The following is a 57,671-nucleotide window of genomic DNA, read 5'->3' on the forward strand; positions in this document are numbered from 1 at the left end:
TGTCCGGCGGTCATGGCAGCCGGCAGTCAGCATAACGCTCAGCACAGCCACCATCAGCGGGAATCGTCTCCTCCTTGCCTCCTCAAACAGTCCGTCCAGCGCATCCGCGTTCACCCGCGCCCGGGCTTCCCAGTGCTGCTGATCGTCCATCCGTCACACCGCCCTCACTTAATATTCCATCATACCTTAACCTAAATCAACGCGCTGTCTTTGGTAGATGATGCAGTTGCCATGCTCAAATGTATGGTGGAGAACGTATCCGGTAAAGAGTAGTCCTGTTCCGCCAGGCATATTACCGTCGGGTAATGCTGAATAACGCGTGGCGTTGCTGGCGCAGGTTGACGTTCCTGGGTTTGATTCTGCCCCTATCATTATGGTGACTCATCTCGACTGGCAAAAAGAACCCACCATGCGTACTGACCAAGCCCGCTATCTGTTAGATATTAGCCTTGGCGACGCTACATCAGATTTCCAGGATATCGCATCCTCAATTAAGATCCTGGCAGGGGACTTCAATTCGACCCGGGATGAGCAGCCACTTAAAGAAATACGTTACTTTTTCAATGAAGTGACGAAAGAAGGAGTTGATATGCGCGGTTGACCAGCCGTTAACCCTGTGATCGATATAAACTATATTTTTGCGTTTAAAGATCAGAAGTAGAACGTCAAAAATTCTGGAAATCGCACATAACTCACCCGAATTTACGTGGTCTACGGCGAGCGATCACCTACCGGTTATCGCTGAGCTTGAACTTTCAGAGCAGTAATTACATACAGTATTTCGTTCATCGAACGCTTAAAATTGCCCGACGACAGGATCGCCGCCGGGCAAACCGTCAGATAGAAGTACGACGGTAGTCGCGGTATTCCGCCTGCCAGAAATTCTCGTCGATTGCCTGTTGCAGGGCTTCGGCGGAGGTTTTCACCGCCACACCTTGCTGCTGGGCCATTTTACCGACGGCAAAGGCAATAGCGCGGGAAACGGTCTGGATGTCTTTCAGCTCCGGTAACACCAGCCCTTCGCCGTTGAGTACCAGCGGTGAATACTGCGCCAGGGTTTCGCTGGCCGACATCAGCATTTCATCGGTGATGCGTTTGGCGCCTGAGGCAATGACGCCAAGGCCGATACCCGGGAAGATATAGGCATTATTACACTGCGCAATCGGGTAGATTTTATCTTTCCAGGCGACCGGGGCGAACGGGCTACCGGTGGCAACCAGCGCATTACCTTCGGTCCAGGCAATGATATCCTGCGGCGTGGCTTCAACGCGCGAGGTCGGGTTAGACAACGGCATGACGATCGGACGCGGACAGTGCTTGTGCATCTCACGAATAATTTCTTCGGTAAACAGCCCCGTCTGGCCGGAAACGCCGATCAGGATGTCTGGCTTGACGTTGCGAACGACATCGAGCAGTGACAGCACATCTTCTTGCGTATCCCAGTGTTGCAGGTTCTCGCGCTTTTGCACCAGCTTAGTCTGGAAGGAGAGCAGGTTTGGCATTTTATCGGTTAACAGGCCAAAGCGGTCGACCATAAACACGCGTTGACGTGCGGCTTCTTCGCTCAATCCTTCACGCTGGATTTGTGCGATGATCTGCTCGGCGATCCCGCAACCTGCGGAACCGGCTCCAAGGAAAACAATGTTCTGCTCGCTCAACTGGCTGCCGGCCGCACGGCTGGCTGCAATCAGCGTTCCCACAGTGACCGCCGCGGTGCCCTGAATATCATCGTTGAAAGAGCAAATTTCGTCGCGATAGCGGTTGAGCAGCGGCATCGCGTTTTTCTGCGCGAAGTCTTCGAATTGCAGCAGTACGTCCGGCCAGCGATGCTTCACGGCCTGAATGAACTCATCGACGAATTGGTAGTACTCATCATCAGTAATGCGCGGGTTACGCCAACCCATATACAGAGGGTCGTTGAGCAATTGCTGGTTGTTGGTCCCCACATCCAGCACCACGGGCAGCGTGTAAGCCGGACTAATTCCACCGCAGGCGGTGTACAGAGAGAGCTTACCGATCGGAATACCCATGCCGCCGATACCCTGATCGCCAAGACCAAGGATGCGTTCACCGTCGGTGACAACGATGACTTTGATATTGTGGTTCGGGACGTTTTGCAGAATATCGTCCATGTTGTGACGGTTCTGATACGAGATAAACACACCGCGTGCACGACGGTAGATCTCGGAGAAACGCTCACAGGCCGCACCCACCGTTGGGGTGTAGATGACCGGCATCATCTCATCAAGATGATTATGTACCAGCCGATAGAACAGGGTTTCGTTGGTGTCCTGGATGTTGCGCAGGTAGATATGTTTGTCGATTTCTGTTTTGAATCCCTGATATTGGATCCAGGCACGTTCAGCCTGTTCTTCAATCGACTCGACAACTTCCGGCAGTAACCCCAGCAGGTTGAAGTTACGGCGTTCTTCGATGCTGAAGGCACTCCCTTTGTTCAGTAGGGGAAACTCAAGCAGTACCGGGCCAGCGTAAGGGATGTAAAGGGAACGCAGTTTTTTAGTTTCGTTTTCCATGTCACTCACTCTTTTTTGAATAACCGTCCCTGGCACTCTTTATGATCGTATGTGGCCTGTCTGCCAGGGAAACGGGCGAAGTATAAAGCATTGTGAATGGGTTAAGGGGTTTTATAAGCAAAAACACCACTGCGGTTGCAATGGTGTTTATCTCGTTAATCAGTATGTCGTGCGGGAAACTACTTGCTGTCAGCGCGGCGTTTTCTTCCGGTAGGATTGTTGACCACGCTGGATTTGTCGCCTTCGGTCACGACTTTACGTTGATTGGAGATTTTGTGGTCCAGTCCAAGAATATGACGGGCCTGACGGTTCGATTTCATTCTAACTCCTTAATCCTGTTACTGGTTTCAAGGGCGAGCCCGCGTAAGAACGGACGAAATACAACCTGACAAAAAGCCGATAAGTGAATCAACGGCTCTTTGGATGGTCGGTCATTTTATCTGAAAGGTCAATGCTTAAGCAGGAAATGCAGAACTTTCCATTATGAGTCATGCATTTTCCCATGAGGCCTATACTTGTTACTCCGATGACAACACAGGAGAGCGGTAATGACTATCCATAAGAAAGGTCAGGCCCACTGGGAAGGCGACATTAAACGCGGCAAAGGGACCGTGTCGACAGAAAGTGGCGTACTTAACCAGCAACCGTATGGATTTAATACGCGTTTTGAAGGCGTCAAAGGCACTAACCCTGAAGAGTTGATTGGCGCAGCACATGCTGCCTGCTTCTCGATGGCACTGTCGTTGATGTTGGGCGAAGCCGGTTTTACACCCGATGCTATTGATACGACTGCCGATGTTTCTCTGGATAAGGTGGATGCCGGTTTTGCGATCACCAAAGTGGCGTTACACAGCCAGGTGAGCGTGCCGGGGATAGACGCCGCTACGTTTGACGGGATTATTCAGAAAGCGAAAGCCGGATGCCCGGTATCGCAGGTTCTGAAAGCGGAAATTACGCTGGATTATCAACTGAAATCTTAGTGCTGGCGTGCCGGATGCGACCGCGTCTTATCCGGCACCCGTGGGTATTACTGCGCCACCCAGCCGCCATCCATATTCCACGCAACGCCGCGCACCTGCGCCGCGCCGTCTGAGCACAGAAATAGCGCCAGCTCGCCCAACTGTTCCGGCGTGACAAATTCGCGCGACGGCTGCTTTTCTGCCAGTAAGGCATCGCGTGCCGCAGCGGGCTCAGCACCCTCAGCAATACGTTTGTCGATCTGCTGCTGGACCAGCGGGGTCAACACCCAGCCGGGACACAGTGCATTACAGGTCACACCGGTCTGTGCGGTTTCCAACGCAATCGTCTTGGTTAAACCCACCACGCCATGCTTGGCTGCGACATACGCCGATTTGTCTTTTGACGCGACCAGCCCGTGCACCGAAGCGATATTAATAATGCGTCCCCAGTTACGCTTGCGCATCCCGGGCAGGGCCAGGCGCGTAGTGTGAAAAACGGAAGACAGGTTGATGGCGATAATCGCGTTCCATTTGGCTACCGGAAATGTTTCTACCGGTGAAACATGCTGGATCCCGGCGTTGTTAACCAGAATATCCACACCGCCAAACTCATTTTCAGCGTAACGCATCATATCGGCGATTTGCGCTTCATCGCTCAGATCCGCCCCATGGAAACCTGGCGTTTTGCCGTACTGCGAAACCGCGTCTTTCGCGGCCTCCACATCACCGAAACCGTTAAGGATCAGGGTGGCTCCTGCTTGTGCCAGTACCTGGGCGATACCTAAACCGATACCGCTGGTCGATCCAGTAACCAGAGCGGTTTTACCCGTTAAATTCATGATAATTCTCCTTAAACGATTCCGGTGGTGTAGAAGACGCCGATAACAAACAGCACGGCCAGGCTTTTGATGACGGTGATGGCAAAAATTCCGCCGTACGCCTGACGGTGGCTGAGGCCGGTAATCGCCAGCAGGGTAATGACCGCGCCGTTATGTGGCAGGGTGTCCATACCGCCGCTCGCCATCGATGCGACGCGGTGGAAGACTTCAAGTGGAATATTGGCGGCATGTGCGGCAGCAATAAACGTATCAGACATTGCCGCAAGCGCAATACTCATCCCGCCGGATGCCGAGCCGGTTATCCCGGCCAGGGTGGTAATGCTGATCGCTTCATTGAGCAACGGATCGGGAATGGCCGCCAGTGCTTTTGATAACACCAGGAATCCCGGCAGGGCGGCGATTACCGCGCCAAAACCGTATTCTGATGCGGTATTCATCGCCGCGAGGATAGCGCCGCCAACCGCCGTTCTGCTGCCTTCAGCCAGGCGACCTTTGATGTTGCGGTAGCCGAATAGCACCACCAGCAGGATCCCCGATATCAATGCGGCTTCTACGGCCCAAATAGCCGTAATTTTCCCCACTTCAGTGGTAATCGGTTTGGCAAGTCCCGGGAGCTCCAATTGGTGCGTCGCGCCATACCACTGCGGGATCCAGCGGGTAAAAAGCAGGTTAAACACCCCCACCAGGATCAACGGAGAAATAGCGATAATCGGGTTTGGCAGGTTAATGTTATCCGGCGTTTCCGGCTCATTTAACAGTTCAGTGCCATAGCCCTCATTTTTAGCCTGCGCTTTCCGACGCTGGCGCTCGAGATACACCAGGCCAACAAAGATAATAAATAGCGAACCAATTAGCCCCAGCCACGGCGCGGCCCAGGCGTTAGTCCCAAAGAAACTGGTTGGAATGATGTTCTGGATCTGTGGCGTCCCCGGCAGGGCATCCATCGTGAAAGAGAATGCCCCCAGCGCGACGGTTGCCGGGATCAAACGTTTGGGAATATTACTTTGGCGGAACAGTTCAGCCGCGAACGGATACACCGCAAAGGCGACCACGAACAATGACACGCCGCCGTAGGTCAGGAGCGCACATACCAGCACAATGACCGGGATTGCATGGCGTCGCCCGAGAATATTAATGGCAGCAGCAACGATTGAACGGGAAAAACCGGATAACTCGATTAACTTGCCAAACACCGCTCCCAGCAAGAACACCGGGAAGTAAAGCTTTACAAAACCGACCATTTTTTCCATAAACAGACCGGTGAAAGCGGGGCCAACGGCGCTCGGTTCCGTAAGCAGAACAGCACCTAATGCCGCGATGGGGGCAAACAGGATAACGCTGTATCCGCGATAGGCTGCCAGCATCAGCAAGCCCAGCGCTGCCAGGGCGATTAATACACTCATCATGACTCCTTATTATTATAGTGGGGTACAGAAAGAGACGTTATGGCTTCAGGGCAAAGCGCAGTTGATGTTCACGGCGTTGCTGGATGTATTCCTTGCGCGAATCATCCCAGCGATAAAAGCCCTGACCACTGCGCAAGCCGGTGTCGCCGTTGGCAACCTTGTCAGCAATAAGCGACATCATGTCGCTGCCGGTGGCGAGTGTTGGGAGCAGATGGCGGCAAATGTCCTGCACGGTGGACAGTCCGGTCATATCTGCCGCTTCCAGCGGGCCGACCATGGCATAGCGACGCCCGAGGGAGGCGCGCATCACCTGGTCCACCACTTCCGCGCTGGCGATCCCGCTTTTGACGATATGCAACGCCTCACGCAGCAATGCGAACTGCAGGCGGTTGCCGACAAACCCGGGTGCGGCACGATCGAGCACCACCGCTTCCAGTTGCATCGCGACCAGCAATTGCTGCAATTCGCTGAGATATTCAGGTTTGGTTGCCGTGCCCGGCACAATTTCAACCAGCGGAATAAAGTGTGGTGGATGCCAGAAATGGGCGATCAGCAACCGTTCGGGGTGGGTGAGTTTTTCTGCCAGCGCATCCGGCGGCAGACCGCTGGTATTACTGGCAATCACCGCATCTGGGGCGATTAATGCTTCCAGTTGTGCATACAGTGCGTGCTTAAGCTCGAGTCGTTCCGGGATCGCTTCAATCAGTAATCCCGATGCAGCGATATCCGCCAGCGAGGTTGTGCCGTGTAGTCGCGCGAGAACCGATGTTTTTTCCTCTGCATGAAACTGGTCCGTCGCGATCAGCTCATCGAGAATGCTCCCGGCAACGGCGGTAATTTCAGCTATCCGGTCGCTATCGGTATCAAATAGCCAGATATTGTGGCCAAAACGGGCAAAATGGGTGGCAATGCCAACGCCCATTAAGCCCGCGCCGAGGACGCTAAAGTGATTATTTTGCATGCTGTTCTCCTGTTGAACGCTCTACCGCCAGTGCGACACCCTGACCACCCCCAACGCACAATGTGGCCAGTCCTTTGGTAACGTTGCGGCGCGCCATTTCATGTAACAGGGTCACCAGAATGCGGCAGCCAGAGGCGCCAATCGGATGACCCAGCGCAATCGCACCGCCGTTGACGTTAACGTTGTTGCTGTCCCAGTTCAGGGCTTCACCCACCGCCAGCGCCTGTGCGGCAAATGCTTCGTTAGCTTCGATCAGATCAACGTCATTGAGTGTCCACCCGGCGCGTTTCAGACACTGGAGCGAGGCTTCTACCGGGCCAATCCCCATGAAAGCCGGGTCGACACCGGAAACGGCGTAACCCGCGACGCGGGCCAGTACCGGCAGGTTGAGCGCTGCGGCTTTGGTGGCGCTCATCAGCATCACCGCCGCCGCGCCATCGTTGATTGATGAGGCATTCCCTGCGGTGACCGTGCCATTACCAGGGCGAAATGCCGGTTTCAGTTGTGCCAGTTTCTCAGCCTGAGTATCCGGGCGAGGCTGTTCATCACGCTCAACCAAACGTGGTGGCTTTTTCCCTTGTGGAACGCTGACTGGCGTGATTTCCGCATTGAATCGACCGGATTCAATTGCCGCTGCGGCTTTCTGCTGAGACTGCAACGCAAAGGCATCCTGTTGTTCGCGGCTGATAACAAACTTATCTGCCAGATTTTCAGCAGTAATGCCCATGTGGTAGTCGTTAAACGCATCCCACAGTCCGTCGTGTACCACGCTGTCTTTCAGACTGGCATGCCCCAAACGCAGGCCCGAGCGTGCGCCGTCGAGAAAATAGGGCGCATTGCTCATGCTTTCCTGGCCTCCGGCAATGACGATGTCTGCATCACCACAGCGGATAGCCTGCACCGCCTGTTGCACTGCTTTCAGACCTGAACCACATACCAGATTGATGGTTAGCGCAGGGACCGTCACCGGCAAGCCTGCCCGTAATGCTGTCTGTCTGGCCGGATTCTGGCCGCTGCCCGCCGTCAGAACCTGTCCCAGGATCACCTCGTCAATGTGCTCCGGCGCGACGGCGGTTTTTTCCAACAAAGAGCGGATCACCACTGCCCCCAGTTCCACGGCACTGAGCGGTGCCAGCGCCCCGTGAAAACTGCCAATGGGTGTGCGCGTTGCCGCGACAATAACAACATCCTGCATGGTCAGATCCTCAGTTGAATTGCATTTCGGGCACGGTGTCGGGAACGATCAGTTTTCCAGCGGTCCTGGCAACAATCTCCTCGACGCTGATGCCCGGCGCACGTTCGCGCAGGATGAATGCGCCGTTGGCGATCTCCAGTAGCGCCAGGTCGGTAAGCACGCGTTTAATGCAGGCCACGCCGGTTAATGGCAGGGTGCAGGCGGGGAGCAACTTGGACTCACCGTTTTTGGACGCATGCGTCATCACCACAATGATGTTTTCAGCCCCGGCCACCAGGTCCATTGCGCCGCCCATGCCTTTCACCATCTTTCCAGGGATCATCCACGACGCAATGTTGCCATTGGTGTCCACCTCAAATGCGCCAAGCACCGTCAGATCAACGTGACCACCACGGATCATGGCGAAAGACTGGGCCGAATCGAAAATTGCCGCGCCTTTACGTGCCGTCACGGTCTGTTTCCCGGCGTTGATCATGTCGGCATCCAGTTCGTCTTCGGTCGGAAATGGGCCCATCCCCAGCAGACCGTTCTCCGACTGCAGCATCACGTCCATACCCTCGGGGATATAGTTAGCCACTAAGGTTGGAATACCGATCCCGAGGTTGACGTAATAACCGTCGCGCAGTTCCCGGGCGACACGCATCGCCATTTGTTCACGTGTTAACATAGTCAGGCTCCTTTCTGGCGCAGGGTGCGTTGTTCAATGCGTTTTTCAAACTGCCCCTGAATGATGCGGTTTACGAAAATTCCCGGGGTATGAATCGCCGCGGGGTCCAGTTCGCCGGGAGGAACAATTTCTTCAACTTCCACGACGGTAATGCGCCCGGCGGCGGCCATCAGCGGATTAAAGTTCTGGGCAGTGTGGCGGTAGATAACGTTGCCGTACCAGTCGGCTTTCCAGCCTTTGACCAGCGCAAAATCACCCGTAATCGCCTGTTCCATGATGTAAGGACGGCCGTCAAATTCACGGACCTCTTTGCCTTCGGCGACGGGGGTACCGTATCCCGTGGCGGTGAAAAACGCCGGGATCCCTGCGCCGCCAGCACGTAACTGCTCTGCCAGCGTGCCCTGCGGGGTCAGAATGGCTTCCAGTTCGCCGCTCAATACCTGCTTTTCAAACAGCGCATTTTCGCCAACATAGGACGCCACCACTTTACGGACCTGGCGTGTTTCCAGCAGCACACCGAGGCCAAAACCATCCACGCCGCAGTTGTTTGAAACGACGGTCAGTCCCTGAACCTCCCGACGGCGTACTTCCGCAATCAAGTTTTCAGGAATGCCGCATAAGCCAAAACCGCCCGCCAGCAGCGTCATGTTGTCGGTCAGCCCAGCCAGCGCCTCTTGATACGTGGCGACACGTTTATCCAGTCCAGCCATACACTTGTCCCTCCAGTTGTCCTTGCCGACATCATTGGGGGTGAAAAATGATTTGTTAATTTTAAATTTGTGACTCACTCATTGGGTTTTTTTATCAATTTAATGTTAATTAAAGGTATTCAATAGGTTAAAGGAATGCGAAATGGGAATGAGCATCAAACAGTTACGCGCGTTTTTAGCGGTAGCTCACACTCTGAATTTTGCTCATGCCAGTGAACGACTGAATATGTCGCAGCCTGCGTTAAGCCTGGCGATTAAAGGGCTTGAGGACTCGCTGGGCGGGGCCTTACTGCTGCGCACGACGCGCAAAGTCACCCTGACACAGGAAGGCGAAACGCTGCTGAATATGGGGCGACAACTGCTTGCTGACTGGGAGAATACTGAAGAAGCGATGCGCCAGCGCTTTACGTTGCAACGCGGTAAAATCTCCATTGCTGCCATGCCTTCGTTTGCGGCTAACGTCTTGCCACAGGTACTGAAAACCTTTCGGGATTGCTATTCCGGTATTAACGTGACGGTTCACGATGTCATAAACGAACAGGTCATTGAAATGGTGAGTGAAGGGCGGGTGGAGATGGGGATCGCCTTCGAGCCTGATTATTCAGGGCAACTGCACTTCACGCCGCTCGGTGTCGATCGTTTTGTGGCGATCGTCCCGCCAACGTCCAGGCTGGCGGGTCGAGAGCGTATTGCGTGGCGCGAATTGCTGACGCTGGATTTTATTACCCTGCAACGTCCATCTGCCGTGCGCCTGATGCTGGAAGAACAACTGGTGCAAAGCGGACATACGCTGGAGGTGGCGCTGGAAAGTCATCAACTGGTGACCGTTGGCCGTATGGTGGCAAATGGGTTGGGCGGCAGCGCAGTTCCCGCACTGTGTCGAACACAAATGACGGAACTTGGCGCAACCTGTATAGAGCTTGACGGTCCCGTGATCCAGCGGCGGATCGGGGTGCTGCGTTCGGCACACCATAAATTATCAACCGCATCGGGAATGCTGGTGGATGCGCTGAAAAAGGCGTATCTCGCCTGAAAATGCGCAGTCAGCAGATATCAATGGCCTGCCAACAGCGAACTTCCCGTCCGGCTTCATTTTTCAGTAATACCTGTTTTTTTTCACATCCGTGGGTTGCCAGCGGGCATCTGTCGCGGAAAAAACAGCCTTGCGGTAGCGTCCTGTTGCCGGGGAGTTCGGTTTTACGCAGGACCAGGTCTTCAGCCAGTGGCGTACCCGTTTTAGGTACCGAATCCAGCAACAGACGGGTATAAGGATGCGCCGGATGCGAGAGAACCTGCTGCGCATCGCCCAGCTCGACAATTTGCCCAAGATACATCACCGCCACTCGGTCGCTCATATGCCGGACGACCGATACGTTATGCGATATCAGCACAAACGTCAGATTCCGCCGAGCCTGCAATGCAACCAGCAGATTGAGGATTTGCGCCTGTACCGAAATATCCAGTGCCGACGTCGGCTCATCAAGGACGATCACATCCGGCTCTGATGACAGCGCACGGGCGATGGCAATACGCTGACGCTGTCCGCCGGAAAAGGCATGCGGCAGGCGATTGAGGTATTCCGGACGAATCCCTACCTGTCGAGCCAAATCCTCGGCCAGGGCGCGACGTTCGCGTTCAGGGCTATGCTTTTGGATCCATACCGGCTCAGTGATTATTCGCCATACCGGCAAGCGCGGGTCCAGGGACGAAAGCGGGTCCTGAAAGACCATCTGCATACCGTTGTGCTGTTTGCCACCGCCGCAAGAATAGCGCCCCTGGCTCGGTTTGAGCATCCCCATCAGCAGTTGTGCCAGCGTACTTTTACCGCAGCCAGATTCGCCAACAATCCCCAGCGTTTCCCCCTGGCGGATTTGTAAATCCAGACCGTTGAGTGCATGCACCCGCTCTGTTACTTTGCCGAGCCAGTTTTTTCGCGCGGGGAAGTTGATATGAACATCCTGCAGGTCCAGTAAAATATCAGACATGTGTTGTCTCCAGTTGTGGATACCAGCAGGCGGATTGCTGATCCGCACCGCCCTGGCTGCATAAATCAGGTGTTTCTTCACAGCGAGGCCCTGCGGCAAAGCAGCGCTCGCGGAATGCGCATCCGACAGGTAAGCAGGTTAAATTCGGTACGGTACCCGGAATCGCGGGGAGCAAAGCACGTGGTTCACCGTGCTCAGGCGCACATTTCAGGAGGCCAATAGAGTAGGGATGCGTGGGGTGCTGAATAACGGTTTGCGTCGGGCCGCTTTCAATCACGCTCCCGGCATACATAACGTATAACCGGTCACACAATTGCGAGACGACGGCCATATCATGGCTGATAAACAGCACGGCGGTACCGCTGGCCCGCGCTTTAAGCTTCAGCAATCGCAGTACCTGAAGCTGTACCGTGACATCCAGCGCGGTAGTGGGTTCATCGGCAATGATCAGGTCTGGCTCACAGGAAAACGCGAGCGCAATCATCACACGCTGACGCATCCCCCCTGAAAGCTCAAACGGGAAGCGGGACATCACTTCCGGGGCATCCGGGATTTGCATTTCTTCCAGTAACGCGATGGCTTTCTGCCGGGCATCCGTGCGGCTCAATGCCTGATGATGACGAATGACCTCCACCATTTGTTGGCCGATTCGTCGTGTTGGATTCAACGCCGTCATCGGCTCCTGGAAAATCATCGCCACGCGCTGGCCGCGCCACTGGCGCATTTGTTTTTCGCTGGCAGTTAAAACATCTTCACCCAACAGCGTAAGGCGCCCCTGATGGATACGATAGCTTCCTTCGGGTAACAGACGCATGGCGAGCATGGCCGTGACGGATTTCCCTGAGCCAGACTCACCGACCACGCCGACAATTTCACCCCGGTTGATATGTAGCGACACATGATTCAGCGCATGCACATCCGCTTTATAACCGGGGAAGCTCAGGTGTAAATTCTCGATCTCCAGGACAGGTTGTGTCATGACTGTTTTCCTCCGGCTTTCGGATCCAGCAGATCGCGAATACCATCACCAAAGAGATTAAAGCCCACGGCGGTAATCAGAATGGCGGCACCAGGAAATGCGCAATACCACCACTGGTCAAGCACGTAGTTTCTACCAATCGCCACCATCGCGCCCCATTCAGCGCTGGGTTGTTGGGCGCCGAGCCCAATAAATCCGAGCGTGGCGGCCATCAGGATCGCACTGCCAATATCCAGTGATGCCTGCACAATCAGCGGGGGAAGTGAATTGCGTAAAATATGCCAGCTGATCAGATGCCAGCGTGATGCGCCATAGGTTCGTGCGGCCTGTACATAAGTAAACTGACGAACGACCAGCGTTTGACCGCGCGCGAGACGTACATAGAAAGGAATACGCACAATCGCAATCGCCAGCATGGCGTTGAACAGGCTTGGCCCTAATGCGGCGGCCAGTGCCATTGTCAGTACCAGCGAAGGAATGGACAGCATAACATCCATCAAACGCATGATGATCGCATCGGCACGTCCGCCCATCACGCCAGACAGGCATCCCAACAGCGAGCCCAGCCCGCCAGCGATACCAACCACCACCAGACCGGCGACAATTGACTGCTGACTTCCGACCAGGACGCGACTGAACAGATCACGACCCACTTCATCGGTGCCAAACCAGTGGGTGGCTGACGGAGGCAACAGGCGTGCGGTCAGATCGATGGCGTTAGGATCGTAAGGGGTGATCCACGGAGAGAGCACCATTAACAGTAGCATCAGTACAATAATGACGCCGCCAATCAGCGTCAGCGGACTGCTCTTCATCATCCAGAATAGTTTTGCCCAGTCAACACGGCGGCGGATCGCTGGTGATGGGGCGGGTGTTTCTTGTGTGAGCATCACTGTGCACCTCCACGTCCGATTCGCGGGTCAATCCACAGGTAAAGGAGATCCACCACCAGGTTGACCAGCACATACGCAAAAGAGACCACCACGGCAAATCCCATGACTGCCGGGAAATCGAGCGCCTGAATGGAGGTCACAACCCAGGCGCCCATGCCTGGCCAGGCAAAGACCGTTTCGGTCAGTACCGCGCCATAGAGCAGATCGCCCAGGGCCAGACCCAGCACGGTTATCGACGGAATCAACGCATTCGGCAGCGCATAACACAAAATGATGTACCAACCCGGTAAACCACTGGCCCGCGCGGTGCGGATATAATCTTCGCTCAGTTGTTCCAGCATGGCGGAGCGAATCTGTCGGGCAACGATCCCTAAGTGCACAAAGGCCAGCGTCAGCGACGGCAGGATCAGGTGCTGCAGGGCATTGAAAAAGACCTCGGCGTTACCTTCCAGCAGCGCATCAACCAGATAGAAACCGGTAACGTGCGTAGGAGGATCGAGCCAGTCATCAAGCCGCCCGCCGCCGGGTAAAATCTGCAAGTGGCCATAAAACAGCACGATAACGCCGAGGCCCAACCAGAATGCCGGGGTCGAAATACCGGTAATAGCCATCAGGCGGACGAGGTGGTCGAGCCAACGGTTGCGCCAGACAGCAGACAGAATACCCAGCGGGATACCGATGATCAGCGCCAGCAGCAGAGAGCAGAAGGCCAATTCAAGCGTCGCAGGGAAGAATACGCGCAGTTCATCCAGCACCGGACGGCCGGTGCGAATGGAGGTGCCTAAATCACCCTGAAAAATATCGCTGACGTAACGGAAAAACTGAATATACAGCGGCTGATTCAGTCCCAGCTGTTGGCGAATATTTTCGACAATTTCATCGCTGGCGCGATCGCCGGCCAGCAGCCGTGCGGGGTCGCCCGGGATCAGGTGCGAAATAATAAAAGTGATTACACAGACACCGGCAACCACCAGGATAAGTCCCCAGCATCGCTGGCGTAAAATGCTCCAGAACGTCATTGGCTTCCCCTTGCGGAGCCAAATCGGCTCCGCATTAACGTGGCTTATTTGCTCATGGTGGCGATGTTGAAGACCTGTTCCAGCATGGGGTTGAAGACAAAACCTTTGACGTCTTTATTCATCGCCAGCTGGTAGTTTTTCTGGAATAAATAGACGTAAGCCGCTTCATCAATGACGATGGTTTGCGCCTGCTGGTAATCATTAGTTCTGGCAACCTGGTCGGTGGTGGCCAGCGCGCTGCGCAGCAACTTATCGACCTCACTGTTTTCATAGAATGAACGGTTACCCGGCAAGCCTTTCTTATCCGACTCGAACCAGTAGTTCATGAACATGTACGGGTCAGCAAAGTCCGGGCTCCAGTTACCGATGGCAATGTCATAGTCACCTTTACCGACGCGGTCGCGCATGGTGGCATTTGCCAGTTTTTCCAGTTTCACCTTAATGCCTAACTTGCCGAGGCTGGCCTGAGTGGAGAGAGCAATCGGCTCCCAGTTCGGATCGTTATCGGAATACAGGAAGCTCAGGGTTTCGGGTTTGTTGGCAACGTTGCCTAATGCTTCTTTTGCTTTCGTTTCATCAAAGCTGTACTGCATGGCTTTGTCATCAAAACCCCACATTCCCTCAGGAATAGGACCACGCATCTGCTTGCCGTTACCGCTCAGGATCCCTTTCACCATCCCCTTATAATCCGTGGCCCATGAGATGGCGCGGCGCAAATCCACCTGATTGAGCGGCGCCTTGCTGTTGTTCAGGTATAAATAGGTCACACGCAATGATGGGTAATCCGCCACGTTCACTTTACCTTCCTGTTTGAGGGCAGCAAGCTGGTCAACAGGGAGTGCATCGGCGATATCAATATCGCCACGGGAGAGTTGCAAACGACGGGAGGCGCTTTCTCCGATGATTTTGACCGATACGCGTTTAAACGTGGGTTTAGGGCCGGAATAATGTGGGTTGGGTACCAGCACCAGTTGTTGTCCTTTTTGCCAGCTCTTCAACATGAAGGGACCAGACCCAGCCGTATTTTGTGCCAGGAATCCACGAGCATCATCCGCGGCATGCTCTTTTAAGATCGCCGGGTTGATAATTGAGGCACCGTCATTGGCCAGCGTATATAAGAACGGCGCGAATGGTTGGCTAAGGGTAAATTTCACCGTGTTGTTGTCGATGGCATCAACTTTCAGATCTTTCGGAAATGCCTCAGCCGGCCCTTGACCGATCTTGAGCAGGCGCTCAAAAGATTGTTTTACTGCATCAGCGGTCACTGGCGTGCCGTCGGCGAATTTAGCATCGTTTTTCAGGGTAAAGGTCCATTCTTTTTGGTCATCAGACGCTTTCCAGCCGCTGGCCAAATCACCTTCAACTTCCGTGGAACCTTTGCCGCCCTCTGTTTTGTACTGAACCAAACGTTGATATGAGGGATAAGTCACCGTCCAGTCGTTGTTATCGATTGTGACCGCAGGGTCGAGCGTTTGTGGATCGGCGGCTTTACCGATAACCAGCATGTCTTTAGGGACGGCGGCCTGCGCGGCAGGCAAGGCGACCGCCAGCGCAACGGCTAACAGAGCGGGGCGAAAAAACGCGGTTAACGCAGGTGTAGTCTTCATAACCAGGCTCCAGAATTAAAGGGGATGTTGTGTTGTTATAGACGTGACAGTGTAACAAGCTATTTGATCGTCAAGCAGTGGGTAACGCGCGGCATTCGGCAGTTCGAAATGCCACCACTCGCTGTTGATGCCGACAAAACCGCCGCCGAACATGATGGCATTGAGCAGCAGTCGATTACGCTGCGCAGCCGGAGGAACTGAAGGGTGCCAGGCATGGGAACGGTCATGCATTTCATCAAAACCGGCCCCCATATCGAGCACATTACCGCGAGCGTCCATCAGCGTGACGTCAATGGCCGTACCCCGGCTGTGATTTGAGCCGATCGCCACATCCACCACATACTGCGGATCCGGACAGGCATTCCACAGTATCGCCTGCGCCTGCTGTGGGCGGTACGCGTCATACACCACCAATGACAAACCCGCCAGCTGCGCGATGCTGATGCTTTTGGCCAGCGCAGTGACGGCCTCGGAATGCAGCAGGCAGCGCGCTTCCTGGTAGATAGGCGCGCCGGTAATGTTATCGGCTGTAGCGTATTTCAGATCGATATGCAGTGACGGGAATATCACCGACAAATCGACCAGTTGTGGGGTATCTGACATAGCACGTTTCCTGTTTATTGTTCGAATTGACCAAATTGTTGTTGTAACTGGCGATTAGTTTGCAGGCGTCCCGCGAGGGAGTCGCCCAGCTGCGCGACCACCGCGGAGAGTAATAGGTTGAACAGGCAACTTACCGGCGCAAGCGAATCCCAGAAGTGCCCGGTGTCCGTTTTCACCTGAAGTAAATCAATGGCATAGTCTCTGGCCCAGGGGCACCAGACATCCGTGATTAACGCGAGAGGAATGCCGCGCTCACCGGCAACGCGGCAATATTGTCGGGATGTCGCCGAGTAAGCGCGCGTATCGGTGATCACGACATAAGGTTGATTAAATCCCGAGTTCAGCGACTCAACCCAGCTACCGGAAAGCCCTTCGGAGTAACTCACTTTCGGGCGCAGATATTCCAGATGGCTAAAAAAGGCGTTGGCGATCCCGCGGGTGGACTGGATCCCGAGAATATAAACGGCTTCTGCCTGCGCTAATTGCTGCGCAATACGTAAAAATGTCTCGCTTTGCGCCAGTTGGTAGACGTGGGTGATGGCGTCAATTTCCAGCAGCAGCGACTGTTGCACGCGATCAGGAAGATTTTGCTGCTGGTGCCAGGAGTCCAGGCGCTCGTTCATTCCCCAGGGCTGATAGGGGATTGCAGGGATTTCACGCAGGCTGGCTTTCGCATCTTCCAGGTTACGAAACCCGAGTTTACGCAGGTAGCGCCCGACGGTAATGCCGCTGGTTCCTGCTGCTTTTGCGATGCCGTCTGCCGTTTCAAAAGGGATCTGTGCAGCGTGCGCTAACAACCACCCGGCAACGCGCTTTTCGCTGGGCGTTAACTGGCTAAAGGTCTGTTCTATGCGGGTAAATAACTCAGGTTTTGATGTCATTACCATCTCGCTGTTAGTTGTTTGTCAGATACCGCTTCACTGTTACCGGATTAACAATGCAGGACGCGTGCCAGGTCGGCGACAGCGCTGCGTCGGGGCTCTTTGTTAAAAAACATAAATTTCCATTAACTAATGATCAACATTTGTGCAGCGTAGTTCAGTTTTGGTGCAACGGTAGGGGAAGTGAGGGATGAATCTGCTGATTTCGTCGTAACGATCACATTGTGTGCAACATTTCTTATCAGACATCAGAATCAGTAATGTGAAATATAAATTTCAGCCATATCGATAGCCGTAATCTTTATTCTTTCGACGGTGGGAGTATTATTTTTTGCGAACTACATTAACGGTTTAAAGCGCAAGTGTAGATATTATCTGGATTTTAAATGGAGTACTACAATGAATAAATTCTCCCTTTCTACAGCAGGCATCCTGGTCGCAGCGCTGTTAACCAGTGTAAGCGTCAATGCAGCAACTGATAACGCTAAAACTGAAGTCACTCCGAAAGGCATGAGCTGCCAGGAGTTTATTGATTTGAACCCGCAAACTATGGCTCCGGTTGCTTTCTGGGTGCTGAATGAAGATGAAGACTTCAAAGGCGGCGACTTCGTTGACTATAACGAAACCATCACTACAGCTGTGCCTCTGACCGTTGAACTTTGCAAAAAACATCCGCAAAGTGAATTAAGCAAAATAAAAGAAGAAATCAAAAAAGAATTATCTAAATAAGATTAACTATGTATTAAAACCCAGCCAGAGTGCTGGGTTTTGCTATTCGTGACAATGTCACTTATTTATTTCGTAATACTTAAGAAAACGTTATAAAGATATAAACTCCTGTGCCGATACTGGGTAAAAGTTAGCCTTTTGCAGAAGGAGTTTGTATGGCCTGGTATCCTACTCGTATTTCAACGCGGTTAACCATTGGCGGCATCCTGCTGCTTGCGGTGACCACCCTTGTTATTGTTGCAATTATGCTCTGGCGTGGTCAGCCACGGGTCGTTGAAATCAATACCGCCCTGATAGAAGAGACAGGGCAAGGTTTAACCCGTCAACTGAGTACGGTGCTTTCTCGTATCGAGGGCGAAACCGTCAGTCTGTCACGACTGGCCGAAGTACTGCCTAATGATGAGTCTTTATATCAAAGCGTGGTTCCACACCTGATTGGCGAAGACAGCCACTCAATTATTACCGGCGGCGGGATCTGGCCGGAGCCAAACGCGTTTACCCCGGGAGTCGAGAAACGTAGCTTTTTTTGGGCGCGCAATGCTGAGGGCAAGCTTGATTTTTCGAATGATTATAATGCCGAAGGATCTGCCGGTTATCACAATGAAAGTTGGTATCAGCATGCGAAGGGTCACTCACAAAACAGTTGCCTGTGGTCTGATGTTTACCAGGATGCCAGTTCCGGCGTGAACATGGTGACATGCAGTATTCCGTATCAATTAGCCGGTAAGTTTGCCGGTGTGGCCACCACCGATATTCGTCTGGATAACGTTGCGACCTTTATGCAGCAGCAGGGCAACAGTACCGGTGGCTACGCATTTGTGGTTGATAAACAGGGTCAGATCCTCTATTTCCCCCAGGCCGATCAGACAAAATACAAAACCTTTAGCGATCTGGCGCAAAGCGCACACTGGCTGGCCCCGGTAGAAGCCGGGCTGAAATCGCTTCGCGCGACTGATGGCGTGAAAACCATCACGCTGGAAAGCGACAGCGTACTGAATGCCCCGTCACGCGTCATGTTGTTCCCAATGGCTGATACTGGCTGGGTCGTGGGGCTGGTGACACCGGAAACGCGCATCGTTGGCCTCGCCAAAGTCATGATGCAGGATGTGCTGGAAGTGCTGATCCCGATTATGACCGTGTTGCTGGTAGGGTCATGGCTGGTGGTGCGTCGCTTGATCTCTCGTCTCGATGATACTCGTCGCGCGCTCGATGATATCGCACAGGGCGAAGGCGATCTTACCCGACGTCTGGATGTTCGCGGTAAAGATGAGATTTCAGATATTGCGGAAGCCTTTAACCTGTTCGTCGATAAAATTTCCGCCATTCTGATCACCGTCAGAAGCAGTAGCGTGGTGGTAGCTAATAACGCCGTCAGCCTGGCCGACAGTAACATGGAGCTGTCTTCACGGGTTACTCAGCAGGCGGCCGCGCTGGAAGAGAGCTCGGCGGCGATGGAACAGTTAAATGCGACCGTTCATCAAAATGCGAGCAACACGCAACTGGCAGATGAACTTTCCGACAACACTGCGCAAACGGCGAATCGCTGTGGCGACGTGATGCAGGGTGTGATTTCGACAATGGATAACGTCAGTGCCTCGTCCGGTAGAATGGTGGAAATTGTCGCCGTCATCGACAGTATTGCATTCCAGACCAATATTCTGGCGCTGAATGCCGCCGTTGAAGCCGCCAGAGCGGGGGATGCAGGCAGAGGATTTGCGGTTGTCGCATCAGAAGTTCGTACCCTGGCACAGCGCAGTGCCACTGCTGCCCAGGAAATCAAAGCGTTGATTGATGAGTCCGTTTCACATGTTGGCAGCAGCAGCCAGCAAATCCACAATGCAGGTGAGCGCCTGGAAGAGCTGGTCAACAACGTGCGTCAGGTTAGCCAACTGATGGGGGAAATCCGTGTCGCGGGTGACGAGCAGCGCAAGGGCGTTTCCGAAGTCACCCTCGCCGTCACCGAAATGGACAGCACCGTGCAGCAAAACGCATCGTTGATTGATGATGCCGCCACACGAACCCAGGTGCTGAAAGAAGAGGCGGAACAATTAGCGTTACTGGTTTCCTCATTCAAATTGCCGGAGCCTTCAGCGGCCTAATCCCCACGTAAAGTATCCGGGTGCATCGTCTGCGCCCGGACAACACCAGGCTACACTTAACGTGGTTAACACGTCAGGAGCCAGAATATGGCTGAGTTTGTCGTAGCGATGCTGGTGCACACACCGGTGTGGGTATATGTCTTGTTGGTCTTCCTGTTATTTCGGGGGATTAAAGCCAGGATACCCGCAACGGTTACGCTGGAAAAGCTGGCACTGATCCCAGCGCTCTTTCTTTTTTGGGATATTTACGATCTGGTCACTTACCGCGATCGGTCCATCAGCACGTATCTACAGTGGATGGTTGGTATTATTAGCGGCGTGATTGTGGGCTATATGTTGATAAACCCCAGCCGTCTGGCACGCAGTACCACACCACGCAGCATTCATCGCCCGGCAGATTACTCTGCATTACCGTTCATGATGTTGGCCTTTGGCATCAAATATGTACAAGGTGTATTGAATGCTATCGCTCCCGATATTCTACGCCAGCCGGTAATGAGCGCGTTGGCAATCATTACCGGTGGCGTGTTTGCCGGGGTGTTTATCGGGAAGTTTATCCGTTACGTCAGCGTTTATCTCCGCTCACCAGCCCCCGGCAGCACTTAGCGTCCCCAACGTTCACGAATATAGGTCACGGCTTCCTGGGTTTGCGGTTGGTTAAGATAGTCCTCCCGAAACAAGATAGTGCCATTAATATGCGGTTCGGACTCGTTCAGATCGAGTTGCTTTTTCAACTCCGGCACACCGCCTTGTACCGTCCAGTCTGGTTCTTTTCGTGACGGCTCACCCACTTTATACAGCGCAACGCCTATATACAGGCGGGTATGGGTGGATTTCACCACGCCAGCCCACCATTTTGCCAGTACATCATAACGCGCCGCATCACGGGCGAAAGGCCAGTACAGTTGTGGTGCAATGTAATCCAGCAGACCTAATTGCACCCAGCGCCGGGTATCGGCATACGATTCATCATACGCGGCCGCCCCTCGGGTGTCGGAGCCTGCCGGATCGTGGGATCGATTACGCCACACGCCTGCAGGACTGACGCCAAACTCCACGTCAGGCTTAAGCTTTTTGATGGTCTGTGAAACCTGTTCGATCAGCCGTTGCGTGTTATGACGTCGCCAGTCTGCTTTTGAATCAAAACCCTGACCATACTTTCTGAAAGTCTGGCTGTCGTTTAGCGTCGAACCCGGCGATTCGGTATAGAAGTAGTCGTCAAACTGCACGCCATCCACCGGGTAATTCTCAACAACTTCCGCCACGATGCTGGTTATCCAGTCGCGCACGTCAGGAATACCCGGGTCCAGTACAAAACGTTCACCCGATGTGCGGATCCAGTCGCGATGCAGCACGTAAACGCTGGACGGGGTCTGCGACAGCGTGCGGTTTAATTCTGCGACCGTTGACGGTTTCGTATTGACGGAGACGCGGTAGGGGTTAAACCACGCATGAACTTTCATCCCGCGTTTGTGCGCCTCATCGAGCATAAATTGCAGCGGATCGTAACCAGGATCCTGGCCGATGGTGCCAGTCAGGGTGTCTGACCAGGGAAGAATTTTGGATTGCCACAGCGCAGTGCCGTCCGGTTTTACCTGGAAAAAGACGGTATTGATCCCAAGACGTTTCAGATTATCCAGCTTATCCGTCAGCGCTTTTTGCTGCTGGCTGATGCGGATGGCGGGTGAACTGATGTTTACAGATGAGATTGGCGGCCAGTCCAGACGGGAAACCGTTGCCAGCCAGATACCACGAACCGGCTCTTTACTCTGTTGCGGAGTAGTGACCGGGGGATGAGGGGTATCCTTCGGTCCTAGCGGTTGTGAAGAGCAACTGCCAAGTAACAGCATACTGCCAACCAGTACGGCAAACCATTTCACATTGGTTAGCGGTAGCGTGTTGCGGGAACGGGCGAGGAGAGTCGCCAGTTTTTTCTGATAATGACCTGAAAAAAAACCGGATGCTGACATCGGATTTTGCTCTTATTTTTTCTTGTTGCGGCTGTTAGCCCAGGGATCAATAGCTGGAGCGGTGGGTTCTGGTGCAACGTCATGCAGAGAATCAAGATACAGTGCTTCAACTTCTGCCCGCGCCCACGGCGTACGACGCAGAAACTTCAAACTGGATTTAACGCTCGGTTCATTTTTAAAACAGTTGATGTTTATCCGTTGGCCAAGTTCAGCCCAACCATAACGATCAACCAGGGCATTGACCTGCATTTCAAGCGTCACACCATGCAAGGGGTCTTTAGAAATATGAGCATTCATATGAAGTCCAGTTCGGTGGTTCCAGATTTTGTCAGTCGCGCGAGCGAAAGGTTACAAGAAAGCAAGGCGACCAGCAATGGTATAAACCGGCATAGCACTGCGAATGAGCACCATGCCAGCAATGTGCGCTCAGTACTCCTTAAAGGCCAGTTCCAGACGGGCGATCAGCGGTTTAAACAGGTAGCTTAAAAACGTTCGCTCGCCGGTCTTGATGGTCACGCTCGCGGGCATGCCCGCTTTAATCTTGTAATCGCCCAGCAAACGGGCGCCTTCTGCGGAAACCTGCACTTCGGCGAGATAATAGGGCTGTTGCGTTGCTTCATCAATTAAACGATCGGCTGAGATGGTCAGAACTCGGGCTGGTACGGAAGGTAACAGCGCATGGTTCAGGGCAGGAAACAGCACGTCAACGGTTAAACCTGGGGCCAGTTTATCAATGGCGTGCACCGGTATCCTGGCGTCGATTTGCATCGGCTGTCCAGCGGCAACGATATCCATGAGATGCTCACCGGGCTGAATCACACCGCCGACGGTACTGACTTTGACATCCAGAACGACACCGTTGATTGGGGAGCGAATCTCCGTGTTATCCAGTTCATGGCGGGTAGAAACCAGTTCATCCTCCAGCATCGCCACTTCTTTTTGGTTTTCAGTTAGTTCGGACTCAACTTCGCGTAAATACTGATGCCGTACCTGATACGCTTTGATTTTTAATTCGTTTTGCTGGGATTTGAGTTTAGCAATGTTCAAAATATCTTCGGACACACTGCCGGATATTTCGGCCGCCTCGCGCTCCAGCACCAGTAATTGCGCCTTGGGGTAATAGTTTTTTTCACTCAGCGCCCGAATCGCGCCCAACTCCCGATTAATCAGGTTGAACTGGTGATCGCGGTATCCTTTTATTTTATTAAGATTGTCCGTTTGCCCGACCAGGCCATCGAGCGTTTCCTGAATCATGGACAATTCATCCTGCATCGTTTTGCGCCGTGTATCGAACAGTTTGGCCTGTAGATTCCTGACTTCTGCCAGCCGTTTATTACCGGAAAACTGCTGCGTCAGCATGGAATTAAATACGATTGCCTCCAGGCCATCTCTTTCTGCTAACAAACGATCTTCAATGCTTTTGGCGGAAATATACTGTGCGTTTAACGCGCTGTAGCGCATGTCGAGTTGCATCTTATCCAGGCGGACAAGCACCTGATTTCGCTTAACCAGGTCACCCTCTTTAATAAAAATATCCGTCACTCTACCGCCGCTAAGATGCTGAATAGTTTTTCGGTTACTGGATACGGTTACCGTACCGTCCGCAACGACACCCGCATCTAAAGGGGCTTGCACTGCCCAAAATAAGAAACCACCCACCCCCAGCACAATGACAACGACACCGCGAACAATAGGGGACCAGATGTTGGTATCCACACCGGTGACGTCCGCGTTATTGGGATTCTTTTTCATCTTCATGCCTCGCGCTGCTGTTCGTTGATGGATGAAGAGGGTGTTGCCACTGGTTTCAGCACGTTAGCCTGGCGCAGATGGGCGAAGACCTGATCGCGTGTGCCGAACTCCTGAATAGCGCCGTCATTGAGCAGTAAAACTTTATTGACCGCACCGAGCAGAGTAGGACGGTGCGATATAATCACGGTCGTTTGTCCCTGTGTTCGCAGCGTGTTGATGGCTTTAATGAGAGCAAACTCCCCGGCATCATCAAGATTGGCATTCGGTTCATCAAGGACGATAAATGCGGGGTTGTTGTAGACAGCACGCGCCAGCCCAATACGCTGGCGCTGCCCGCCGGACAACTGGTATCCACCTGCGCCGAGCGGTGTATCGTACCCCTGCGGCAGGCGCAGGATCATCTCGTGTACACCCGCCAGAAGTGCGGCCGCCACGATCAGTTCGCTGTCATTTTTCGTAAAACGCGCAATGTTCTGTGCGATAGTGCCGTCAAACAGTTCAACATCCTGTGGCAGATAGCCTATCGAGGGCCCCAGCAGGGCTTTATCCCACTGGCAAATATCTGCACCGTCCAACCTGACTTTTCCTGATAACGTCTTCCAGACACCGACCAGTACTTTCGCCAGCGATGTTTTTCCGGATGCAGAAGGACCGATAATCCCCAGCACTTCACCTTGTTCGAGTTGAAAGGAGATATTACGCAGCAACGGGGCGTGTTGTCCGGGAGCTGTCGCAAACACGCCTTCAACGCTGATGTTGCCTTGCGGACGCGGCAGGGTCAGCACATCTTGCGGGGCCGGATACTCCTTTAGCAGTTCCGATAACTGATGCCACGCGCTACGAAACTGGACAAACTGCTTCCAACTGCCAATGACTTGTTCTACCGGGTTCAGGACGCGTCCAAGAATAATCGAGGCGGCGATCATCAGGCCTGGGGTAATATGCCCACCAATTACCAGCAACGCCCCGGCGCCCAACGCGACAGATTGTAGCAACACGCGAACAAATCGGCTCAGGCTGCTTAACCCCGCCGTTTTATCGGCGATCTGTGTTTGCAATGCCAGCACTTTATTATGCTGTTCCTGCCAGTTTGCTTTTAGGGTAGAAAGCATACCCATCGCCTCGATAGCATCTGAGTTTTGCAGCTGTTTATTCAGCCTGCTGGCATTATTGATGGTTAAGGCATGGGCTTGTTGAATCGGGCGCTTAGTGGAGAACTCTGAAACCAGTGTCAGAATGAATAATAGAGTGATTCCGCCCAGAGACAGGTATCCCAACAGGGGATGTACCAGAAAGGCAATAAACAGATAAATCGGCGTCCACGGAATATCCAGCAATGAAAACAAGCTGTTCCCGGAGAGAAACTGGCGGATCTGATCGAGCTCGGCTAAAGATTGTGCCGGGTTGTTATCACCGGTGGACATTTTTCTTCTAAAAGCCGCATTAAAAACTAATTGGCTGAGCTTTATATCCAGCCTATTTCCCAGTCTTACCATGACCTGTGCGCGAGCAGATTCAATCATGGCAATAATAATGTACAAACCGACAATTAATAAGGTGAGCATTAGCAGCGTCGTGGTGTTTTTACTCACCAGTACGCGATCGTAAACCTGCAACATATAGATTGCCGGCGCCAGCATAAGCATATTAATCACACAACTAAAAAACAGCAGCATCAGAAAAGTAGGTTTCGTTCCTTTTAATGCATCATTCAGTTCTGTTGGCGTATGCTGGCGCGACATAGTCTTCTCCTTATACGATCAATGAACTATTGCCATTGTTGCTGGCAAGGGTAGTCGGCATTTCCAGATAAAAATCACCCATATTAACGGTGGTCGAATTGACGCCAACTAACGTGATAGTGTCAGTGCCGATGGTCACGATAGTGTTGCCGTTATTTCCGGTGATAGAGACGCTGCTGGCAAAGTTCTCCGCGTTAATGCCTAGCAAAACGAGGTCAAGGAAGTCCTGTCCGCCATTGGGATTACTGTCGAAACCCGTGATACGGTCCTGGCCGAAGTTGGCTCCGAAGGCGAAAATATCACTTCCGGTTCCGCCATCCAGGATATCGTTTCCTTCCTGACCATTGAGAATATCGTCGCCATTACCGCCAGAGAGGGTGTCGGCACCCGCGCCGCCAATCATGACGTCGTTACCGTTCCCACCCTGCAGGTTATCGGCGCCATCGCCGCCATCCAGGAAGTCATTTCCGATACCGCCAAACAACTGGTCATTGCCGCCCATACCGAACAGATAGTCATTACCGCTACCGCCCGTGATGATGTTGGCGATTGAATTACCAGTACCGATAAAACTACCGTTCCCGGTAAAGACCAACTCTTCCACGTTATCGGTCAGGTCATAGCTGCTGAGAGTCGTGCGGACAATATCCGTCCCGCCGTTAAGATCTTCGATCACAACATCACCAAAATCATCAACGATGTAGGTATCATTCCCTGTGCCGCCGGTCATACTGTCAGCGCCAAGACCACCGTCCAGGATATCGTTACCCGCGTCACCTTGCAGCGTATCTTGTCCCGCCTGGCCGGAGAGAGAGTCATTACCTGCGCCGCCGACTAACAGGTCATCACCCGCGCCTCCCAGTAAGGTGTCATTGCCGTTTTCACCGCGCAGGATGTCACTCCATGCGGTGCCGATGAGCGTATTGGCACCATTATTACCCACGATCAGATCGCCAACAGGCTGCGTGGTTGTCGACGTCAGGATAACCGGGGGGTTACCTTCATCATCGACGACAGTGACGACCACCTGCAACGTGCGGCCGACCATAGCCTGGCCAGGCGTGAAGGTGGCAGATGTTGCGCCGTTGATGTTGACGAAGCCGGTCGGTGAACTCATTCTCCATTGGTAGCTGAAATTTCCGCCACTCAGGCCATCAGCGTCGGCGATACCTGAAACCACCGCCGTCAGCGTCAGACTTTCCGTTGGCGTGAGGTCATTAATCACCGGCGCACCTGTTGTCGCCTGATTACGTGGCAGGACGGCCTGAGTTTGTGCCGATACTAAGGTCTCGGCATCGCCCATTCGGTCATTGAAACTGGCGACAACACGCAGCGGAGCGCCCTGGATTGAGCCGGGAACGCTGAACTCCACGCCGGTTGCCTGATCCTGCCATTGTCCGTTAATCAAAGCCTGCCATGTCATGGTGATTGCGACATCTGCCGCAAGACCGTTGCCATCGAGCAGGTTTGCTACGTTAACCCGTAACAGGTCACCCACCGACGGGTTTGCACGACTGATTGCCAGGTCGCCCGTCGCGTGTTGCGCCGTGACCCACAGCTGTTGACCATCGCCAAATTCCAGTTTTTCGATATTCAACAGGCGGTCAACGCCATCATTCAGGTTCAATGCGGCATTAGGGGTGGCGTGATCGACTCTGAGGCTACCATCTGCCATTCGGGTAAAGGCATAGTTGCTACTGGCATCGCGATACACTGCCACGTCAGTTTCCGTGCCATCGCCCTCATGCAGGATTTCGCGCACAATCGACAACTGGTTCGGTTTCAGCGTACCTGCCAGCATGTACGATTTCAGCTCAGCCATGCTTTCGGCGCTGGTGAGCCCCGGCATACCTGAAACAGCAATACGCACGTTCAGCCAGGCGTCGCCATCAATGATGTCATTGCCGGCTTTACCCATAATGCGGTCGCTACCGCCGCCGCCGAGTAGAATGTCACTACCATCGTCCGGATTGAGTAACACCGCATCCGGATTGGCTGAACGCGCAACACCGAGAATAGCCTGCAGACCGTCGATTCTGTCGGCACCTTCCTGGGTCAGATTATTAGAGAGGGGGACACCCTGAACCGGTGCAGTACCGATCGGCTGTTCCGTACCGGTCAGGATATCATTGTGTTTCCAGCCAGACAGACCTTCGACCAGGTCAAAACGGTCGCGCAGAATAAACTCCTGCTGGTTGACGAAAATCGGGATACCCAGGTCAGAGTTAGCGCCATTAGGATCGCCTTTATGGATCGCCCAGTCGAAACCGGCCATACCATTATTACGCTGGATCCCCGCGCCCTGAACCATGATGTCATCACCGGCTTCGCCATCGTAGTCCGTATCGTTACCCTGACCGTTCAGGACATCGTGACCAATAATGGTGCTGTTGAAGAACAGCTCAGAGTTATCACCCGCGAGTGTGTCAAACCCATCACCGCCTTCCAGCCAGTCATCGCCCTCATTACCCATCAGGAAATCACCACCCGATCCCCCAAGCGCAAAGTCGTTGTCCTGCCCAGCAAAAACCTCCTGGGCATCTTCACCGACTACGACGAAGTCACTGCCCGTGCCGCCAAAGACCAGATCGTTTCCGTTACCAGAGAAGATGACATCGTGCCCGGCATCACCATGGAGGAAGTCAGCATCGCCTACGGGTGTACCAGTGTCCGTAATGATGTCATCGCCATCACCACCGTGAACCACATCCGCTTCATCGCCGCCGTCCAGACGGTCGTCACCACCATCTCCCCACAGGCTGTCGATACCTTTCCCTCCGATGAGCGTATCGTTCCCTGCGGTACCGCCAAGCACCACATGACCATCGCCGGTATATTTCAGATAACCACCATCGGCGAAACCGTCACCGTCCACATCCACCCCAGGATCGCGCCGTACCAGCAACGGCGAGAGCAGATCTTTCAGCGGATTCCCCCATTTAGGGTCGATTTCCGTTTGCAGCACGCGGTTTACTTCGAATATATGGTCTGGGGTCTGAAACAGGTTAGCAGGCAGGTGAGAAGAACCCTCTTCACCGAGATCGCTGTTGCGCATAACCAGGGCAGAAAACGAGTTGGCTTCCAGTTCGTTCAGTAAATTCAATCCTTGTACCCGGCTCAAATAGTAGAAACGGTCGCCGTCCTGCAACATTTCCATCTGTGTTTCGAAGACAAAATTGAAGGTTGATCCGAGCATGCCGCCAAATTCATTTTTGCGTTCAGCAAGCCCTCCAATCCAGAAATCGACCTTATTCAGACCCGTTTCTTTGCTGGCCCATGCGCCGGTACTGTTGAAGAAATCCATTGCGTCTGCTGGTGGAGCGTTGTTGGCATCACCAAATAACAGGAAATTAACCGCTGCGCGTTTACCCTCCAGGCTGGTGGCATTGAGGATCAGTTCGTGCTGACCATAGGCGGCCATAAAGTTGATTATGGAGGCCGGGTTCTTCAGATATGTGGTGAAGTCGGCCCAACTGGTGTACGGCCGAAGCTGGCTATCTCCGCTTAATGCAAAGAACTGTTCACGGGCCTGGTTCAGCGACGGCATAGCCGTATCACGTCCACGGGCAATGTTAAGCGCCCCCAAATCAAGCGGCAGGCCAATCAGGTTATTACGCAAGGCGTCAGTAATAAACTCATCAATCTCGTTACCGACTTGTCGCGTCATACCCCGAACAATCGCGCCGATTGCCTGTTCATCGGACACGGTGGCACCGTTAATTTCATTAAATGCCACCGGATTGAGGAATGCGGCAATCAGACCAATATCACCGCTTTGCATGTCAATGTCGGTACGCGCTACGGTTTCTGTGAGCATTGAATGCCCGAAGCGATAAACCACGTGCGCAAATTCAGCAAAGATCTGCGGGTTGATATCTGCCGTGTTTGAAAAAACAAACGGATCGACGGCAGGTTGTACGGTGCGAGCAAACTCCTCGAAAACGAGGTGCTGGTACTGCATTTCCGTGGAGAATCGCCCCGCCTGGAAGAGGTATTCACCGTTCCAGACCAGCGTACTGGTGTCAGCGGGTAGCTCAGTGATTTGATGTGAGGGCATCAGCCACTGGTTGATAAGGTCAATATCACCGGTTTCCAGCAGGGTGGTTTTATATTGCTCAACCAGGCGGTTATGTTCACTGTGAAATACGGCATGAACGGCAGTTAGCCCAATGTTTTCATTACCGCGCCCGTCACCGGTGATAAAGTGGCGATCCAGGAGTTCATCATCGTACGTGCCCGCTGGCTGTTGCCCGCCAATAACGTCGTCATCATCTGCCAGTAAACCCGCTTTTGGCGCGGCAGTATGCGCAATATCATCGAGAAAAGCATGCCCGGTTCGGAAGGTGCCCTCAGGTAACAGACCGCCATTGGCTTCTACCAGCCCGCTCGTGGTAACAATCTGTACTTTTCCATTTTCACTTAAAATCAAATTACCGTAACGATCAGTCGCCAGAAGCGGCACATTAAACACATCCTGATCGGTCAATTTGATGCCGAGTAGCGTTTCCGCCTGATTCTTGACGTCAGCCCAGGTTGCCAGCCCACCGTTAGCCCCACCTAATAAATTACCCGTCGGCTCAGGTTTACCGTCAATTAATACATATTCACGGATAAAGATCTGATGCGACGGATGAGAGGTGTAGGTTTGGTTCTGGTCGATAAATGGGGTTGTAAGGTTAACGGTTTCTCGATTTTCATCGACCGTTGCCCGGGTTAATAACATAAAGTTGGTCGACGAACCTTCAACATATAAAGGGTCGTCGGGTTGTAATGGAATGAAGACGATGCCGTTTCCTCCTTTAGGGATGAGGTCCAGACCATGGTCAAAAAACTGACCAAAGAAAGTCATCCAGCCATTAAACGCCGGAGAAAGGCCAATGTCAGGGGATTGGTTGGGAATAGATAAACTGCCATTTCCAGTAGTCGTCCCCCCCCCGGGAGCATCTTTTAAGGCGTTAAATGCCTCCAGCGCGGCCGGATTGGCGGCAGTTTGGTCCGAAATTAAGTTACTAATAACACGAGGATCGGCATCAATAACCGTCCCACCAATCTGGATATAACTGGTCATTTCATCCGCATCCTGCCAGTTCAGTGCCGTTAATCTTGGCATTGTCTGATCGGCCGAACCGTATAATTCCTGACCGGGGAGGAGATTATTCCATGAACCATCTACAGTACGCAGTCCGTAAGGTAACAGTGGACTGGAGACTAATTCCCGTAGCATATCAGCGTTGATGCTACCATCCGGGTTAGTCGCCGTTTCGGATATTTTTATCTGCTTAAGAATAAAAGCAAGATCGTGGAGAGTGACAGTAAAGTCATATTGTGAGGCCATACGTTATTACCCCTATCTTTACCTGTATTAGCTATCATCACCCATTTTCTATTTACAAAAACTGACAGAAGAATAGGCAGTATCAGATACCTGATTGTTATTACATGCTTAGATTCCATTCCGAAAATACAGAAGATACCCACAGCGTATTTAGAGTTGTTCTCCTGAACTGTACTTCGCACAATGAGGTGCTCACCTCATTTATATAAAGGTTTGGGCGGATAGCGGATACCGTGGGCCATTGCATTAAAAGGTTTACTCATGGCGCACAGTTTTGAGAAGGGCAAGTCTTCTCAAGGCTTAAACGTGTTAGGGGGGTTGTAACCTCATATTACATTTCTGTTATGATCATAACTATGGTTTTTCCTTTGCCGACTTCACTCATACTTTTCTATCAAAAGATTAAATTTTCATTTCTTTACATTAAAATTTATTACCATGCTAACGTGTTTTATAATAGTAACGTCGTAGTGTGGAATATAAAATTTAATATTGGATAAAATTCAACAAGACACCATTCCTGGTCAATGATTATGATGTTGCGAAAATCAATATAACAATCTTTGTTAAACAGAGAGGAGACTTTATCGTTTTACAGGGAAACCACAACGTTCCTCTGGCAATAAAGATTACCCTTCCAAACAGGTAACCCAATGAATAAAAATATTATTCTCATCTCCGGGATGCTCTTTTCGACTGTCGGGCATGCCAGCGCACTCTATTTCTATGAAACAGGCACCGAGGATACCGCACTGGCGGGGGCAGGCCAGGCCGCGCGCGCTCAGGATGCCGCAACCTTGCTCACTAATCCCGCCGGAATGACACGTTTACCCGATCACAAGGTGACTACCGGATTGCAGGCAATGGGGGGGGATATTCCTTACACACTCAACAACGCTTCTGTTGAACAGCAAAGTCCCGGCAATGCCATGAAGGTATTTCCTAATGCCAGTCTGTTTTACACCCAACATCTGAACGATACCGTTTCTGCGGGAATTGGCTTATATAGCAACTATGGCCTCGGTATTGATTTTGGTGACTGGGCAGGCGATCGACTTATTAAAAAAAGCACGATGGTTGCGATGACGCTAAGTCCAGGGGTAGCATGGAAACTGAGTGATAGGGTGTCCGTTGGTGCCGCAGCCGGGCTAAACTACGGTTTTCTATCTCTGACCCGGAATAATGATGGCAATGATCGGACGCAACACGACCATGACTGGGCGATGAACTATCGTCTTGGCCTATTAATGGATTTAACCGATCAAACCCGTGCAGGTATTACCTGGACCAGCAAGACCGACTACCATTTCAATATTGATGGCAAGGTACGATTCCCGAACCAGCCCAATCTCGAGTATGATTTGCCGTTATCTACCCAGGTGCATGCACCACAGCAGGTAATGTTTAGCCTGGTTCACGATATTAGTCAGCAGTGGTCGCTGATGGGCGATCTTGGCTGGCAGGACTGGAGTCAGTTTGGTAGCCCGCAGATACAGGTTAATGGTCATACAAGTGACCGGACAAACCGTCTTCAGGACACATGGCATACGGCGTTGGGCGTGCAGTATCGTCCCGATGAGCAGTGGCGAATAAATGCAGGTGTCGCATTTGACAGCTCACCGTACAAAACGCAAAGCGATGTTGCACTTTCATTACCAACCGGCGATGAATGGCGTTTTGCCACCGGAGCGCAGTACCAAATTACCCCAGCCAGCAATATCGGGTTTGCAGTCGAATATTTGCATATGCAGTCGGCGAACGTAAAATCGGATCCGTTTGCCGGAGAATACAAAAATCCGTGGCTATGGTTTGCCAGTGTTAACTACAGCTATCAGTTCTAGTATTTGGTTGCTTTCCGCTCATTATTAATAATCACCACGTTGAACTATCTCCCGTCATGTTGCCGTCCAACACGCGCGGTATGGCTGCATTTTTACCCATATCAGGCTACCTGCTGGTGGCCTTTTTCATTTGTTCTAATTTAAATAAAAACTCATTTCTGCTTTAAGTATCGGGCAACATATGATTTTAATAGGCTTATGAGCTATCTTCATGGAATAACCATTGATTCACGCCACTCAATCAATTGAAAGAATACAGGTTTTCTCATGCAAATTTTACCCCCGGTACGCCCAGAGCAAAGCATACAGCGTTTGACGCAAGCGCTTGAACCTATTGCCGAAAAATTCAATGTTGTTCCGCGACGACGCATCATGTGGAAATACAAAAATCAGCCTCAGCTCTACCTGTTTTTGCAAGGCGAGCTCTCTATTTTACGTTCTTCCGATGGTCTGTTGATTGTGACTGTCTATGAGCCTCATTTGTTTGGTATTGCCGAGATGATCCAACCCGTGCACGCTCACTTGCTACGTGCAGAAGCGGAATCAACAATATTACGTGTTGATGCCCATAAAGCCAGGGAACTCTTCCATCAACAAGGGTTGTGGGAGGATGCAGCTGCATTACTTGCCTATCATACCGGCTATTTATTTTACCGTGACGATTTAGTGGTGCAACAGCGTACCTATTCAGTGATACGAAATCATTTAGAGGAAATGAATCTGTTACCACAAGAGACCCGACTGCGCGTTTCTATCCTGGATTATATTCAGGAACGTACGCATTTATCGCGCAGTAGTGTTTTAAATGTTGTCTCTGCGTTAAAAAAAGGGGGATATATTGACTTTGAACGGGGAGGGTACCTAACGTCAATCAATAAATTACCTGAGGGGTTTTAAATAAGTCCAAAAATAAATTAAAAACCAATTATCAACGTAGTCTAAATACCCTATTGTAGCGACACTTTATTTGTTCCAAACATAACTCTATGTCCACGATAGGAAAGCTATGAAAAAGACATTTATTACACTCATTATTGCTAACGCTTTTACCGCAACAACCGCTTTTGCTGCTGCCGATGTCGGTACCTGGTACGCGGGGGGTAAATTTGGTTGGTCACATTATTTTGACTCCAGCACGACGCAACAAGCCAATGACCATGGGGATAAATACGGTAATGTTGGCTTTGATAGTGATAATGTGGGTGGCGGTGTATTTACCGGTTATCAAATTACACCATGGCTTGCCGTAGAAGGTGGTTACGATTACTTAGGTAATATGCAATTCAATGGTCGAAATGGTGCATCAGGTTCGCAAATGAAAAGCCAGGGGTTGCAAGTAACGATGAAAGCAAGTTATGGTCTGACCGATGCCTGGGATATTTATGGTCGGGCAGGGGCGATGGGATATCGCGCAGAATCTGATATTAAAGGAAGTAACCATTTTGACACGGGTATACGTCCGGTAGTCGCGGTGGGTACAGAGTATGCTTTCAATAAGAACTGGGCTGGACGCCTTGAATATCAATGGGTAAGCAACGTGGGTAACGAAAACCAGATTGGTGCCAGCAGCGATATCAGTTCAGTAACGGCAGGGGTATCCTACCGTTTTGGCCAGCATGACTGAGTAGATTAGTCGAACGCAGGACAATGCTTTAATTACGCAATGTAGAAAAAGCCTCCTCATTATTACTGAGGAGGCTTTTTTATTACTCAAATAATGTGGTAACAGTTTGATTGATGCTTAACAGCCCAGTTTTATTCTGCTCTTTATAATAGTAATCGTTCATCTGTTGCATTTGCTCAAGCTTGGTTAAAGAGATATATACCTGGTGAGTCTCACTGTGAACATCAAAAATATCACGCGATTTAACATCCTGAAGATACTCACTTTTTAGCGACATCGCAATATTGTCAATTTGCCGTTTATTTTTTTGATATAACGATCTGTACAGTTCAGGATTAGCAGGTGGTGATGAGGCTTCCTGTTGTACAACTGGGATAATTATGTTGTTAATTTTGCTCACCGGTGCCGAATTACAGGCAGAGAGTGTGCCAATGAAAAAGATAAGGTAGAGTTTGCGCATGTGCTTTATATAGACAGTAAATGGATGTCTGCCATTATCTTTTTTAACAGGTATGCGTCCACAACTATGATGTTTAAAAATAAATTGGTCGAAATTTAAAATTAAACACTGTTTTATTTTTCGGTAGCCGATGAGCGTGTTAGCCTTTGATTATTGAATTACGTTTATCGTCAGCATACAAAAATTTTAAAACCAATCAGCAATCAAATATGCAGAACGTCTTTCTGCACATTGTTATATTATTAGCCGAGGATTTATGAAACTTAATAAAGTAGTTGGTTATATGGTTATGGCAGGGGTGTGTTCTGCATCGTTAATATCACTTCCTGCGATGGCACAGGAGGTGGCGAAAGAGGCCACGGCACAGACCAAAAGCGCGAATGATGCGTTGTACGGACAACTCCCGTTCACGGATAAAACCGATTTTTCTAATGCTCACAAAGGCTTTATTGCGCCACTGCCACAAGAATTGATTAAAGGGAAACAAGGAAATACCGTCTGGAATCCGCAGCAGTATGCCTTCATTAAAGAGGGTGATAAAGCGCCGGATACGGTGAATCCGAGCCTGTGGCGCCAGTCACAATTGATCAATATCGGCGGCTTGTTTGAAGTCACTGATGGCGTTTATCAGATCCGCAATCTGGATCTTTCGAACATGACCATTATGGAAGGTAAAGAAGGCATTACCGTTATTGACCCGCTGGTCTCGGCAGAAACAGCCAAAGTAGGAATGGATCTCTACTACCAGAATCGGGGCAAAAGACCTGTTGTTGCTATTATTTATACCCACAGTCATGTTGACCATTACGGCGGTGTGCGTGGTGTTGTCGATGAAGCAGATGTGAAATCCGGCAAAGTAAAAGTATATGCACCGGCGGGCTTTATGAAAGAAGCCGTGTCGGAAAATATTATGGCAGGTAATGCGATGAGTCGCCGCGCCAGCTATATGTATGGCAACCTGCTGAAGCCCGATGCAAAAGGTCAGGTAGGCGCGGGCCTTGGTACGACAACCTCCGCCGGCACGGTAACGTTGATTGAACCCACTAACTACATCACTCATACCGGACAGAAAGAAGTTATCGATGGTTTGACCTATGACTTTATGATGGCCCCGGGTTCGGAGGCACCGTCGGAAATGCTGTGGTATGTGGAAGAAAAGGGGATGATTGAAGCGGCGGAGGATGTCACGCATACCTTGCATAACACTTATTCACTGCGCGGCGCGAAGATCCGCGATCCGCTGGCATGGTCGAAATATATCAATGACGTCATTACTCGCTGGGGGGGTAAAGCCAACATTATTATTGCTCAGCACCACTGGCCAACCTGGGGGAATGATAATGTGGTGAAGTTAATGAAGAGTCAGCGTGATATGTACCGCTACATTAACGATCAAACTTTGCGCATGGCAAACCAGGGGCTGACCCGCGATGAAATCGCCGCCAATTTCAAATTGCCATCCGGTCTGGCAAAATCATGGGCCAGCCGAGGGTATTACGGTTCAGTGAGTCATGATGTGAAAGCAACGTATGTCTTTTACTTAGGCTGGTTTAACGGTAACCCGGCAACCCTCGATGAACTTCCGCCTGTTGATGCAGCGAAAAAGTATGTCGATTACATGGGGGGAGTGGATGCCATCATGCAAAAAGCAAAAGCTGACTATGCTCAGGGGAATTACCGCTGGGTGGCACAAGTGACTAACAAGATAGTCTTTGCCGAACCACACAATAAAGACGCGCGCAACCTGGAAGCCGATGCACTTGAACAGATGGGGTATCAGGCAGAGTCCGGCCCGTGGCGCAATTTCTATCTGACCGGTGCACAGGAATTGCGTAACGGAGTCGTGAAAGGCGCGACACCCAATACGGCCAGTCCGGATACGGTTAAAGCTATGTCGCCGGAGATGTTCTTTGATTATCTGGCGGTACATATCAATGGTGAAAAAGCGGCAAATGCAAAAGCAGTTTTTAACGTTGATTTGGGGAGCGATGGCGGAAAATATAAGCTGGAACTGGAAAATGGAGTGCTTAACCACAGCGCTAATGCACAGACCAGCAATGCGGATGCTTCCATTGTTTTGAACCGTGTAACCCTCAACAAAATCATTCTTAAGGAAGAGTCGCTGAAACAAGCGAAAGAGAAGGGCGAAGTGACCATTACCGGCAACCAGGCTAAAGTTGATGAATTCCTTAGTTATTTAGATAGCTTTGATTTCTGGTTTAATATCGTAACACCATGATTTTAGGGATTAATGATAAGGCCCGCTATAACAGGCGGGTTTTTTTATTCTCTGATGCTGCGCTTGATTCAGGTTCGTTAGCAATGGGTGTTCAAATGTTGCATAGCAATTTGCTACCATTTGAGCTAAGGAGTAGGAATAATGGAGGGGGACCCGTAGAGAGTCATGAGTCAGGTACGCATTGATTGTATTTAACATAATATACATTATGCGCACCAATGTAATAATGGATAAAATCTGGCATATTGGGTTCATCATTGTGCTGGTCGTTGATAACGCCTGACAACGCAGTTCCTGGATTCATGCTGGTCACCGACGACCATTCAAACCTTACACTTTACGCATACGTCAAATCGTTGACGTTGTCATTGCTCACTCAGTCCTTTTCGCGTACAACCAAGGTACGACACAAACCTGTGCCTATGGAATTTCACAGCAACGGACCCTACAGCACAATGCAAAGAACTATCCATGTTCATCAAAATGACAACGCTATCTTACGCGTCGCTTTTTTATTGATTCTTTCATTCACCCTGACTGGTTGTGCGTTGACCCGCGTCTCTGCCAGTTCACATGACAAAGACGTCGATGAGCTAAATGTTATTGGCTTGAATCTGGATGCTGCAAGGCAAAAAGCAATCGTGGACGGTTTTGTGTGTAGTAAGGATGCAAACCTCAATCTGGTACAAACCGAAAGTGGCAGTCATAAATGGTTACAAACGGAATGCAGTAAAAAAAGCCTGGAGCTGTTCTGTCCACAAATGCGTTTTATAGTACTCAATGTTGACCCCGATACAAATAAAGTTGTTGCTGTGGGAAAATATATTAATCAGCATACTTGTTTCTGAATATGACACTGGTACCAACACCAGTAGGTCCTATGTGATATTGATGTCCCCTTCTGTCTCCACCTCGATTCAAGAGTACCGGATTGTATTGATCCGATGAAAATAATATAATATCTGCATATTTTTAATGATAATCGTTACTGTTTAACGGACAGTCGACTGCTAAATAAAACTTAACCTAACCCAAAGTTTTATTTACATTAATAACCTGGAGTTATGATGAATGATTTAAACCGTTTTTACTTTGACTTACCACAATGGCTAGGTAAGAGTGAAGGCATTCATCGACAATTTATTGGTAATTTTATATCTTGTCTCCATGATGAACAATTACAAGTAATACTGAATCCTGCTAATTTTCCTTGTTATGGTCTAAAAAGACTGGCAATTAAAGAATCTATTACATTCTCCTTTCACTCATATAATAATGACAAAAATGTTTTCTCGATAAAAGAATCACCTATATATGGACTGTACTCTGTAGATAAAAATGGATATTCGGGGTGGGCAGATATTTGTGTCAACTTCAGTTCATATGTCGATAAAATAAATAAAATAGATAGTATTAGTGCCAAAAATATCATCAGCGAGAAACGGGATTTTTTTAGGGCGACAAAACTCTCCAAGCATCAACAGCCACAGAACCACGTCGCTCTCCCCTCGGACTACCTGTTTTTCCCCATGCAGGTCAACTCTGACTCGGTTACCGATCATGAGAACATCAGTGCCATGGAGGCATTAGACTATGTTGCAGCATTGGCTAAGAAGACAAATCGAACGTTGGTAATCAAACGCCACCCAATGTGTAAATCCAGAGGTATTGATGCCAAGATTGCGTATCTATTAGCAAGCAACGAGAATGTTTTGTCTGTTGATGCTAATATCCACGAATTAATTGAAGGGAGTTCTGCCGTTATCGCATGTAATTCTGGCACAAGCATTGAAGCCTTAATTTTAGGCAAGCCAGTTTATTGTTTTGGTCGGAGCGAATGGTACGAAGCCACACATAAAATTGAAGTCTTAGACGATTTCGATGCCATATTTTTGAATGATAAACACAGTGCCATGTCTGCTTTTCAGGAAAAGTTGATAGCATACTTATTATCTGAATATTGGATTCAATTTGATGATATTGAGTCTATTAAGGCAAAAATAAAAGACTGCATAAGCCTCTATGAGAGTAACTACGGTGATGACTTCATCGACAATCATAATGATGGTGAATGTTACGTCAGGAGTTTTTTGAATGCCCAACGAGAGATCGCGATCCTGAAGAGAAAGCAAAAGAAGTATAAGAAAGATTATGAATTATTATCTTTTGTAATGCGATTTGTCCTATTTTTACCCTTTAAAGCTACACTTACTATGCTGGGAAGGAACAAGAATCATTGATTCTGAGGGCGTGATGGAAATTGCTGGCTCAGAATCATACTATTTCATCGCATACAGGATACTGAAACATGGCTGACTGGAACCCTTCGCTCTATCTGCAATATGAAACCGAACGTTCAAGACCTGCAGCTGAATTACTCAGCAGAGTCGCGCTGGAAAATGTCCGCTCAGTCGTCGACCTCGGTTGCGGCCCGGGTAACAGCACCGCGTTGCTACATCAACGTTGGCCATCAGCACAAGTAACAGGCGTGGATTCTTCTCCGGCAATGCTGAGCGAAGCGCGTAACGCGTTGCCTGGCTGTCATTTTATCGAAGCGGATATTAGCGCATTTCAGACAGAAAAGCCTGTCGATCTGCTGTATGCAAACGCATCTTTGCAATGGGTCCCCGATCACTATCAGTTGTTTCCCCACCTGGTCTCTTTGCTGGGGAAAGATGGCGTTCTGGCCGTACAGATGCCGGATAACTGGCTGGAGCCAACGCATGTTCTGATGCGTGAAGTCGCCTATGAACTGGGCTACCCCGATCGCGGCCGCTCGCCTCTTCCCGGAGTGCATGCGTATTATGATATTTTGACTGACATGGGCTGCGATGTTGATATCTGGCGTACAACCTACTATCACGTGATGGATTCACACCAGGCAATTATCGACTGGGTGAGTTCGACGGGGTTGCGTCCATGGTTGCAGGACCTGAGTGAAAGCGAACAACATCGCTATCTGGCACGCTATCATGCATTGCTGCAGGAGCAATATCCGCTGCAAGAGAATGGAAAAATACTGCTGGCGTTTCCGCGGTTGTTTATCGTTGCTAAACACAATTCATAAGCACTGACCGCCAATTATCAGTCTCTTTATACCAGGGGCTGATAATTATTATGAATTCCTCATGCGCGCCCTCGCCTTTTTACGATGAGGATCTAGTGATGAAGCCAGTCATCTGCTAGTGTCTGAGAACGTTTACTGACGGGGGTTGTCATGTCTAAAGTCTACATTGGCGGTTGTCTGTGTGGCTCTATTCGCTTTACCGCGACGAGCCCTACTAATTCGCATACCTGCTCGTGCGATATTTGCCGCAAGCATACCGGTGCACCGACCGTCGTCTGGATTGAATTTAATGCTGAAAATGTAGAATGGACGGGAGAAGCGGGTAAACCGACGACCTGGCGTTCTTCAGAAACATCCAGTCGCGCTTTTTGCCCTCGATGTGGAAGTTCAGTTGGTGCCATTGATGACGCTCCGGTAATAGCGCTATTAGCGGGCGTTTTTGATGATCCCAATGATGAAGATCTGGCCCCCGAGTTTCATTCATTTACCGATATGCAGCCTGCATGGTGGCAAAGAGAATTCGGCTAAAACCGCACTACCCGGCGCATCAAGTCTTACCTATTCTTTCCGTGAAAAATAAGAGCCGGTCGTGCTACCAGCTCTACCGGACGTTATGTCAGCTGGTAATGCTTATCTGGCATATGTTTCGCCGGCACAACGGTTTCATTATTCATCTGCAGCAAATCGATTTCAATCGCATTACAAATCGCATCGAGTGGCAGATCATTATTCTCTGTACCAAACGGATCTTCGAGCTCTTCGGCTAGCGTATCGAGCGAGATAAAGGTATAGGAAATAAGCACCGAGATGAATGGTGTCATATAGTGTAAATCTACCACTAACGCGAACGGCAACATAATACAAAACAGATATACCGTGCGATGAAGGATTAAGGTGTAAGCAAACGGAACGGGCGTGTTCGCGATACGCTCACAACCTGCCAGCACTGCCGACATATCATTTAACCTGTTGTTTAAACTGTGAAATAATATATCAGATAGCTGTCCATTTCGTCTGCGAACGGCCAGCCAGTCCCCCATCAGCAGCAGAATGCGGTTGGCCGGTGATTGAGACGCAAAAACGGTCTGTAAATCGCTTTCGCTGAGGTATTTTGCCAGGGGTTCCGCCTGCGGTTGTCGACGTAAAGTCATTCGCAGGCAATGGGCAAATGCGATTTGCAAACGAACGAACTGCCCCAGTTCAGCATCGTCTGGTAAGGTCGTTTTCACCTCGCGCAGAAGTGAACGGGAAGCAATCATCAGCTGCCCCCACAAATGTCGGGCTTCAACATAGCGCGAATAACAGGCGTTGTTACGAAAGCCTAAGAAGATTGCAATTGCGACACCGAGAATGCTGAACGGCGCCAGGGTAAATTTGATACCCAGCATCGTATACCATGGCAGCATGATGATAACGGCAATGGAGAGCAGGAAATTCAGCAACAAGCGTGAAAAGATTTTGGATAATACCGAGCCATGCCAGACGAATATCAGGCGTAGCCAGTGTTGTTGGGGGCGAACGATCATGGTTATCTTCGGAAAATGTGAAAGCCGGGACATTAAACGTGATCGCGATCAATGTTGCAAGCTTATAGCAACACTATCTCAACATCTTTTCCTGCTGACCCTACTCTGCACTGAAGCTACAGATGAGTGGTATTTTAAAACAACACATTGTATGTTGTAACTAAGTAAGAGTGATCAAAAACCCGGCCTGAGCCGGGTTAACGTATTAGCACAGTGGCTTAACAGCTTCGCGCATGCCTTTTGCCAGGATAGAATCCAGATCGGCGGAAACCTGCTCTACCAGGCCGGAAACCTGTGTCAGATCCTGTTCCCAGTGCTCTTTTACGGCCAGGACCGCGATGACCAGCGCTTCGGTCGTAATCTGGCGGTCACGATGCTGAGCCCACAACACCTGGAAACGCTCCATCCAGTGCGCATCATCCTGAACCGGATAAGATTCACCGTTACGCTCACCGCGGTAGAAAGCAATCAAGGCTGCCAGGGCGAATGTCAGACGCGGCGGCAGTTGGCCGCTGGCCTCCTGCCCTGCCAACAGCTGTGGCAGAATACGGGTGCGGAATTTGGTCATGCCATTAAGCGCAATCGACAATAGCTGATGCTTAATGTACGGGTTGCAGAATCGGCCAGTCACCGCACTGGCAAATGAAGCCAATTCATCACGCGGTAGATCCAGCACCGGAATAATCTCGTCATAGATAGCTTTCTCAACGAAGGCGCGGATTTCAGCATCATTCATTGCTTCACCCACGGTATCAAGCCCTGCCTGCCAGGCGACCGGTACCAGAGCAGTGTGCGCACCGTTGAGAATGGCGACTTTACGCTCTTTATACGGCTTGATGTCATCGACAATCAGAACATTCAGCGGGTATTTATCGAGGCGAAGTTCAGTGGCTAATGATTTTGGCCCCTGAATAACAAACAGATAGAAGTGTTCTGCGGTATCAAGAAACGCATCATGATAACCCAATTCAGCTTCAAGCTTCGCAACTTCGTCACGTGGGTAGCCGGTAACAATACGGTCCACCAGCGTAGAACAAAATGCGTTTGCCTGGTCCAGCCACTGTACGAATGCTTCCGGCAACGCCCATTCCTGAGCATAACGCAGAACCAGTTCATGTAGCGCTTCACCATTGTAATCAATCAGCTCGCAAGGAATGATAATCCAGCCTTTATCAAGCGCACCGTTGAAATGGCTATAGCGTTCGAACAGCAGTCGGGTCAGTTTGGCCGGATAGCTCACTGCCGGCGCATCATCAAACTTATCACCCGCGTGGTAGCTGATACCCGCTTCCGTGGTGTTAGAGAAAACAAAACGCATTTCAGGATTATGCGCCAGCTTCAGGAACTCATCGTATTCGCTATAGACGCTGATTTCGCGGTTAACCGAACGAATTAAACGGGCATCGCTGACGGCCTCGCCCTTTTCATTCAAACCACGAATGATGGTGGTATAGAGACCATCCTGGGTACTCAGTGACGGCGGAAAAGTACTTTCGATAGGACGAACAATGACCACACCAGCGTTTAGATCGGTATGTTCATTCAGCAGATCAACTTGCCAGTCAACAAAGGCGCGCAGGAAGTTTCCTTCACCAAACTGAATAATGCGTTCAGGATAGTGAGCACCGGGAAAATCGCGACGATTTAGTGTTTGCACAATGGGTTCCCTTTTTGATTAGTCATACAACCCGATTGAATTGGTCCAATAGGTTAGCAAACTTTAATACAATGAAACCCTGTTTTGATCAATCCCCGGTGACAAATTAGAGCGTTTTATAAAAAAGTGTGGTCCCGGCCAGTGTTTCATCAGGCATTTTTGCATAGCCAGGGATTACCCCTGCTTTTTGCCATCCACAATTGTGGTAGAACAACTCAGCGGCGCTGCCTGTAGAGGTATCAAGAACCAGGAGGGTTTTCCCTTCATGATGTGCGCAACTTTCCAGTGTATTCATCAATTCCCGGGCGATCCCACACCGCCGTGCAGAGGTATGAACCAGGAGTTTGGCAACGTCTGCACGATGAGGCTGGTTTTCGGGTTGCTCGATAATGAGCTGAACGGTCCCAACGAGCGTCCCTTGCGCATTTTCAGCCCCCAGAACAATGCGTTCTCCACAAGAGACACTGTGTGCAACACGCGTCCAGAAAGGCCGTGACTTATCGCGGTTAAAAGGAAGCATAAAACTGACAGATGCGCCATCGTTCACGCACTGTTCAAGGACATCACTAAGCTCGTCGATTCTCGACAGGATCTGTTCCGCACTGAGTATAAAGCAGGGGGTGTGGGTAGCCATTTGATCTCCTTAGATTGACCCCTTCATACTGCAATTAACAATTACATAACACAAGGAGTCGGATCATAGGATTATGTTATCTATGGCTTATTCATTTGCAGCACTAACCAGTGGTAGATAACAGTGACAACGTAACGTTGCTGTTGCTCGCTCAGCGGTTGCCCCTGAGGAATATCATGCCATTTGGCCAGACATCCCCTACAGCACGTCGCCGTGGCATGCTGAGCGATAAACACCGGATGTCCACGCATCGGCGTTTGCTTTCCGTCATTGGACGGGAACGCGGGAGCCAATCGCTTAGCAATAAAATCGGCCGCATGTTGTTCAATAACCGGCGCACCTTTTTCCAGACAATATTGTCTTTCTTTCTGGCCGAGACGAAACCGCGATCGAAAAGTCGATTTCGCCAGTCGGGCAAAAAGCGGGTCGAGCGTGTTCATCAGTAAACCGAGCGCCCTAACTGTTGAGTTAATTGTTCCAGTACCGCAATACCCGCCAGCGAGTTCCCTGCGGGATCCAGCTCCGGACTCCAGACCGCAATCGCCATCTCATGCGGCACGATCGCCACAATGCCACCACCGACACCCGATTTCGCCGGCAGACCTACCCGCCAGGCAAACTCCCCGGCATTTTGATACATACCGCTGGTCGCCATTAGCGCGTTAATCTGTCGCGCCTGCATCGGCGTGACCACCGGTTCGGTGAGGTGGAAAGCGTTCCCTTGATTAGCCAGAAACACGAAGGTCCGCGCCAGCTCCACGCAACTCATTTTCAGCGCGCAGTAGTGAAAGTAATTTTGCAGAACGGTCGTCACATCGTGATGAAAATTACCAAAGGACTTCATCAGCCAGGCGATTGCCGCGTTGCGGGCGGAATGCTCAAACTCAGAGCGAGCAACCGTCGCATCATAAGCAATATCAGAAACGCCGCTTAATGCACGTACCACTTCCAGCATTCGTTGCCGTGGCGCGCTCAGGCGACCTTGCAGCATATCGCAAACCACCAATGCCCCGGCATTGATAAAGGGATTACGCGGTATACCCTGCTCCATTTCCAGCTGCACCAGCGAGTTAAATGGATGACCGGAAGGATCTTTGCCAACACGTTGCCAGATTTCGTCTTCCTGGTAATGACGCATTGCGACAACCAGGCTAAGCACCTTTGAAATCGACTGAATAGAAAAACGTTCTTGCGCATCCCCCGCCTGATAGTGCTGACCATCAACGGTGCAAATGGCAATACCCAGTTTTGAGCCATCAACGGAGGCTAATGCAGGAATATAATCGGCGACTTTTCCCTGACCAATCAGCGGACGAACCTGCTGCACAATGGTCTCTAAAATTGAATTGTCCATGGCCCTGGCCACAACATGCTCCTTGCTCGCAGGTATGAAAGGCCTGCGAGTATAACAGAGCTGAATACACAGCGTCAGGCCGGAAGACGGAATCTGGCAACGGCCTGCATAAGCTGATGAGATTCATGATGTAACTGAAGGGAGGAATCAGATGCGGCGTTCACCAGATCGCTGGTCTGTCGGGCTTCGTTATTCAGAGCCTGAAGCTGACTGGTCAACACGTGAATACGCGTTCCTTGATTCATCGTCGCAGCAGAAATGTCATTCAATAAGGCGCCAAGATTTTCCACCAGCGATATCACCTGCTGTAAGTTATCATCCAGTCCGTTCACCGCATGAAAGCCCTCATCAATACCCGCTAAGGAATGATGAATCAGCGCCTGAATATTCTGCGTGGACTGACTGCTTTTCCTCGCCAACAACCCCACTTCTTTTGCAACAACCGCAAATCCACGCCCTTGTTCACCAGCATGCGCAGCTTCAATCGCCGCATTCAACGCCAGAATATTGGTCTGAAACGCGATGCTGTCAATCAGTGAGATGATCCCGCGCATCTCTGATGAACGGGCAACAATCGCCTGCATCGACGCATTTACCGTTGCCATCATCCGGTCGCCACCTGCAGCAATATCCCGCGCCTGAACGGCGCGTTGATTCGCCAGTTGAGCAAAACCGCTGTTATCTTCAACATGTGTTTCCAGAAACGAAATATGTGATGTCACCGTATTTAGCTCATCGCTCTGTTTCGCGGATTGCTGATACAACTGTTTATTGCTTTGCGTAAGCTGAGTGATATTCCCCACCATTGAGGTAGTCGCGTCATTCACCTGCTGCACCAGCATACTTAGGCCCTGCTGCATCGCGTCGATACGGGAGCTCAGTTGTGTCACTTCGCGATTAAACTGGCTCACCTGGGGTGCGGGGCGGGAAAGATCGCCAGCCGCTAATACATCAATATGATCGATCAGTCGTCTCAGCGGCGCGATGACCCAGCGGGACATACTGCGCCAGACCAGTACCGCAATCACCACCAGCACAAGAGGAATAAATAAAAAGAGCTGCTGTAAACGTTCAAGACTGGTCAACAGCTGCTCTCGCCCTTTTTCCGCCTGCTGGCCACTGTCTTGCTGAAAACGTGCATAATTGTCATTAAAGTCTGTCTGAAACGCCTGCACAGGCACGGCAAAAAACGCATCAATGCTGTTGGATTGCATTAATCCATCGGCCTGTTCCTGAATACCACTATAAAAGCGCTGATAGCTCTCCATCAAACCGGGATCCTGATACGGATCCATTGCAAGCCAGGCATCCCATGCCGTTTTTGACTGCGTTAACGCATGCTGGGCTTCTTCCATCAACGGACGCCAGCTCCCTTCCGAGCCGGTAGCCGCATCCTGCATAAAGTACACGCCGGCGCGATTAAGTAAATCGCTGGCTGATAACAACGCCACCCTTGCTTCATCAACCTTCGACTGTTGCAAAAGCACCTGCTGATTATGCTGTTCATTAATCTGCGCGTCTCTGACAGAGGTTGAGAGCATAAGCGAGGATGCAATCTGCAAAACAGAGAACAGCGCAATAATACAAATGATACCGGTTAACAGACCAAACTGACGGGGAATAAGGCGACGAAAAATTTGCGTTATGTTCATATTACTCTTCTGTATCAAGGCGTTAGACGCGAGTGTACGCAGAGTAAATGACAAATTTATTGCAGAATTAAGACGGGTGCCCCTGCAGAGGCACCCGAGCTATCAGAGACGGTTTTTCCAGACAGTTTGCACATTGCAAAACTCATGCAGACCAAAGTGAGAAAGCTCACGACCAAAACCGCTTTTCTTCACGCCGCCAAAAGCAACACGAGCATCACTGGCACTGTAACCATTAATAAACACGCCACCACACTCCAGGCGGGCCGCCATAGTTTGCGCCAGCGCCTCATCCGCGGTAAACAACGTGGCCGACAAGCCGAACTCGCTGTCATTAGCCAGTGCTAATGCGTGTTCAGCATCCTTCGCGACGGTAATCGCCGCAACGGGGCCAAACAACTCCTGACGAAATGCCGTCATTTCCGGCGTAACATCACCCAGCACCGTCACGGCATAGTAATTACCCTGACCGGCGATCTTTTCCCCGCCGAGGAGTAAGCGCGCCCCTTGCGCCAGTGAGGCTTCAACCTGCTGATGCAACTCATCCCGCAGATCAAAACGTGCCATTGGGCCAAGATCGTTCTCTTCATTTAGCGGATCGCCCATTTTCAGTGCGCTGGCTGCCGCCACAAAACGTTGGGTGAATTCTGCGGCAATCCCCTCTTCAATAATAAAGCGCTTCGCTGCGGCACAAACCTGCCCGGTATTCTGATAACGCCCTGCCACTGCTGCTTTAACGGCTAAATCAAGGTCTGCATCATTAAGTACGATAAACGGATCGGAACCCCCTAACTCAAGCACGCATTTCTTCAGCGCAGCACCGGCCTGAGCGCCAATCGCAGCCCCTGCCCGCACGCTGCCCGTCACGGTTATCGCTGCGATACGCGGGTCATTAATCATCTGGCTAACCCCGGCGTTATCGGCATTAACCCAGCCATATACCCCAGCCGGTATTTCCGCATCGCTAAACACCTGGGCGATAATCGCGGCACAACCGGTCACATTCGGTGCATGCTTTAACAGATAGCCATTTCCGGCCAGCAAAATCGGTACCGCGCCGCGCATAACCTGCCAGAGCGGAAAGTTCCACGGCATGATCGCCAGAATAGTTCCCAGGGGACGGTACTCAATCACGGCCTGGTTATTCTCAACCTGCGTTGCCTCGGTACTGAGCATCGCTGGCCCATGTTCGGCGTACCAGTCACATAATGCCGCAGACTTTGCCACTTCCGCACGAGCCTGCCTGACGGGCTTACCCATTTCACGCGAGATACACTGCGCCATTTCTTCGGCGCGTTCACGCAGCGCCTGTCCGACCCGGCGCAACATCTGTGCGCGATGGGCGACGGTCGTGTGTTTCCATGCGTTGAATCCCGTCGCCGCCAGATTCAGCGCGTGGGTAATCTCATCGGCGCTGGCCCACGGCATTGCCGTCAGCATTTCGCCACAGGTCGGGTCAACGGAAATAGCATGTGTTGCTGCTGTGATGGTCATAAGTGCCTCTCTTTCTCGCAAGGTATGGTTATATCATGCGCAGGTTTACTCTTTCTGAAAAATGAATAATATTAACCATACCATTCACGAATAGAGAAAATTATGGACCTGACGCAACTGGAAATGTTCAATGCCGTCGCAGAGACTGGCAGCATCACGCAGGCAGCGGCGAAGGTGCATCGCGTGCCGTCCAACCTCACCACGCGTATTCGCCAGCTTGAAGCGGACCTTGGCGTCGATCTGTTTATTCGTGAAAATCAACGTCTGCGACTATCTCCCTCCGGGCACAATTTTTTGCGTTACAGCCAACGGATCCTGGCGCTGGTAGAAGAAGCGCGGATGGTGGTCGCAGGAGATGAACCACAGGGATTGTTCTCTCTGGGGTCGCTGGAAAGTACAGCCGCCGTGCGTATTCCGGCCACACTTGCCGAATATAATCAGCGCTACCCTAAAATCCAGTTTGCCCTGGCAACAGGACCGTCCGGTACCATGCTGGACGGTGTGCTGGATGGTACGCTGAACGCCGCTTTTGCCGATGGCCCTATAACTCATCCAGGTCTTGAAGGTATGCCGGTGTACCGTGAAGAGATGATGATTGTCACCCCACACGGGCACCCGCCTATAAAACGGGCCAGCGATGTGAATGGTTACAATATCTATGCCTTTCGCGCCAACTGTTCATATCGCCGCCATTTTGAAAGCTGGTTTCACGCCGATCGTGCGATGCCGGGCACAATCCATGAGATGGAGTCCTACCACGGCATGTTGGCCTGTGTGATTGCGGGGGCGGGGATCGCGCTGATTCCGCGTTCTATGCTGGAAAGCATGCCAGGCCACCATCAGGTCAATGCCTGGCCGCTCAGTGAAAACTGGCGTTGGTTAAATACGTGGCTGGTCTGGCGTCGGGGGGCGATGACGCGACAGCTGGAAGCATTTATTGAGGTACTGGAACCTCAGCTGTCGCAGAATGCAGATTAACTGGCGAACGTCAGATGGCAAGGCAGTTGCTCAAGCTGCTGCCGTACCTCTTCATTGAGTCGGGCATCGGTCACGATATCCGTCAACGCATCCAGATGTGTGACGTTGAAAAGTGACCATGCACCGTATTTTGAACTGTCTGCCAGCAGGACGCGACGTTTGGCGTTTGCAACCAGGTCACGCTTCAGACCAGCCTTTTCTTCCGTCGGTGCGGTGATCCCGCGGGCCAGGTCCCAGCCGTTACAGCTTAGAAACGCGATATCCGGCCACACGTTTTGCAGCAGTTTACGCCCGTGCTCGCCGATACAGGACTGGCTGGAGTCATCAATGCGCCCGCCAATGATCGTCACTTCAATTTGCTTGAACTCAGAAAGAAATAGCGCAATGTGCAAATCGCTGGTGATGACGCGCAACGGCAGATGGGTAAGCTGGCGCGCCAGTTCAATCATCGTCGTTCCCGCATCCAGGACAATGGCGTCCCCGGCTTTCACCAGGCTTGCCGCCGCGCTGGCAATAGCCTGTTTTTCCATCAGGCTACGCTGCATTTTCTCATGCGTGGTCGGTTGCGAAGGGATAAACCGGTTAAGCGTCACGCCGCCGTGAGTACGGCTGATAACACCTTCCTGATCGAGTTTAATCAGGTCGCGGCGAATGGTCGCCGGCGAGGCCTGAGTCACAGCAACAAGCTGTTCAACCGTTGCCAGATTATGCCCTTTCAGATAATCCATAATCTGTTCTAACCGATTATATCCCTTCATTTTAATCCCGCGTAATTTGCATTGCTAACTGGATGGACACGGCCATGCTCTCAGACTTGGCTTTACCTGTCCAGGCAATATCAAACGCCGTGCCGTGGTCTGCAGAAGTGCGAATAAATGGCAATCCGGCGGTGATATTCACCCCATCATAGAATCCCAGCAATTTTAGCGGAATATGGCCCTGATCGTGATACATCGCCACCACCATGTCATACATACCTTCGTGGCACTGCATAAAGACCGTATCCGGTGGGCAAGGCCCGGTAACATTCAGCCCCTGCTCCCGCATAGCCTGTACCGCTGGCCCGACTATGGTTATCTCTTCATCACCAAACAGACCGTTTTCCCCGGCATGGGGATTAACACCCGCTACCGCAATACGTGGATTATCAAACCCGACACGACGCAGGAAATCATCTGCGACCTGAATGACTGTTTTCACACGCTGTTCACTGAGCGTATCAAGGAATTTACGCAGTGCAATATGCGTGGTGACATGGATCACCTTAAGCTGTTCGGTATACAGCACCATCGCGTAGTCTTTGCTGTTCGTCAGTTGCGCCAGTAATTCGGTATGGCCGGGATAATGATGTCCCGCCATGTGCAGTGCTTCTTTATTCAGCGGTGCCGTGGCAATGGCTTTCACTTCCCCACTGAGCGCCAGCGCGGTGGCGCGCTTAATACAGCGGTATGCCAGATCGCCAGCCTGTGCCTGGACCACGCCCGGTTCAAGCGCAGCAGGATCGGCAAGGGGTTCATCAATTACATTGATAACTCCGGGGGCGAATTGTGCCTGGGTGACGTTATCAATCACCCGGAGTTCCGCAGGCGGCGTGACGTTTAATGCCTGGATGCGCCTCAGCGTTTGTGCACAACCCACAACCACGACCGGCGCGCCAGACAAGTCTCCCTCCACCAACGATTTAATAATGATCTCCGGTCCAATACCTGCCGGGTCGCCCATGGTTACCGCTATCGTGTTATTCACTCATTTTCTCCTCGATATAATTCAAAACCTGACGCAGAGTGGTTTCGTCACCGAATCCCCCTGCTTTTGTCATAACCGGGCGTTGCCAGTAGCTACCGGCAAGATGACCGTACGGTACACACTGGGCCACACGGTCGGTAATACGGAATCCTGTTGCCTCCAGCGCATCGGCGATCGCCATCGCGACATCACCGCCGGAAAGATACAGCGCGCCAGGTGAGACTTCGTGCAGCACCTGGCGGGTAAGCTGTCCAAGAAACTGGCAAATTGTTTCACCGAGCTGCGCGCGGCTCATCTGCAGGTGCGCACACAGTATTGGAATGTGATGACGAGCTTCGCTGTCGGGACAGGTGTGAACGATGCAGTGTTTGCCTGAGATGAGAACCCTGGCGATACGCTGCACATACTCTGTCAGGCTGCCACTGAAGATATTTGCGATATCAATGAATACAGTCTCCACCCGCGGGTCCTGACACACTGCAGCAATCTGCTGTTGAGCGATTTCACTCATTGAGCCCACTACCGCCAGTAAACACTGTGAGGACGGTGCCCGGACATGGCGGGCCAGCGCGTCACAGATCCCGGCAGACCCCACCAGCAGCGGCGGTTCCTCCTGCATCAGCGCTTCCGTAGCAATGACATCAAGATCGGTCTGCGTGCGGGCATCCACCACCCAGATTTGTGGCGTTTTCGCAACAGGCTCTCTGAGGTGCTGCAGATAGTCGTTCAGGGACATGGCCCGACACGTAATGGCGGTTTGCGCCTGTAACACCTCACAGATATCGGCGCTAATGACCGGCGTTTTCGGATCGCTGGCAAATTCAGTCTGCGTTACCGGAATACCGTTAACGAGGCACTGCCCCTGCTCAGTGGTACGCCCGGCTGAGGGACAAGCCAGTGCCACGATGGCCCGCTTTTTACCTGTAATCCGCATTAACGCGTCCAGTTCGGCCCCTGGGTTTCCGCGCAATGTTGAATCCATTTTCTTAAGCCACTGCGTCTGAGGGCCTGCCTGACTGGCAACAGCCAGCTCACGTACTCTGGCGGCGGCCTGCCCTGTCTCCAGCGCACGACTGTCCGTGTTGATGACCAGCACATCTGCATCATCGGCACAGGGCAATGTGAAAGCGACATTCACCGTCATACCCGTCAGTGCCAGACTTACCCCCGCATCATTACCACCAGTAAAGTCGTCGGCAATCACCAGTACCTGCGGCCTTGCTACCTGTCTACTCATCCATGCTCCGGGTTGTTGTATGTTGATAATGATTATATTCAATCACATTTGATTAAATGTGAGCAAGTTCAAGTTATTCGGTTCCGAGATAAATTATAAATTTAGCCCATGATGCAATCGTTCCTGAATCTCAGTGAGCGAATTCAATCACTCGAACAACAGGAGAATGTTGTGGCAACAATCAATAGCACCGTAATTAGCGGTTCGAATGCCATCCCCGCACTGGAGCCGTTACTGGCGGGGAAACGCCAGCTGTTACTGGTGACGGATAGCAATATTGTCCGGCTTGACGCGGTAACACAGATCCGCAACTTACTGGCCAGCGATGGACGTCATGTGGCTCTGATTGACAATGTGCCTGCAGAACCCGGGCATCACGATGTCAGCGCACTATTAAAAAACGTACAAGATCTCAACGTAGAAATGGTTATCGGTATCGGCGGAGGCAGCGTACTGGATGTGGCGAAACTGCTCTCCGTCTTATGCCATCCTGAATCTCCGACGCTCGACGCCATGCTGGCAGGAGAAAAACCGCTGCAACGCGTTGCTTCTGTGTTGATCCCCGCCACGGCAGGTACAGGGTCTGAAGCAACCCCGAATGCCATTCTGGCTATCCCGGAGCAAAACACCAAAGTCGGTATTATCTCTCCCGTGCTGTTACCGGATTTCGTGGCCCTGTTGCCAGAACTCACCACCAGCATGCCGGCGCATATTGTCTCGTCCACTGGCATTGACGCGTTATGTCATCTGATCGAATGCTTTACCGCTACCGTCGCCAATCCGGTAAGCGATAACGCGGCACTCATTGGCCTGCGTAAGCTACTCAACCATATCGAAACCTCCGTCAATGAGCCGGAAAACCTGCTGGCCAAACTGGAGATGCTGTGGGCATCGTATTACGGCGGTGTGGCGATTAATCATGCCGGTACTCACCTGGTTCACGCGCTCTCTTACCCGCTTGGCGGTCGATACCATCTCCCACATGGCGTCGCTAACGCCATTCTGTTAGCACCCTGCATGCAAGTGATTCGCCCTTTTGTGGTCGACAAGTTTGCCCTGGTATGGGATCTGCTGCCTGACGCTGACCTCACACTCAGTGCCGAAGAAAAATCCTGCGCCCTGGTGGAGTACTTCTCCACACTGGTGAAACGCCTGAACCTACCCGATAACCTGGCAACGCTTGGTGTACCGTCTACTGATATTCCCGCACTGGCCGATGCCGCACTGAACGTAAAGCGCCTGATGAATAATGCTCCCTGCAAGGTGAGCCATAACGATATTCAGGCCATTTATCAAACTCTGTTTCCAGAACTGATGACAAAGGAGTGAATAATGAGTAGCAAAATCCGAGGAGTACTGACGGCAATCGTTACCCCGTTCAACCACGACGGCGGGCTTAACCTTAAAGAACTGAGAAACCAGGTAAACCGCCAGTTAAACGCCGGAAACGGTATTTTCTGCGGCGGGACCAACGGCGAATTCTTTGTACTTAACGAAGATGAAAAAATCGCCGTCACGCGGACCTGTGTAGAGGAAGTGGCGGGTCGGGCACATGTAGTGGCACACATTGGCGAAATATCTACCCGTGAAACCATCCGCCTGGGTAAACAGATTGAAAAGCTGGGTGTCGATGCGGTGTCGGTCATTACCCCGTACTTTGTTCCTCTAAAACAGCCTGAGCTCATTGCCCATTACACCGCGATTGCCGATGCGCTCTCCGTCCCGGTATTTCTCTATAACATTCCGGCGCGGACGGGAAACACCATTGAGCCTCAAACTGCCAGAGTGCTGGCGGCACACCCGAACATTATCGGGATCAAAGACAGTGCTGGCAGTTATGAAAGTCTTAGCGGCTTCCTGGACGCAGTTAAAGATATCGAGGGATTTGATGTGCTGAATGGTCCAGATTCACTCATTCACCAGGGGTTTGTTGATGGCTGTTCCGCCTGTATTTCGGGGCTGGCTAACGTCGCACCACAAGAAATCAACGCGATCTGGTCTCGCTTTAACGCCGGTGACGTTGCCGGGTCGCATCAGGCTCAGGAGAGCGTCACGGGTCTGCGCACCGATCTCTATAAAGTGGCCTTCTCTCCGGCTGCGGTAAAAAAAGCATTACAAATCATGGGCCATGACGTGGGCGCAAGTCGTTACGCTGTCACGTTTGATGCGCATCAGGAACGCCAGATTCAGCAAATTATCAATAACTATTTGCGATAGACATTTTTACAGCGGCGGCAACGCCGCTTAACTAACAGGATTGTGATATGAACGTCATCTGTACATCACCTTCATTTGCCAAATACGATCAGCAGCCGATCAAACGGCTTAACGACGCAGGACTTGAATTAATCATGCTACCTGCAGATGCCGGTTTAGAAGCACTTGCGCCTCATCTGGAACAGACAGTGGCAATGATCGTCGCTTTTACCGATGTTAATGCCGGACTAATCGCGGCGGCACCGAATCTGAAAATCGTCTGCAAACACGGCGTGGGCGTCGATAATATCGACCTAGATGCCACGCGTGAAAAAGGTATTTTTGTTACCAATGTGCCGGATGCCAATAAGCATGCCGTCGCAGACTTTGCGTTTTCCCTGATCCTTAACTGTGCACGTCAGCTCCCCTACGCGATTGAACAAACCCGCACAGGAAACTGGCCACGGATCTTCGCCTCCGATGTATATGGAAAAACGATTGGCATTATTGGGTTAGGTAACATCGGTAAACAGGTTGCACTGCGAGCCCGCGGCTTTAATATGCGCGTACTGGCTCACGACGCATGGCAGGATGCACAGTTCGCTGCAGATAATCACATTGAATACGTGTCGCTCGATGAACTAACAGAACAAAGTGATTTCATCACGTTACACACTCCGCTGACGCCAGAAACCAAAGATCTCTTTGATTTAGCGCAGATGAAAAAAATGAAGAGCAGCAGTTATCTCATTAACGTTTCACGCGGTGGTGTCGTTAATGAAGAGGATCTCTTACTGGCTCTGACGCAGGGCGTCATTAAGGGCGCTGCCGCCGATGTCTTTCTACAAGAGCCGTGCAATTCACATCCCTTATTTTCGCTCGATAATTTTATTCCTACGGCACATATTGCAGGATATACCGAGGGCGCGGTCAGCAATATCGGCGAGCAATGTGTTTATAACATCATTGAACATGTCATTCATCAGCGTAAGCCTCAAAATATCATGAATGGATTATAACATTGTGGAGATAACCCTACTCTTTCCACAATAATAAAAATGAACATCTACCATGGGCCAGATATATGAATAATTTTGCAGAAAAATCCCGAATTCGCTGGTGGATTGCGGGATTAATGTGGCTTGCTATTGCAATTAACTATATTGACCGGACGGTATTATCTGCTGCTGCACCTCACCTCATTGATGAGCTAAAACTCGATCCTGAAATGATGGGGTTTATTATGGCGGCATTCTTCTGGTCATATTCTTTACTGCAAATACCGGCAGGTTGGTTTGCAGACCGCTTTGGTCAGAAAAAAGGTCTGGGTTTTGCCGTCGCGTGGTGGTCAATCGCCACCTCAATGATGGGTTTAGCCACTGGATTTAAATCTCTACTCGCATTAAGACTTGCTCTGGGCGTCGGTGAAGCCGCCGCCTATCCAAGCAATGCAGGGATCGCTGCACGCTGGTTCCCGGATCGGGAGAGAGCCACCGTCTCAGGATTATTTGACAGTGCCTCTAAATTTGGTGGTGCCGTCGCGATGCCGCTTATTGTCTGGATGATCTACCAGTTTGACTGGCGGATGACATTTCTGATTATTGGTGGCGTAGGCATTTTTTGGGTCATTGCCTGGTATTTTATTTATACAGAAAACCCGGAAGACCACAAAAAGATCAGTACAAGCGAAATTAAACATATTCGCGAAGGGCAAAAGCAAAAACACGGCGACAAATCCGTATTACCGATGCGTTGGTATAAACTGTTGCGCTACCGGAATATTTGGGCAATGTGTATCGGTTTCTTTACCATCAACTATACATCCTATTTCTTTATTACCTGGCTGCCCACCTATCTGGTAAAAGACAAAGGAATGGATTTTATCAAAATGGGGATGGTTGCCGCCCTGCCATTATTATGTGGGATGGTGATAGAAGTCTTTGCCGGCTGGGCCTCTGACCGTATGGTACATAAGCGAATCCTGTCGCTGACCGCCACAAGAAAATTATTCCTGACAATCGGTCTGTTAATGGCTTTATGTATTGGTTTTGCCCCTTTCACTGATTCCGTATTTATGACCGTATTTTTACTGTGTGTGGCGAAATCAGGCACCACGGTTGCCGCCTCGCAGGTCTGGGCATTACCGGGTGACGTTGCGCCTAAAAACAGCGTATCGATTGTTGCAGGGTTACAGAATACTGTCTCTAATATGGGGGGCGCGGTAGGACCCATTATTACCGGTGCCATTGTTGCAGCCACTGGCTCCTTTACCTGGGCGCTGGTGTTCTCTGCCGCACTGGTGGTGCTGGGAATTTTGAACTATCTCTTTTTGATGGGTAAAGTTGAGCCAATCATCGACAGCGAACATGAAGCGTTGTGCATGAAAGAAGCGCAACAGCACTAAATTCGCTCTGGCAACGGTATTCTCCGGTCAGTCAGTCGTACTGACCGGCTTTATTTTTTCTCGTAACACACCCCGTTATCATCCGCAAAGCTGCGTGATCTTAATCACGAAATGATTGTATTTTCACCAGTAAACGTTTTAAGATCGCCACCTCTCCTTTTTGCAGCTAACCCGATTTATACATATGACAACAAACACTGTTTCCCGCAAGATCGCGTGGCTACGGGTAGTTACGCTTGCTATTGCCGGTTTTATTTTCAATACCACTGAGTTTGTCCCGGTCGGTTTGCTGTCCGACATCGCGCAAAGCTTTAATATGCAAACCGCGCAGGTTGGGATCATGTTGACGATCTACGCCTGGGTGGTGGCCCTGATGTCGCTGCCATTTATGCTGCTCACCAGCCAGATGGAACGACGTAAGCTTCTGATCTGCCTGTTTGTGGTGTTCATTGCCAGCCATGTTCTCTCTTTCCTCGCATGGAACTTCACTGTACTGGTTATGAGTCGCATAGGGATTGCCTTTGCCCATGCCATCTTCTGGTCAATTACCGCGTCACTGGCTATTCGCATGGCTCCTGCCGGGAAACGCGCACAGGCGTTGAGCCTGATTGCCACCGGTACCGCGCTGGCGATGGTATTAGGCCTGCCTATCGGGCGTATTGTTGGGCAATATTTTGGCTGGCGTACCACCTTCTTTGTC

General features: G+C 51.2%; 50 protein-coding genes and 1 pseudogene (1 of these 51 cut by a window edge). 20 read left to right on the forward strand and 31 right to left on the reverse strand.

All coding sequences use genetic code 11. The annotated features are described in order from the left end of the window. Positions 1 to 292: 292 nt before the first annotated feature. Positions 293 to 767, forward strand: a pseudogene (locus FDX19_RS13135) (endonuclease); the annotation flags it as partial. 69 nt (positions 768 to 836) lie between these two features. Here FDX19_RS13135 and maeA read toward each other — a convergent pair. Both maeA and sra read right to left on the reverse strand, forming a co-directional pair. Beyond that, positions 837 to 2,534, reverse strand: coding sequence for a malate dehydrogenase (maeA, locus tag FDX19_RS13140; protein WP_137383051.1), 1,698 nt, complete (start codon positions 2,532 to 2,534; stop codon positions 837 to 839). 179 nt (positions 2,535 to 2,713) lie between these two features. Continuing rightward, positions 2,714 to 2,854 carry a stationary-phase-induced ribosome-associated protein gene (gene sra / locus FDX19_RS13145; protein WP_005126806.1) on the reverse strand — a complete coding sequence of 47 codons (141 nt, stop codon included), beginning with the start codon at positions 2,852 to 2,854 and terminating at the stop codon, positions 2,714 to 2,716. Between the two features lie 228 nt (positions 2,855 to 3,082). Between sra and osmC the strand changes: the two genes are divergently transcribed. Then, positions 3,083 to 3,514 carry a peroxiredoxin OsmC gene (osmC, locus tag FDX19_RS13150; protein ID WP_048211652.1) on the forward strand — a complete coding sequence of 144 codons (432 nt, stop codon included), beginning with the start codon at positions 3,083 to 3,085 and terminating at the stop codon, positions 3,512 to 3,514. 47 nt (positions 3,515 to 3,561) lie between these two features. On the opposite strand, the gene FDX19_RS13155 is transcribed toward osmC, so the two are convergent. From FDX19_RS13155 to FDX19_RS13180, 6 genes are read right to left on the reverse strand one after another with little or no spacing between them, the layout of a single operon-like run. Beyond that, positions 3,562 to 4,332 carry a 3-hydroxybutyrate dehydrogenase gene (locus FDX19_RS13155; protein ID WP_137383052.1) on the reverse strand — a complete coding sequence of 257 codons (771 nt, stop codon included), beginning with the start codon at positions 4,330 to 4,332 and terminating at the stop codon, positions 3,562 to 3,564. 11 nt (positions 4,333 to 4,343) lie between these two features. Continuing rightward, entirely contained in the window at positions 4,344 to 5,738 is a 1,395-nt protein-coding gene (locus FDX19_RS13160; RefSeq protein ID WP_199951110.1) for a GntP family permease, read from the reverse strand. A gap of 37 nt (positions 5,739 to 5,775) precedes the next feature. Next, the gene (locus FDX19_RS13165) at positions 5,776 to 6,699 is read right to left on the reverse strand and encodes a 3-hydroxyacyl-CoA dehydrogenase family protein (protein ID WP_137383053.1); all 924 of its coding nucleotides are present in this window, start codon (positions 6,697 to 6,699) and stop codon (positions 5,776 to 5,778) included. Continuing rightward, positions 6,689 to 7,894: an acetyl-CoA C-acetyltransferase gene (locus FDX19_RS13170; protein ID WP_137383054.1), complete on the reverse strand. Its 1,206-nt coding sequence runs from the start codon at positions 7,892 to 7,894 to the stop codon at positions 6,689 to 6,691. Before FDX19_RS13170 ends, FDX19_RS13165 begins: the two co-directional genes overlap by 11 nt. 10 nt (positions 7,895 to 7,904) lie before the next feature. After that, positions 7,905 to 8,561 carry a CoA transferase subunit B gene (locus FDX19_RS13175; protein WP_137383055.1) on the reverse strand — a complete coding sequence of 219 codons (657 nt, stop codon included), beginning with the start codon at positions 8,559 to 8,561 and terminating at the stop codon, positions 7,905 to 7,907. 2 nt (positions 8,562 to 8,563) lie between these two features. After that, positions 8,564 to 9,271: a CoA transferase subunit A gene (locus FDX19_RS13180; RefSeq protein ID WP_048211658.1), complete on the reverse strand. Its 708-nt coding sequence runs from the start codon at positions 9,269 to 9,271 to the stop codon at positions 8,564 to 8,566. Between the two features lie 142 nt (positions 9,272 to 9,413). On the opposite strand from FDX19_RS13180, the gene FDX19_RS13185 reads away from it, so the two are divergent. After that, positions 9,414 to 10,304, forward strand: a complete 891-nt coding sequence (locus FDX19_RS13185) for a LysR family transcriptional regulator (RefSeq protein ID WP_137383056.1) — start codon at positions 9,414 to 9,416, stop codon at positions 10,302 to 10,304. Between the two features lie 10 nt (positions 10,305 to 10,314). Here the strand turns inward: FDX19_RS13185 and FDX19_RS13190 are convergent, their stop codons facing one another. The 7 genes from FDX19_RS13190 to FDX19_RS13220 are packed head-to-tail and all read right to left on the reverse strand — an operon-like array spanning position 10,315 to position 17,238. Further along, a complete protein-coding gene (locus tag FDX19_RS13190; RefSeq protein WP_137383057.1) occupies positions 10,315 to 11,256 on the reverse strand; it encodes an ABC transporter ATP-binding protein in 942 nt (313 codons plus the stop codon). Further along, positions 11,249 to 12,235, reverse strand: a complete 987-nt coding sequence (locus tag FDX19_RS13195; protein WP_137383058.1) for an ABC transporter ATP-binding protein — start codon at positions 12,233 to 12,235, stop codon at positions 11,249 to 11,251. The genes FDX19_RS13190 and FDX19_RS13195 overlap by 8 nt, the downstream gene beginning before the upstream one ends. Next, positions 12,232 to 13,128: a D,D-dipeptide ABC transporter permease gene (gene ddpC / locus FDX19_RS13200; RefSeq protein ID WP_137383059.1), complete on the reverse strand. Its 897-nt coding sequence runs from the start codon at positions 13,126 to 13,128 to the stop codon at positions 12,232 to 12,234. Before ddpC ends, FDX19_RS13195 begins: the two co-directional genes overlap by 4 nt. Then, positions 13,125 to 14,147: an ABC transporter permease gene (locus FDX19_RS13205; protein ID WP_137383060.1), complete on the reverse strand. Its 1,023-nt coding sequence runs from the start codon at positions 14,145 to 14,147 to the stop codon at positions 13,125 to 13,127. The genes ddpC and FDX19_RS13205 overlap by 4 nt, the downstream gene beginning before the upstream one ends. Before the next feature lie 44 nt (positions 14,148 to 14,191). Next, complete coding sequence (locus tag FDX19_RS13210; protein ID WP_137383061.1) at positions 14,192 to 15,754, reverse strand: ABC transporter substrate-binding protein; 1,563 nt, start codon at positions 15,752 to 15,754, stop codon at positions 14,192 to 14,194. A 15-nt stretch (positions 15,755 to 15,769) separates the two neighbouring features. Beyond that, on the reverse strand, positions 15,770 to 16,357 hold the full coding sequence (gene ddpX / locus FDX19_RS13215; protein ID WP_137383062.1) for a D-alanyl-D-alanine dipeptidase: 588 nt from the start codon (positions 16,355 to 16,357) through the stop codon (positions 15,770 to 15,772). A gap of 14 nt (positions 16,358 to 16,371) precedes the next feature. After that, positions 16,372 to 17,238, reverse strand: coding sequence for a MurR/RpiR family transcriptional regulator (locus FDX19_RS13220; protein ID WP_137383063.1), 867 nt, complete (start codon positions 17,236 to 17,238; stop codon positions 16,372 to 16,374). A gap of 399 nt (positions 17,239 to 17,637) precedes the next feature. Between FDX19_RS13220 and hdeB the strand changes: the two genes are divergently transcribed. The 3 genes from hdeB to FDX19_RS13235 all read left to right on the forward strand — a co-directional run bounded on the left by hdeB (position 17,638) and on the right by FDX19_RS13235 (position 20,672). Next, complete coding sequence (hdeB, locus tag FDX19_RS13225) at positions 17,638 to 17,967, forward strand: acid-activated periplasmic chaperone HdeB (RefSeq protein WP_005122660.1); 330 nt, start codon at positions 17,638 to 17,640, stop codon at positions 17,965 to 17,967. Positions 17,968 to 18,122: 155 nt separating this feature from the next. Continuing rightward, positions 18,123 to 20,066: a methyl-accepting chemotaxis protein gene (locus FDX19_RS13230; RefSeq protein WP_137383064.1), complete on the forward strand. Its 1,944-nt coding sequence runs from the start codon at positions 18,123 to 18,125 to the stop codon at positions 20,064 to 20,066. Positions 20,067 to 20,153: 87 nt separating this feature from the next. Further along, a complete protein-coding gene (locus FDX19_RS13235) occupies positions 20,154 to 20,672 on the forward strand; it encodes a hypothetical protein (RefSeq protein WP_137383065.1) in 519 nt (172 codons plus the stop codon). On the opposite strand, the gene FDX19_RS13240 is transcribed toward FDX19_RS13235, so the two are convergent. From FDX19_RS13240 to FDX19_RS13260, 5 genes are all read right to left on the reverse strand, one after another. Further along, positions 20,669 to 22,036, reverse strand: coding sequence for a glycoside hydrolase family 10 protein (locus FDX19_RS13240; RefSeq protein ID WP_137383066.1), 1,368 nt, complete (start codon positions 22,034 to 22,036; stop codon positions 20,669 to 20,671). The genes FDX19_RS13235 and FDX19_RS13240 overlap by 4 nt on opposite strands. Before the next feature lie 12 nt (positions 22,037 to 22,048). Continuing rightward, the gene (locus FDX19_RS13245) at positions 22,049 to 22,333 is read right to left on the reverse strand and encodes a VF530 family DNA-binding protein (RefSeq protein ID WP_137383067.1); all 285 of its coding nucleotides are present in this window, start codon (positions 22,331 to 22,333) and stop codon (positions 22,049 to 22,051) included. Positions 22,334 to 22,462: 129 nt separating this feature from the next. Beyond that, positions 22,463 to 23,788 carry an HlyD family type I secretion periplasmic adaptor subunit gene (locus FDX19_RS13250; protein ID WP_137383068.1) on the reverse strand — a complete coding sequence of 442 codons (1,326 nt, stop codon included), beginning with the start codon at positions 23,786 to 23,788 and terminating at the stop codon, positions 22,463 to 22,465. Between the two features lie 2 nt (positions 23,789 to 23,790). Further along, positions 23,791 to 25,530, reverse strand: coding sequence for a type I secretion system permease/ATPase (locus tag FDX19_RS13255; protein ID WP_137383069.1), 1,740 nt, complete (start codon positions 25,528 to 25,530; stop codon positions 23,791 to 23,793). Between the two features lie 10 nt (positions 25,531 to 25,540). Beyond that, positions 25,541 to 30,865 carry a peroxidase family protein gene (locus tag FDX19_RS13260; RefSeq protein WP_137383070.1) on the reverse strand — a complete coding sequence of 1,775 codons (5,325 nt, stop codon included), beginning with the start codon at positions 30,863 to 30,865 and terminating at the stop codon, positions 25,541 to 25,543. A gap of 653 nt (positions 30,866 to 31,518) precedes the next feature. On the opposite strand from FDX19_RS13260, the gene FDX19_RS13265 reads away from it, so the two are divergent. The 3 genes from FDX19_RS13265 to FDX19_RS13275 all read left to right on the forward strand — a co-directional run bounded on the left by FDX19_RS13265 (position 31,519) and on the right by FDX19_RS13275 (position 34,330). Further along, positions 31,519 to 32,706: an OmpP1/FadL family transporter gene (locus FDX19_RS13265; protein ID WP_137383071.1), complete on the forward strand. Its 1,188-nt coding sequence runs from the start codon at positions 31,519 to 31,521 to the stop codon at positions 32,704 to 32,706. Positions 32,707 to 32,973: 267 nt separating this feature from the next. Then, a complete protein-coding gene (locus FDX19_RS13270; protein WP_137383072.1) occupies positions 32,974 to 33,603 on the forward strand; it encodes a winged helix-turn-helix transcriptional regulator in 630 nt (209 codons plus the stop codon). Positions 33,604 to 33,712: 109 nt separating this feature from the next. Beyond that, on the forward strand, positions 33,713 to 34,330 hold the full coding sequence (locus FDX19_RS13275) for an outer membrane beta-barrel protein (protein WP_137383073.1): 618 nt from the start codon (positions 33,713 to 33,715) through the stop codon (positions 34,328 to 34,330). Between the two features lie 82 nt (positions 34,331 to 34,412). Here the strand turns inward: FDX19_RS13275 and FDX19_RS13280 are convergent, their stop codons facing one another. Next, positions 34,413 to 34,790, reverse strand: coding sequence for a hypothetical protein (locus FDX19_RS13280; protein WP_137383074.1), 378 nt, complete (start codon positions 34,788 to 34,790; stop codon positions 34,413 to 34,415). A 256-nt stretch (positions 34,791 to 35,046) separates the two neighbouring features. Between FDX19_RS13280 and FDX19_RS13285 the strand changes: the two genes are divergently transcribed. The 5 genes from FDX19_RS13285 (at position 35,047) to FDX19_RS13305 (ending at position 40,624) form a co-directional block, all read left to right on the forward strand. Then, positions 35,047 to 37,029, forward strand: a complete 1,983-nt coding sequence (locus FDX19_RS13285) for an alkyl/aryl-sulfatase (RefSeq protein WP_137383075.1) — start codon at positions 35,047 to 35,049, stop codon at positions 37,027 to 37,029. Positions 37,030 to 37,484: 455 nt separating this feature from the next. Beyond that, complete coding sequence (locus FDX19_RS13290; protein WP_137383076.1) at positions 37,485 to 37,877, forward strand: hypothetical protein; 393 nt, start codon at positions 37,485 to 37,487, stop codon at positions 37,875 to 37,877. Between the two features lie 216 nt (positions 37,878 to 38,093). Then, positions 38,094 to 39,269 (forward strand): hypothetical protein, encoded by a 1,176-nt coding sequence (locus tag FDX19_RS13295; protein ID WP_137383077.1) that lies wholly within the window; start codon positions 38,094 to 38,096, stop codon positions 39,267 to 39,269. 68 nt (positions 39,270 to 39,337) lie between these two features. Beyond that, complete coding sequence (gene tam, locus FDX19_RS13300) at positions 39,338 to 40,096, forward strand: trans-aconitate 2-methyltransferase (protein WP_137383078.1); 759 nt, start codon at positions 39,338 to 39,340, stop codon at positions 40,094 to 40,096. 150 nt (positions 40,097 to 40,246) lie between these two features. Next, entirely contained in the window at positions 40,247 to 40,624 is a 378-nt protein-coding gene (locus tag FDX19_RS13305; RefSeq protein ID WP_137383079.1) for a GFA family protein, read from the forward strand. Positions 40,625 to 40,707: 83 nt separating this feature from the next. Here the strand turns inward: FDX19_RS13305 and FDX19_RS13310 are convergent, their stop codons facing one another. From FDX19_RS13310 to sad, 7 genes are all read right to left on the reverse strand, one after another. Then, positions 40,708 to 41,622, reverse strand: a complete 915-nt coding sequence (locus tag FDX19_RS13310) for a bestrophin family protein (RefSeq protein ID WP_170974374.1) — start codon at positions 41,620 to 41,622, stop codon at positions 40,708 to 40,710. A 205-nt stretch (positions 41,623 to 41,827) separates the two neighbouring features. Next, a complete protein-coding gene (locus FDX19_RS13315) occupies positions 41,828 to 43,279 on the reverse strand; it encodes a tagaturonate reductase (protein ID WP_137383081.1) in 1,452 nt (483 codons plus the stop codon). Positions 43,280 to 43,385: 106 nt separating this feature from the next. Beyond that, the gene (locus tag FDX19_RS13320) at positions 43,386 to 43,913 is read right to left on the reverse strand and encodes an N-acetyltransferase (protein WP_137383082.1); all 528 of its coding nucleotides are present in this window, start codon (positions 43,911 to 43,913) and stop codon (positions 43,386 to 43,388) included. A gap of 80 nt (positions 43,914 to 43,993) precedes the next feature. After that, positions 43,994 to 44,353, reverse strand: coding sequence for a DUF4186 domain-containing protein (locus tag FDX19_RS13325; protein ID WP_137383083.1), 360 nt, complete (start codon positions 44,351 to 44,353; stop codon positions 43,994 to 43,996). Continuing rightward, entirely contained in the window at positions 44,353 to 45,279 is a 927-nt protein-coding gene (gene glsB, locus FDX19_RS13330) for a glutaminase B (RefSeq protein WP_137383084.1), read from the reverse strand. The genes FDX19_RS13325 and glsB overlap by 1 nt, the downstream gene beginning before the upstream one ends. A 62-nt stretch (positions 45,280 to 45,341) precedes the next feature. Beyond that, complete coding sequence (locus tag FDX19_RS13335) at positions 45,342 to 46,919, reverse strand: methyl-accepting chemotaxis protein (protein WP_137383085.1); 1,578 nt, start codon at positions 46,917 to 46,919, stop codon at positions 45,342 to 45,344. A 102-nt stretch (positions 46,920 to 47,021) separates the two neighbouring features. Then, entirely contained in the window at positions 47,022 to 48,410 is a 1,389-nt protein-coding gene (sad, locus tag FDX19_RS13340) for a succinate-semialdehyde dehydrogenase (RefSeq protein WP_137383086.1), read from the reverse strand. Between the two features lie 102 nt (positions 48,411 to 48,512). Here sad and FDX19_RS13345 point away from each other — a divergent pair, with 102 nt between their 5' ends. Then, positions 48,513 to 49,388, forward strand: a complete 876-nt coding sequence (locus tag FDX19_RS13345; RefSeq protein WP_061067887.1) for a LysR family transcriptional regulator — start codon at positions 48,513 to 48,515, stop codon at positions 49,386 to 49,388. On the opposite strand, the gene FDX19_RS13350 is transcribed toward FDX19_RS13345, so the two are convergent. The 3 genes from FDX19_RS13350 to FDX19_RS13360 are packed head-to-tail and all read right to left on the reverse strand — an operon-like array spanning position 49,385 to position 52,371. Further along, entirely contained in the window at positions 49,385 to 50,146 is a 762-nt protein-coding gene (locus tag FDX19_RS13350; RefSeq protein ID WP_137383087.1) for a DeoR/GlpR family DNA-binding transcription regulator, read from the reverse strand. The two genes, FDX19_RS13345 and FDX19_RS13350, sit on opposite strands and share 4 nt — an antisense overlap. A gap of 1 nt (position 50,147) precedes the next feature. Then, positions 50,148 to 51,134, reverse strand: a complete 987-nt coding sequence (locus FDX19_RS13355) for a D-threonate 4-phosphate dehydrogenase (RefSeq protein ID WP_137383088.1) — start codon at positions 51,132 to 51,134, stop codon at positions 50,148 to 50,150. Continuing rightward, positions 51,127 to 52,371 (reverse strand): four-carbon acid sugar kinase family protein, encoded by a 1,245-nt coding sequence (locus FDX19_RS13360; RefSeq protein WP_137383089.1) that lies wholly within the window; start codon positions 52,369 to 52,371, stop codon positions 51,127 to 51,129. The genes FDX19_RS13355 and FDX19_RS13360 overlap by 8 nt, the downstream gene beginning before the upstream one ends. A gap of 171 nt (positions 52,372 to 52,542) precedes the next feature. Between FDX19_RS13360 and FDX19_RS13365 the strand changes: the two genes are divergently transcribed. The 5 genes from FDX19_RS13365 to FDX19_RS13385 all read left to right on the forward strand — a co-directional run. Next, a complete protein-coding gene (locus tag FDX19_RS13365) occupies positions 52,543 to 53,700 on the forward strand; it encodes an iron-containing alcohol dehydrogenase (protein ID WP_137383090.1) in 1,158 nt (385 codons plus the stop codon). A gap of 3 nt (positions 53,701 to 53,703) precedes the next feature. Continuing rightward, complete coding sequence (locus tag FDX19_RS13370) at positions 53,704 to 54,588, forward strand: dihydrodipicolinate synthase family protein (RefSeq protein WP_137383091.1); 885 nt, start codon at positions 53,704 to 53,706, stop codon at positions 54,586 to 54,588. A gap of 47 nt (positions 54,589 to 54,635) precedes the next feature. Continuing rightward, the gene (locus FDX19_RS13375; RefSeq protein ID WP_137383092.1) at positions 54,636 to 55,586 is read left to right on the forward strand and encodes a phosphoglycerate dehydrogenase; all 951 of its coding nucleotides are present in this window, start codon (positions 54,636 to 54,638) and stop codon (positions 55,584 to 55,586) included. 65 nt (positions 55,587 to 55,651) lie between these two features. Then, positions 55,652 to 56,971 carry an MFS transporter gene (locus tag FDX19_RS13380; protein ID WP_137383093.1) on the forward strand — a complete coding sequence of 440 codons (1,320 nt, stop codon included), beginning with the start codon at positions 55,652 to 55,654 and terminating at the stop codon, positions 56,969 to 56,971. Positions 56,972 to 57,155: 184 nt separating this feature from the next. After that, positions 57,156 to 57,671, forward strand: partial view of a sugar transporter gene (locus tag FDX19_RS13385; protein ID WP_137383094.1) — the 5' end (the start) only. 681 nt of this gene lie beyond the right edge of the window; the window shows 516 of its 1,197 coding nt (coding positions 1-516); its start codon is at positions 57,156 to 57,158; its stop codon lies beyond the right edge, outside the window.

The sequence above is a fragment of the Citrobacter sp. wls619 genome (assembly GCF_005281345.1).
GTDB lineage: Bacteria > Pseudomonadota > Gammaproteobacteria > Enterobacterales > Enterobacteriaceae > Citrobacter.

What these genes read in the sequence shown, in the direction of transcription:
- FDX19_RS13325 (WP_137383083.1), bottom strand. Translation starts at nt 44,353, where the DNA reads ATGAACACGCTCGACCCGCTTTTTGCCCGACTGGCGAAATCGACTTTT.
- FDX19_RS13295 (WP_137383077.1), top strand. Translation starts at nt 38,094, where the DNA reads ATGATGAATGATTTAAACCGTTTTTACTTTGACTTACCACAATGGCTA.
- osmC (WP_048211652.1), top strand. Translation starts at nt 3,083, where the DNA reads ATGACTATCCATAAGAAAGGTCAGGCCCACTGGGAAGGCGACATTAAA.
- FDX19_RS13210 (WP_137383061.1), bottom strand. Translation starts at nt 15,754, where the DNA reads ATGAAGACTACACCTGCGTTAACCGCGTTTTTTCGCCCCGCTCTGTTA.
- FDX19_RS13240 (WP_137383066.1), bottom strand. Translation starts at nt 22,036, where the DNA reads ATGTCAGCATCCGGTTTTTTTTCAGGTCATTATCAGAAAAAACTGGCG.
- FDX19_RS13230 (WP_137383064.1), top strand. Translation starts at nt 18,123, where the DNA reads ATGGCCTGGTATCCTACTCGTATTTCAACGCGGTTAACCATTGGCGGC.
- FDX19_RS13255 (WP_137383069.1), bottom strand. Translation starts at nt 25,530, where the DNA reads ATGTCGCGCCAGCATACGCCAACAGAACTGAATGATGCATTAAAAGGA.
- FDX19_RS13305 (WP_137383079.1), top strand. Translation starts at nt 40,247, where the DNA reads ATGTCTAAAGTCTACATTGGCGGTTGTCTGTGTGGCTCTATTCGCTTT.
- FDX19_RS13320 (WP_137383082.1), bottom strand. Translation starts at nt 43,913, where the DNA reads ATGGCTACCCACACCCCCTGCTTTATACTCAGTGCGGAACAGATCCTG.
- FDX19_RS13185 (WP_137383056.1), top strand. Translation starts at nt 9,414, where the DNA reads ATGGGAATGAGCATCAAACAGTTACGCGCGTTTTTAGCGGTAGCTCAC.
- FDX19_RS13275 (WP_137383073.1), top strand. Translation starts at nt 33,713, where the DNA reads ATGAAAAAGACATTTATTACACTCATTATTGCTAACGCTTTTACCGCA.
- FDX19_RS13280 (WP_137383074.1), bottom strand. Translation starts at nt 34,790, where the DNA reads ATGCGCAAACTCTACCTTATCTTTTTCATTGGCACACTCTCTGCCTGT.
- maeA (WP_137383051.1), bottom strand. Translation starts at nt 2,534, where the DNA reads ATGGAAAACGAAACTAAAAAACTGCGTTCCCTTTACATCCCTTACGCT.
- FDX19_RS13235 (WP_137383065.1), top strand. Translation starts at nt 20,154, where the DNA reads ATGGCTGAGTTTGTCGTAGCGATGCTGGTGCACACACCGGTGTGGGTA.
- FDX19_RS13335 (WP_137383085.1), bottom strand. Translation starts at nt 46,919, where the DNA reads ATGAACATAACGCAAATTTTTCGTCGCCTTATTCCCCGTCAGTTTGGT.
- FDX19_RS13370 (WP_137383091.1), top strand. Translation starts at nt 53,704, where the DNA reads ATGAGTAGCAAAATCCGAGGAGTACTGACGGCAATCGTTACCCCGTTC.
- FDX19_RS13285 (WP_137383075.1), top strand. Translation starts at nt 35,047, where the DNA reads ATGAAACTTAATAAAGTAGTTGGTTATATGGTTATGGCAGGGGTGTGT.
- FDX19_RS13290 (WP_137383076.1), top strand. Translation starts at nt 37,485, where the DNA reads ATGCAAAGAACTATCCATGTTCATCAAAATGACAACGCTATCTTACGC.
- FDX19_RS13270 (WP_137383072.1), top strand. Translation starts at nt 32,974, where the DNA reads ATGCAAATTTTACCCCCGGTACGCCCAGAGCAAAGCATACAGCGTTTG.
- hdeB (WP_005122660.1), top strand. Translation starts at nt 17,638, where the DNA reads ATGAATAAATTCTCCCTTTCTACAGCAGGCATCCTGGTCGCAGCGCTG.
- FDX19_RS13190 (WP_137383057.1), bottom strand. Translation starts at nt 11,256, where the DNA reads ATGTCTGATATTTTACTGGACCTGCAGGATGTTCATATCAACTTCCCC.
- FDX19_RS13245 (WP_137383067.1), bottom strand. Translation starts at nt 22,333, where the DNA reads ATGAATGCTCATATTTCTAAAGACCCCTTGCATGGTGTGACGCTTGAA.
- FDX19_RS13195 (WP_137383058.1), bottom strand. Translation starts at nt 12,235, where the DNA reads ATGACACAACCTGTCCTGGAGATCGAGAATTTACACCTGAGCTTCCCC.
- FDX19_RS13175 (WP_137383055.1), bottom strand. Translation starts at nt 8,561, where the DNA reads ATGTTAACACGTGAACAAATGGCGATGCGTGTCGCCCGGGAACTGCGC.
- FDX19_RS13380 (WP_137383093.1), top strand. Translation starts at nt 55,652, where the DNA reads ATGAATAATTTTGCAGAAAAATCCCGAATTCGCTGGTGGATTGCGGGA.
- FDX19_RS13345 (WP_061067887.1), top strand. Translation starts at nt 48,513, where the DNA reads ATGGACCTGACGCAACTGGAAATGTTCAATGCCGTCGCAGAGACTGGC.
- FDX19_RS13375 (WP_137383092.1), top strand. Translation starts at nt 54,636, where the DNA reads ATGAACGTCATCTGTACATCACCTTCATTTGCCAAATACGATCAGCAG.
- FDX19_RS13165 (WP_137383053.1), bottom strand. Translation starts at nt 6,699, where the DNA reads ATGCAAAATAATCACTTTAGCGTCCTCGGCGCGGGCTTAATGGGCGTT.
- ddpX (WP_137383062.1), bottom strand. Translation starts at nt 16,357, where the DNA reads ATGTCAGATACCCCACAACTGGTCGATTTGTCGGTGATATTCCCGTCA.
- FDX19_RS13260 (WP_137383070.1), bottom strand. Translation starts at nt 30,865, where the DNA reads ATGGCCTCACAATATGACTTTACTGTCACTCTCCACGATCTTGCTTTT.
- FDX19_RS13310 (WP_170974374.1), bottom strand. Translation starts at nt 41,622, where the DNA reads ATGATCGTTCGCCCCCAACAACACTGGCTACGCCTGATATTCGTCTGG.
- tam (WP_137383078.1), top strand. Translation starts at nt 39,338, where the DNA reads ATGGCTGACTGGAACCCTTCGCTCTATCTGCAATATGAAACCGAACGT.
- FDX19_RS13250 (WP_137383068.1), bottom strand. Translation starts at nt 23,788, where the DNA reads ATGAAAAAGAATCCCAATAACGCGGACGTCACCGGTGTGGATACCAAC.
- FDX19_RS13160 (WP_199951110.1), bottom strand. Translation starts at nt 5,738, where the DNA reads ATGATGAGTGTATTAATCGCCCTGGCAGCGCTGGGCTTGCTGATGCTG.
- FDX19_RS13155 (WP_137383052.1), bottom strand. Translation starts at nt 4,332, where the DNA reads ATGAATTTAACGGGTAAAACCGCTCTGGTTACTGGATCGACCAGCGGT.
- FDX19_RS13350 (WP_137383087.1), bottom strand. Translation starts at nt 50,146, where the DNA reads ATGAAGGGATATAATCGGTTAGAACAGATTATGGATTATCTGAAAGGG.
- FDX19_RS13180 (WP_048211658.1), bottom strand. Translation starts at nt 9,271, where the DNA reads ATGGCTGGACTGGATAAACGTGTCGCCACGTATCAAGAGGCGCTGGCT.
- FDX19_RS13170 (WP_137383054.1), bottom strand. Translation starts at nt 7,894, where the DNA reads ATGCAGGATGTTGTTATTGTCGCGGCAACGCGCACACCCATTGGCAGT.
- FDX19_RS13205 (WP_137383060.1), bottom strand. Translation starts at nt 14,147, where the DNA reads ATGACGTTCTGGAGCATTTTACGCCAGCGATGCTGGGGACTTATCCTG.
- sad (WP_137383086.1), bottom strand. Translation starts at nt 48,410, where the DNA reads ATGACCATCACAGCAGCAACACATGCTATTTCCGTTGACCCGACCTGT.
- FDX19_RS13360 (WP_137383089.1), bottom strand. Translation starts at nt 52,371, where the DNA reads ATGAGTAGACAGGTAGCAAGGCCGCAGGTACTGGTGATTGCCGACGAC.
- FDX19_RS13265 (WP_137383071.1), top strand. Translation starts at nt 31,519, where the DNA reads ATGAATAAAAATATTATTCTCATCTCCGGGATGCTCTTTTCGACTGTC.
- FDX19_RS13220 (WP_137383063.1), bottom strand. Translation starts at nt 17,238, where the DNA reads ATGACATCAAAACCTGAGTTATTTACCCGCATAGAACAGACCTTTAGC.
- sra (WP_005126806.1), bottom strand. Translation starts at nt 2,854, where the DNA reads ATGAAATCGAACCGTCAGGCCCGTCATATTCTTGGACTGGACCACAAA.